Raw genomic sequence first — 57,401 nt, 5'->3', positions numbered from 1 at the left:
GGCGTCCAGCCGAGAAGTTTCCGGGCCTTGACAATGCTTGGCTTACGAGAATAAATGTCCTGATAACCCTTCCCGTAGTAAGTCTCCGAGGGAATTTGCACAATCTCCGAGTATTCAGGGTCATTGACATGATCGGGATGGGCCATGAATATATTTTTCAGAAGGGTGGCGAGCTCTTTCACGGAACATTCGTTATCGGGATGGCCGATATTGATGATCTCGTTTTTACAGAGGTTGTCCTTGTTCTCCAGTATTTTCAGCAAGGCGGCGATGCCATCGTCCACGTAGGTAAAGCAGCGTTTTTGCAGGCCTCCGTCCACCAACTTGAGCGGACGCTTCAGCAGCAACTCCGCAATAAACTGGGTGACCACCCGGGAGCTCCCCTCCTTTGCGGCGTAGAGGGAATCGAGGCGCGGCCCGACCCAGTTGAAGGGGCGGAAAAGGGTAAAATCAAAGTTGCCGCGTGTGCCATAGGCGTAGATAACCCGGTCCAGAAGCTGTTTGGAGGCGGAATAGATCCAGCGTTCCTTCCTGATCGGTCCGACCACGAGGAAACTTTCATCTTCCCTAAACTCGTCATCCGGGCAGGCGCCATAGACCTCCGATGTGGAGGGAAAGACCACCCTTTTATGATACTTTACACACTGTCTAATAATGTTCAGGTTCATCTCGAAATCAAGATGAAAAACGGCCAGCGGGTCTTCAACATAGAGCTTCGGCGTGGCAATGGCGACCAGAGGCAGGACCACGTGGCATTTTTTGATGTGATACTCGATCCATTCCCGGTTTATGGATATATCGCCTTCAATAAAATGGAAGCGGGAATTATCCAGGGCCTTCCCGAGCCGATCGTCGGAGAGGTCCATGCCATAGACGCTCCAATCCGTCTCGGCCAGGATGCACTTCGTCAAATGGTGACCGATAAACCCGTTTACCCCTAATATCAGGACATTCATAGTAATACTTCCCCTTCTCTTTCCGTAAAATAATTTTCTATCTCAGCGTTTTTCAAATGCTTACCGTTAATTTCCACATCAAGCAGTTTGAGACGTCCCTCGCCGGCACAGACCAGGACGGCGCCCTTTTCTAATTGCAATTGACCTGCCTGCCCGGCGATGCTCGCCCCGTCTTCCGGTTGCGCCCACCAGATGGTAATCATGTCACCACCGGCGGTAAAAGTAAAGGCTCCCGGATAAGGCGCCGTTACCGCCCGGACGAGATTGTAGATGGTGAGCGCCGGCCAGTGCCAGTCAATACGGCCATCCGCCGGGGTGCGGCGGCCGTAATAGCTTCCTTGCCGCCAATCCTGCGGGATACGCGGGGCCGTTCCCGTTTTTATCAGGGGCAGGACCTCGTCTAGCAACACTGCTGCCTGTCGGCAAAGCTTTCCATAGAGGCTTCGCGCCGTATCTGCAAAGGCGATGGGCACTGCCTGTTGGGCAACAATAGCGCCGGCATCCGCCTTATCCACCATGCGATGCAGAGTGACGCCCGTCTGCGTCTCACCGTTGACCAGCACCCAGTTGACGGGACAGCGGCCACGATAATAAGGCAAAAGGGAGCCGTGTAGATTGAATGCCCCTAAAGGAGGAATGGTCAGAATTTCTCCTGCCAGGAGGTGGCGGTAATAAAATGAGAATATTACCTCCGGGGCCAAGCAGGAAATCTTTGCGAACCACGCTTCCGTGTTCACGTTTTCCGGACAGAAAAGGGGAACGTTATTTTCTTGGGCCCAGTCGGGCACAGAACCAAACCAGCAATTCTCCTTGGGGTCGTCGGCATGAGAAAAAACGGCCGCGATCTCCAGACCGGCCCGCTGCAGGGCCGTAAGCCCCGTAAGACCCATGTCATGGTAGGCAAAAACGACAGTCTTCATAATTTATCAGAAGAATAAATTTGTTCAATAACATATTCGGGTCGCTTGCGCACTTCCCGGTAGATGCGGCCAATATACTCCCCGATCAGCCCGAGGGCAAAAAATTGCATGCCCACGAATAGAAAGAGGATAGCAAACAAGGTAAAAACGCCTTCCGCCGCCCAGGCCGCACCATAGGACAGGCGGGCCACGGCCAGAACCAGACCGAAAACAGTCCCCAGCAAGGCCATGCCGACGCCGCCATACAGGAGCAATTTCAAGGGGAAATCGGAAAAAGAGGCTACCAGATCGAACTGCAGGTTGATCAATTTTCGCAAGGGATAGTTTGATTTTCCACCGTATCTTTCCTCGTGGGCTACTTCTATCTCTGTGACCCGCTTCCCGAAATAGGTGGCCAGAGCGGGGATAAAAGTCGCGTGCTCGTGACAGGAAATCATACGTTCGACTACAGGACGGCGGTAGGCCCGCAACATACAGCCCCAGTCCCTCAGTTTCACGCCCGTAATCCTGCGGGTAATCATATTGACGACCTTGGACGGGAGTATCCGGAAAAGAGAATCCTTGCGCCCCCTCCTGATGGTGCCTACTACATCAAAGTTCCCCTCCGTCATTTTGGCGACCAGCCGGGGTATCTCTTCGGGCGGATTCTGCAGGTCTGCATCGAGGGTGATAACAATTTCTCCCTTGACGAGAGAAAAACCGGCCATGATGGCCGCGTGCTGCCCATAGTTTCTGGTCAGCTCCACCACCCTGACCTCCGGGCGGTCGGCAAACTTCCGCAAAAGGGCAAGCGAACCATCGGAGCTGCCGTCATCAACCAGGATAATCTCATAGGGAGAGCCTATTCCCTGCATAATGGGTGTGAGCCGCTTCATGAGCGTCTTGATGTTCTTTTCTTCATTATAAACAGGAATAACCAAAGAAATCATTTCATTATCTCCCTTATGGCCTCGCCCACATAATGGACGTCGGCATCCGCCATGTCCGGAAAGAGCGGCAGGGAAATGATGCCCGCCGCCGCCCGCTCCGTCTCGGGTAGAGATCCGGCAGGGATCGTGAAGCGCTCCTGCACGTAGGCAAGCAGGTGATTGGCCGGGAAATGGAGACCATACCCTACATTATATTCCGACAGTTTTTCCATGAAAATCCTCCTGTCCATATCGAGCAACTTGATGATAAAAAGGTGCCAGGAATGGATATGACGATAACCGGGTACACCCGGAAGGTCGATTCGCTTCAGACCCTTGAGACTCTCCATATAGAGTTTGGCAAGATGAGCCCGGCGCTTGTTCAATTCCTCGAGTCGCGACAACTGGGCCAGCCCAAGGGCCGCTTGCATGTCCGTGAGGTTATATTTGAAGCCGGGGGTCTGAATATCGTATTCCGGGTTGCCGCCTTTGCCGTAGCGTTTCCAGGCATCCCGTTCCAAACCGTGAAATCTGAGCTGCCGAAGCTGCTGCTCCATTTTGCCGTCGTTATGGACAATCATCCCGCCTTCACCCGTCGTAATATTCTTGATCGGATGAAAGGAAAAAATCGCGATCTGCCCGAACCCGCCCGCATGAATGCCCTTATACCAGGTTCCCACGGCGTGGGCGGCGTCTTCAATGACCGTAAGTCCGTGCCTGCCGGCTATATCCAGAATCTTGTCCATATCGGCCGGCGCACCGGCGAAATGAACCGGGATAATGGCCTTTGTATTGCCGGTAATCTTTGCTTCGATGAGGTCCGCATTAATGTTGAGAGTTTCGTAATCAATGTCAACGAAAACCGGTTTCGCGCCCAGCATAACAATCATATTGATGGTGGAGGCAAAGGTCATCGAAGGAGTGATTATTTCGTCCCCCGGCCCGATACCGAGCGCCAGCAGCACTAAATGCATGCCGGCGGTCCCGGAAGTGACGGAAACCGCCTGACCGGCGCCCGTAAGTTCGCAAAACTGCGCCTCAAATTTCTGACAGAGAGGGCCGGTGGTGATCCAGCCGGACTTCAGACAGGCGACCACCTGTCTGATTTCTTCCTCCCCGATCGCCGGCCTGCTCAATGGTAAAAAATCTTCACGGATATTCATTTGTTGCCTCTTACTTCAAGCCATTTTTTATATGATGCTTAGCTTTCCCCAGATTGTTTTCCTGCTAATAGCCCTTCTATGCTGATGTCCTCGTCTATATCATCCCAATGAATCCCTTGCCCCCTGCCAATCAGCCCACCGAATACGCCACGCTCGGTGTTATGTCTCTGTGCAATATCCCCATTAGTCAGATTTTGCCACCTTCATGCAAATACGTCCTGATGGCGGTAATAAATTCTTCTGCCACATCAAGAAGCGGTTCCACCTGGTCTTTAGTCAGTTCAAAATATTCCCGGTAATCACCGCGCTGCCTCAAATCGAATGCCTTGTTTAGGCAACGTCCCAATGCTTCCGGGATGATACCTTGTTTTACGAAATTCTTATTGAAATAGGCAATAACACCGGTATGTTTTGAGGACGAAAAAGGCTCATAAATGAGGAGGGCTAAGACCGCGTAGAACATGCCATAGTAAATCCGGTTCGCAACGGAACGAAGGCTCTTGCCACCTTCAATAAGATAGCGGGCTTCTTCCAGACTTTCCGCGGCTTGAATCAACCTGTGCTCGGCGAGGGACTTCTTCTTCTCGTCTATACTCATAGCGGAACCCCTTCGCGCTGAATCGCTTTATAGATCGGCGCTTCGGACAACGGGCCTTCTTCCAGTTCATTCTTGCCGAAAAAAAGCGCTGAAATAAAAACATCGTATTCCAGGTTGAACCGGTAGATGAGATCGTCTATCTCGGCAACCATGACCGGATCATATTCAGGAATTTCAATCATGACGTCCATATCGGAATCATCTACGCCTTCACCCCTTGCCTTTGAGCCGAAAAGACGGAAGTCAACGACCGGATATCTCTCAAATAAAACCTTGTGCAGCGCATCTAAGGACTTTTTTTCATTATCTGTCAGTTTCATGGTGCCCATGTTAAACTCCTCGTTCAGTTCCTGTTGGTTCGATATATAAGACTGCACCTCACTATTACTGTAATAATTCAATCTAGCGGATTGAACCGGGAAAAATTTTCTTGTGATAAAGCCGTATTATGGCACCGGAATACCCCCACTGTTAATCCTCGCTGCCAGCGCCCGCAGGTCACGCCGGCATTTTCGAATCAGCCTGACCCGTTCCATCCACCAATATCTGAACCCGTCACCGATTGACTTTAATGGGTGCCTTTCTTATTTTACAGAAAAACTAGTAAGGTGTCCCCCTGATTTACTCTTGGTTTTTCTCGTTTCGTCACTTTTTTATAACTTACTTATTCGGACAAACTTTATTGAGTAATATATCATTCATTGACCCAGGTATTATTTGATCTGTCGTGGGGTCTGAATAGTCGTGATTGAGCAATGTTTTTCCCTTAATATCATAATATACCAACTTTAGAGTTTTTCCCGTTTTATTGACACAATCCAATTCATATAACATTATCTGGTTATCTAATTTTTCCCAATAATCCATTGATTGTCCAAATTTTCTGAATTGTTGAAGAGTGTTATCTTTTTCTAACTTTGAAAGTTTTATCTTGAACCATACCTTGGAAATCTGGGGACTTACATTTACAATAGAACTATTGTTATAATAAAAATCACCTGACATTGTTTTTCCATAGTAAATCCATCTGTCATTTTTTTCTTTAGTTGTGATAGGCAGAACATCATCTACAGGTGAAAATTGGATATGAGGTAATTCAATATAAGGTATTATCATTGAAATTCCTCCGCGAAAATTTATTTCGTTAGGAACCCCTTGATATATTATACGGTATTCCTTTTCATCTTCAAAGGAGTTATCTTTTATGTATGAAGAAATTTCTACTAATTCTTTATAAAAGTCGGCTTCTGTTATTTTACGTATCAACGATTCCACTGATTCTATTGGTTCATCTTTATGATGATATATACATTCACTTATTTCATACTTCCCTTTACTCATTTTATTCATTTTCTCTATTATGGAGAACAATCTCCCAGAATCAAATTCAATACAGAACCCACCTTCTCTTGGACAATACCCTCTCCATTGATTTAGGTCGTCATCCTTTTTTTTTGAATTTGAAAGTGAAAATACATAACTTTCAGTCCTTTTATCATTGAAAAATCCATCCAATACCCTCTCAACCTGTTCATATTTTACATCATTCGGTGTAAGTATCCCTATGTTTTGTTTTTGTTCTTTCAGTTTCTTCAATTTTGATCTTACCAATTCTAAGGTATATGTAAATTCACTTGAATCATTCAGATAAAGGATGTTGGTCATCCACAATTTATTACTTTCCAGAATACCGAGAATACCTTTCTGGGATGTATAATGGTAAAGATGCTTTGGAAGGGTCATAAAATCCTTATTCTTTTGACTCTATCGGGGACGGGTTTACATTATGATTGATGGCACCTATTCATTCCAGCCCCGGGATATCGCCTGGGAAATCCCGGGACACCATACCAAAAAAACCAGGGACACTTCCCAGATTAATCACGCGGCTTTCTTGACTATTCTGCTTCTTGTCTGAGCCGGTAGCCTGATAGCTGCAAAAAACTCGTTGGGATAAAAAGGTAATTACCTTTGCTCTTGACCGGATTCTGTTCATGACCTTGCCTGCCATGATTTGGGGTTGCGTTTGGCATGGAATACAGCCAGAACAACAATCCGTTTATCTTCAACCATATAGAAAATGCCATAAGGAAAACGACGGACCAGGCAACGCCTAACTTCTCGGTGAACGATCGGATATTGTGACGGGTTCCTCTGGAGCGATCTCAACTGAGCGTCAACATGCAGGAGAAAATTAGCTCCTAGGCCCGGCATTTGTGTTTCATACCAGCCATAGGCATCACGCATGTCTTGTTCCGCTTCGGGGCGGATGAATATCATGCGTTTCATGAGCGACGGATGGCCTCTCGCACGTATTCCCACGGAGATCCTTCTTCGGGATTTAAACGATAGGCGTTAAGACGCCGATCCAATTCTGCCTGCTGCGCCTCCGTGAGCGGCATCTCTTCCGGTATCGCGGCGATGCTGTCCCAAATATCTTCAACAAGTTGAATCCGTTCAGGAACGCTCAATTTTACATATTCGGCAATACTTGAATTACTCATGGCTCTTGCACCTCTTTATCTACAAAATGCACTAATCTTGGGACCTTACTAATTCCATTACGTTTTCAAGATGGCACTAATCCAAGGCCAGTTGGTCAGTTTCCGGGTTGCTAATTTATTGGCCGCCATCTCTGCCAAGCCGAATTCAGCTTGCGTCGTTGCAGCATCCAGAGAACAATCGGGGACGGGTTCACATTTTATTCAAGCAATAATTTGTGTTTCATGGTTCTTTACTCCACCATCCCAAATCTCTGCCGGAGCTCCGGCAGAGGTTAACTATCTGATGCAAATCATTAACTGACGACATTGCTCCCCGTTTTCATCCTCACAGCATCTTTCACCAAACCCGTTCGACGCCATAACGATCAAATATGATGTCACTGCTTACGAGCGGCATCCCTTCAACGAGCGACTGGGCAATGATCAAACGGTCGAATGGATCGCGATGATGGAAGGGTAAATTGACAACCTGTGCGGCATGTGACACTGACACGGGCAAAAGCGCAAAGTCGTTGGTAATAAATTGTTCATCCCAGAATGCCTCGAAAGGCGCAGGGAGCTCATACTTACCAAGGCTGATCTTGATGGCGATCTCCCAAAGGCTGGCGGGACTGACAAAAATCAAGGCATCGGGACCCGAAATATTCTCCCTCGCTCTGCCGCTCAAACGATGATCGTCGAGAAGAAACCAGAGAATGGCCTGCGTGTCCAGTAAGAGTTTCATGGCATGTATTCCTTGAAATCATTCAGGTGTTCGTCATCTTCGGAAAGTACCTTGAGTATTCCTCTGGCGCTTCCGGGTTGCCGTCCTTTTTTCCGTGTTAACTCAAGTGCCGGCAACGACAAAACCAGCCGGGCATGCTTACCGTAGGCATGGCGAAACTCCTCCGGAAGATGAATGCCTCCTTGAGAGTCAATATCCGTTTCAAATTTTATGGTTTCCATCCTGTCACCCCTTAATTCCTATCTGTCCAATAATTCCCACGCCTTGAACCGGGGACGGATTCAAATTATGATTGATGGCAACTATATTTCCCGCCCCGGAATATCGCGTGCATGGTCAAACCGCCAACTCTTTCAAGCGCCGGAGGGTATCGGGAAACTTGCGGACGAGCATGATCAGCGTGGCGGCTTGATCGTTGGGTTTGGTTCGTCCCTGTTCCCACTTCTCCAATGTCCGGGGTGAAACATGCAGTTCATGGGCGAATACCGGCCTGGATAAATGCAGATTTTCCCGTGTCTCGCGGATGATCTCGGGTGTTACCTCGATCTTAGGTTGCGGATCAACAGTGTATGTTTTCAGTGTGATCTTGTCTTCACGCCATTGGTTGATGTCTTCGGCAGCCTCCATCAGTTCGTTAGACAGTCTGGGTTTTTGCTCTGTCTTTGCCATTGCTACCACCTTTCGACTACTTTCATACCATACCCTTCTGGCGTATGTTATGCAAATATTTTTATCCCGATTAACGCTTCATCAGTGAGTCGGGTGGGGCAGGGTTCAATCGGGGCGATCAGGATTGCAGTTTTACCAGATAATACTCCTTATTGTCCCATATAACCGTAAGATTGGGAACCACTTTTCTGAGCCTTTCCACCCGTTCCTGACCCTTGGTGGCGCAGTACGTTATCGGGCGCTGTCCGACAAGCTTGAAAAACTCGTCAGAATTCATGAAGTAATGCTTTTTTTCGGCGGCCGGCAAAAATTCGCTGCCATATCGCACCTCGCCGATATCATCTACAATTGGCGTCCTGATTTTACCATAAAAATCTACGCCGTAAAGACACATATCATATTGATAGAGTTCCTGACCGGCGGGCAGGTTGTCCTTGATGGCCTGAACCAGAACATAGGCAGACTTATAGGGGGTCAAAAACTGGGAAAGGGGAAAAACCAATGCCCCCAGGAATAGCGCCGCCAAGAAATAAATCGTCAGAAACCAGTGGGCGCCTGTTCTGCGCCGCACGAAACCGGGCATAAAAACCAGCAAAATCTGCATGATGACGGGTACAACAATCAAGGGCACCCAAAGATTCAGCGGGCGCTTTTCAATAAACGGGGCAACTGCCAATACCGCGATGAAGAGCAAAGACTGAAATATGATCGGCAAGTCATACCGGCTGAGGGGGGCGGGAAGGTTGGAGTCTTTTTTCTGCTCATCGTAAAGGCGGAAGATGCTCCCCAGAAACAACGACAGGGGCAGAAAGACGGCGGCAATATAAGGTATCAGTTTGGACGAGGAAAGGGAAAAGAAAAGGAACATGAAACCCGCCCAGACCAGGAGATACCGGGCGTCTTCCCGGCGGAACCAGGGGAACTTATGCCAGACGCTCATCTGCCCGCCGCCGTCGCAGACAGGGGAGGTCTCTTTCTTACGCAAAGCTTTATATAGGAAGGCGCACCAAGGCAACGTTCCGGCAACGATGATCGGCAGAAAAAAATAGACCGGTTGGTTGCGGTGATGAATCGTCGTGGTATAACGCTGAAAATGCTCCTGCACGAAAAAAAATCTGAAGAAATCGCTGTGGGCCTGTTGGATCAAAATAAGCCAGGGCAGAGTAACGGTAAAAAAGATGAGAATCCCCAGGGATGAAATCAGTTTGATAATATCGCGCCATCTGCCCACGGAAACGAGCCAGATGACGATAATCGCCGCAGGGAAAACAATGCCGATCAATCCCTTGGTGAGAAAGGCCAGGGCGCTTGCCAGATAGCACAGATAGAGCCACTCCTTCCTTCCGGCCGCCGCGCAAAAGCGGTAACCTGACCAGATGGCCAGGCTCAGAAAAAAGGCCACGGGCATATCCAGGATATTGATCCGTCCGATGGCAAAGTGAAATAGCGAGGTCGTTAATACCGCCGCACCATAGAGGCCGGTCTTTTCATCGTGCAGGAAACGCCCCATGCTATAGACGATGAGAATGCAGCCCCAAGCGCACAGACCCGCAAAGAGCCGGGAAGAAAATTCATTTTCGCCAAAGATTTTAAACGACAGGGCGGTTGCCCAGTAAGCGAGGGGCGGCTTCTCTATATAGACGGCTTCTTTCAGGCGGGGCGTGATGTAGTCGCCGGATTTATTCATGGAGCTGGGGATCGCGCTGTAGCGTCCTTCGTCCGGCTCCATGAGCGGCATGACGGGCAGGAGGCCTACGTAGAGGAAAAGCGGCATAATGAACAGAATCAGAAGCTTACCCGTTATTCCCGTCACTATCTTTTTCCTCTCTTCTATCGTGGTAATTGCAAAAGTCGTCACGCCGGTGCTCTGTTTAGTCCTCGCTTGACGGGGAAAAACCGGTGTCCAGTATTTTTGTAACGCATTGAAATTCTGGATTCCGGCTTTCGCTGGAATGACATAGTTTGCATTTATACGACTTTTGCAATTACCACTTCTTTTTAAAATTTCACCTGCGGGACAGCTTTTGCCGCAGCCGGAGCCGCAAAGAAAGCCGCTTGCTCAAACCCGAAGATGCCGGCCACAATGCTCGCGGGGAAAGAGCGAACGGCAACGTTGTAGAACTGCACAGCTTCGTTGTAACGTCGTCTTTCTACGGCAATCCTGTTTTCAGTCCCTGCCAGCTCATCCTGCAGGCGCAGGAAATTCTGATTCGATTTCAGATCAGGATATTTTTCCACCACCACCAGCAGGCGACTCAAGGCGCTCGACAGTTCATTATTGGCCGCGATCTTATCGGGTATCTTCCCCGCCCCGCCGACCCTGGCCCGGGCATTCGTCACCTCAATCAGGACATCCTTCTCCTGCTTGGCATAACCTTTTACCGTCTCCACGAGATTGGGAATCAGGTCATAGCGTCGCTGCAACTGGTTTTCCACCTGCGCCCAGGAGCTCTTGACCGTTTCATCAAGGGTCACGAATTTATTGTAATTCCCCTGAAACAATGAATAGAGAATGAAAACGACAACAAGTACAACAACACCGGCAATAATCAGATTTCTTTTGAATGTAGTCATGTGCTACCTCCTTTTTCAGACTTTCATCCTGTCGATCAGGGCCGAGATTTCAGCCATCTCCCCCTGATAGGATTTAAATAGTTGCTTGACTTCCCCGGCTGAAAACCGGCCCTTTCCTTCCCGAAGATCAATGCACCGAAGAAGTACATTGGAATTAATCGAATAGGCTTTCGAGAGAGCCGTGATCACCTCCCGCCGGCCGGACGGAATTTCAGCACCCTTGAGAAACAGTAAGGCCTTGAATAAGTGCATAAAGGCACCGAGGGAAAGGCCGATTAGCTGCTTGAGTCCCCTTTCCCCGCCCTCGCACTCCAGAAAACCCTGCCTTAGATGGAACATCTTTCCCTGCAGCTCCCTTTCCAACTGCAAACGCAAATCACAGGGAAGAAGCGTCAGCCCGGCCAACACATCAACGCCGAAAAGCAGACGATAATTAAGCTTCATCGTTAACAATTCCACGGGATAGGCGTCAACGGAGGAGGCAATAGAAGCCTGGGACATGAAAATCGTGGCCACCTTCTTTTTCCGCCATTTCCCGACCACGTAAATGACCCGTTCCAGATCGTTGAGTCCGGCCTCGGTAAGGGTAATCAGAACATTAACGTCCGATTTCCCGGGCACATAATGGCCCGTAGCAGCGCTTCCGTATAGGATAAGCGAAACCAGATCCTTTCCCAGAGCATTCTGAAAATCTGCCGTTATTTCAGCAAATATATCCTCCGGCTTATTGATCTTCCCTAACATGAGCAGCCTCCTTCCCTATTAAAAATCCCTGCTTGAGCCACCACCACCGCTAAAGCCACCGCCAAACCCCCCGAATCCCCCCCCGCCAAAACCGCCGGAGCCCCCACCTCTGCCACCGCCGCTCATCAACATTATGATCAGGTAGGGCAATAATTCCCGGCCAGGTCTCGTACCGATCAGCAGAGCCAAAACGATGATTATCAGGATCACCGTGAAAAGATTTATGCCCCGCCGGGGTGCGGTTTCCCGAGGCGCCGATAAGGACGGAACTCCCGTAAGGGTGACCCGGGCGTCTCTCGCTATCACCGACGCCACTGCGGCAACGCCCTTAGTCAGCCCTTGACCGTAACGCCCGGCCTTGAGGTCGGGAAGCACATATTTATCGAGAATCTCTCCCGTCAGGCCGTCGGGAAGAATACCCTCTACTCCATAGCCGGTTTCAATGCGGACCTTGCGTTCCTTCTGGGCCAGAAAAACAAGCACTCCCCGGTCCTTCCCCTTTGCTCCTATTCCCCAGGCCTGGTAGAGGCGATTTGCGTAATCATCGGGGGAATTGTCGCCGATGCTGGCCAGCACGGCCACGACAATGGAAGTGCCCGTTTTTTCCAGCACCTCGCGGGACACATTTTCCATCGTCTGCACCGAAGCTGCATCAATGATCCCGGCAAAATCATTGACCGCGCCCCGAGGCTTCGGGAAACCGGCTTCGGCGCCGAGAGCAGGGCTGCAAAACAGCAGGCCCAGCAACACTATGGAAAGAGTAATTTGCCTGTTAAGGTTTGTCATAGCTCTCTTGTCTTCCGCTCAGTCAAATTTTTATCTGTCCGGGAGCCGACATTTAGTAAGTTAGAGAAAGCGGGGATTAATTTTCCAGATCCGTTTCCCGTCTGATAATAATCCTGGTCACCCGGAGTACTTCCTCCAGGGTCGTCACCCCCTGCAAAACCTTCTCGGCACCGTTTTGCAGCAAGGTAGTCATCCCTCTCCTGATGGCCAGATCGCTGATCTGATTGGAGTCGGAAGTCTTCAGAACCAGCCGCTTGATGTCTTCATCCATAATCATGATCTCAAAGATGGCCGACCGTCCCCGGTAGCCCGTGTTCATGCAGGCCGGACAGCCCTTCCGGATGTAAAGGACATGGTTGCGAAGCATCTCCTTACTGATACCGACATTGGTCAGGGATTCGTCATCGGGGGTATAGGCCTGTTTGCACTTCGGACACAGGAGCCGTACTAACCGCTGGGCTACCACGGCGATGACGGCAGAGGTGACCAGAAAGGGCTCAATGCCCATATCTATCAAACGCGTTACGGCGCTCGCCGCATCATTGGTGTGCAGTGTGGAAAAGACCAGATGGCCCGTCAAGGATGATTGAATGGCGATCTCCGCCGTCTCGCGGTCGCGGACTTCCCCGACGAGAATGACGTCCGGATCCTGGCGGACGATGGATCGCAGACCCGCGGCAAAGGTCAGATCAATCTTGGGATTAACCTGGATCTGCCCGATGCCCTCGATCTGATACTCGATCGGGTCCTCGATCGTGATGATGTTTATCTCCGGTTGATTGATCGTGGTAAGGGCGGCGTAAAGGGTGGTGGACTTGCCGCTCCCCGTCGGACCGGTAACGAGAACGATGCCGTAGGGCGACTTGATCAGGCGATTAAAAAGCCGGATGGACTTGGCATCCATGCCCAGATCAGCGAGTTGCATGATGGACGATGTTTTATCGAGCAGACGGAGAACTACCCGCTCCCCAAAGGCGGTGGGAATGACGGAAACGCGGATATCCACGTTGCGATCGGCAATCTTTATTTCAATCCGGCCGTCCTGCGGCATCCTCTTCTCGGCAATATTGAGCTTGGCCATGATCTTGACCCGGGAAACCAAGGGGGATTGAATCCTACGGGGCAGGCTCAAAATATCGTACAAAATACCGTCAATACGATAGCGTATCTTAAGGGCATTCTGGTAAGGTTCGATGTGAATGTCGCTGGACCGGTCTCTGATGGCCCCGGAAACGAGCAGGTTGACTAACTTGATTATCGGCGCCTCGCTCGTCTCATCGAGCAGGTCCGCCGTCTCCTCAATCTCGGAGATAAGACGCTCCGGGGTCTCGTCCGTCATTTCCTGGAAAAATTCTTTCGCCGAACTGCGACTCAGATCGTAGGCCAGATTAATGGCGGCGATAATCGCCTCCTGGCTGGAGAGTACCCAAAGGGCATTGTCTTTGCCGAGTACCCGGCAAAGGTCATCAACAAACTGAAAACGAAAGGGATCGTTGACGGCGACGACGAACCGGTTGTCATCGGGGGCCGCCAGGGGCACCATCTTGTACTTTTTGAGATACTGAATAGGAAAGAAATTAGTAAACTCCGGGTTGATGTTTTCCACGGGCAGATCGGACCAGAGGGGGAGATGGAAATGAGCGCTGAAGATATCCAGTACCTGCGCCTCCGTGAGTAATTTTTTCTGCAGGAGCAGTTCCAACAATCCGGAACCATTAGCGCGGCAGGCGGTCTTGATTTCCGCCAGGGCTTCCTCCGTCAGGCCGGCCTGGATGAGACGGGCATCGAGAGACAGTGATGCGGCACCACTTCTTATTGCCAGCGGTTTCTGATCCACCGTTTCGTTTATTATTTCTGAGTGTGCCATTCACTTTTCACTATTTACTTTTTACTCTCAGCATCAGGGGCTTTCGGCGTCGCCTTTTCATTCATTTTGATAACCCCGTCTTTAACCTCCCCCATCTGATCTTTCTTCACCTTGTAGAACTCGGCGGCGTCTTTTTGCGTCCTGATGATGTGGGGGGTGATAAACACGTAGAGATTGGTTTTGGCCCGATTCTGGGAAGCGGACTTGAAAAGCCAACCCAGGATCGGGATGCTGCCCAGACAGGGAAGCTGGTAGGTGGTATCAGTGGTTTCGTCTCCCACCAGGCCTCCGATGACGATGGTTTCCTTATCTTTCACGACCACGGTCGTCTTCGCCTGTCTCTTCAGGGTTGTAGGACGCGCTTCAGCCGCTCCGGAGCTAACCTTATCAACCTTCTGGTCGAGCTTCAGGCGCACGAAGTCCTCGGCGTTGATATGGGGCGTAATTTTGAGCGTCACACCCACATCCTTGTATTCATAACTGCTGTAGTTGATGCCTCCCGCCACTGTCGAAATGCCCGAAGTAGTGTCCTGCCGGGAAAGATAGGGAACGTTTTCTCCCACGTTTATCTCCGCCTCTTCATTGTCCAAGGTCATGATCTGGGGCGTGGAAAGAATAGAGATATCGGTATCATTCTGGTAGGCCTGGAGCACCGCCCCGATGCTGGGGAACATAACGCCGCCGATGGTGATGCCTGCTCCAAGCATACCCAGGGAGAAACCTGGCGGAAAAGACACGGAGCTGCCGGTAGTACCGATGTTCACGTTGGGAATCGCGTTGTAAGCGCCGGACGTCCCCATGCCGCCGGAACCGATAAAGGCCGCACTGCCGAGTCCTCCCAGGGCGGTGGTGCTGGTAGTGTCCTTGATACCGCGCCATTCTACTCCCACCTGAAAGTTCTTGGAGACTTTTACTTCCATGATCAGGGCTTCGATATAGACCATGGGACGGGATACATCCAGGCTCTGGATGACGTCTTCCAAGACCTTATAATCATCACTGGTAGCCGTAATGATGAGCGTATTGGTGGCCTTATCGGCCACTATCTGCACATCTTTGGACAGCAGCGGCGATTTTCCCGCCGCCGCCTGGCCCGGTATGCCCGGTGCGCCGGTTGTACCCTTGGGTATATTCATTAACACCTTGGCCAAATCTTCGGCCACAGCATTCTGGAGCCGGTAAACCTTCAGTGTAGCCGCTCCCTTGGGAATCTCTTTATCCATAAACTCAATTAGTTTTTTAATCCGATCCGAATCCATCGCGCTGGCCGCCAGGATAACGGCATTCGCCCGTTCATCGGCCACCAGCCTTATCGGGGATAGAGAAGTCCTTCCGGGCTGTGGTTGGAAGAGCAACGTCAGCGATTTGACAACATCCGCAGCTAAGGCCTTATTGAGGGGCACATAGGAAATCTGGCCCGCCATTCCTTCCACATCCAGGGCGGCAATAATCTCCATTATTTTTTGAATGTTGGAAAGATAATCGGTTATTACGAGCATCCCTGTGGGAGGATAGGACATGATAATGCTGGTTCGCGAGATGAGCGGGTCGAGCACCTTTTTGACCTCATCGGGGTTGGCATTCTCCAGGGAGATTATCTGCGTCACGATCTTGTCTCCCTGGTTGCCGTCCTGCTTGCCTACCAGGGTTTCCAACTGTTTTTCTCTCGCCTGCAGGGCCGGCACGATCTTGATCACGTCGGCGGCGGTCACCGTGGCAAACCCGTATACTTCGAGCACCGACTCAAATACTTTGTAAACCTCATCTAGGGAAATTTTTCGCGGCGAGATGATGGTAACCTTACCCTTGACCTTTTCGTCAATGACAAAATTCTTGCCAGTGAGTTCGCTGACAAACTTGACGAAAACCTGGATATCTACATTGTCAAAATCTATGGTCACATACGGTGTGGATTTGGCTGCCGGTTTCTTGGTCTCGGTTGCAGCAACAGCCGCAGGAGGCAGAGCCGCATTGCCGGAAGCCTTGACGGCAGGCGTCTGCCCAAGTCTGGCGGGGAAGGTTCCCGGAGGCGGCACCGCGGGGGCATCCTTTTTTTCCTGACGTTTGACAACCGGAGGGCTCTGGTCAGGACGGGGCGCTGCGGCGGCCGGCGCAGTCATGGTCGGAACCGGCACATCCTCGCCGGCCACACGGGCCGCCGGTAAAAGAGAGGGGCCGATAAAGTGCGCCGCCCAAAAGAAAGCTGCCAGCATCATTGTTTTTTTCAGTTTGTATGCCATCACTTTACCAATTCTTCCGTTATTTTAATAAATTCCGGTAATGACTGCATCTTCTTGAAATCATTATCCTGTTTAGCCCATTTCTTGACCTGAACGTCAATTTTAACCGCCCTTTCTAAATAACTCAGGCTGGCCCGGACGTTGCCTGACTGGGAGTAAAGGCAGGCTAAATTGTAGTAAGGATCAACATAGCCAGCCTGGATCGCCAGCGCTTTGACAAAAAGTTCCATGGCTTCTTCCGGGCGCTTTTGCGTCATATAAAGCACTCCCAGATTATTCAGGGCCTGTACATGCCGCGGATCGTAGGAGATGGCCTGTTGATACAGACTCTCCGCTTCCTTCCATCGCTTGCCGCGCTGAGCGGCCAGTGCTAACTCGTAAACCTTCGCCGACCGGTCTCTGCGGGCCGAATCCTCCCCAGCGGCTGCTGCCGGCCATGTTAACTGCTCTGCAACAGTTGCTGCCTGCGGAGGAGACACAGCCACAGAGCTTTTAACCGTCGGGGTTGTTGCCGGGTAAAAAAACCAGCCCGCAACCGCCAGTATTCCCAGGATAAGTACGACCGTCGCCGGGAAAGCGAATACCCGCCAACTCCTGGCCACAGAGATCCCATCCCGGCGCAAAGAAATAAAGTCGCCGTATACGGCGTAGCGGCTGTCCCTCTCTTTCTGAACCTTTCTTAAGGCGTTGTTGATATAACTCATTTTCCTCTGTGTCAAGTCATTTAAGGAAGTTAAGAATAAGCAACCCCGTCAGTAGCAGCGCCAGCGACAAGATGATCCAAAGGGATGTCGGTGCAAAGCGATTTAACGCAGCTCGCCTCCCTTTTCTGAAAAAAAAAGTTTCTCCTACATCTTTGACGGCCTTTTTTACGATCTTCCGGTCAATGGCGCTGACATCTTCCGTGTAAGCAATCAAAAGCGCCCGGTCGCAAAGGGCGTTAATGCGCCGCGGATTGCCCTCTGAACAACGATAGATCAAATTATATGCCCCTTGAGAAAATTTGACCTTATCCATGCCGCCCGCCATAGTCAGGCGGTATTCAATGTAAATCTGCACGTTGGCCCGATTCAGCGGCTTCAGATCGTAGCGGACAGTAATACGTTCGTTCAACTGCCGCAGCGATGGCAGGGCAAGGAGTTCACCCAGTTCCGGCTGCCCCGTGAGAACGATCGAAAGCAGCTTTTCCCGGTCCGTTTCCAGGTTGGAAAGCATGCGGATCTGCTCCAGGACACTCAGAGAGAGATTTTGCGCCTCGTCAATCATGAGCAGGGCCTGCTTGCCGGCCGCATAGTTTTTCAAAAGAAATTCGTTCAAGGCATCAAGACAGCGTTTTTTCGTCTGTCGCCCCCTCTTCATGACAATGCCGAATTCCTGATTAATGGTTTGCAGAAGCTCCAGGTCGGAAAGGGCCGAATTGAAGATCAGCGCGCTCTCTACGGACCCGTCGAGCTTAGTCAGCAGCGTGCGGCAGAGAGTAGTTTTGCCGTTGCCGATGCCGCCCGTAATGAGCATGAACCCTTTTTTTTCATTGATGCCGTAGATGAGACAATTCAGCGCCTCCTGATGTTGGGGACTCAGGTAGAAATAGTGCGGGTCCGGATTTAAATTGAACGGGTTTTCCTGCATGCCGTAATATGACGCGTACATACCCACACCGCTATTGGAAAACGTATTGAATGTTTTGCTGCTGGCCGCCCCTCTTGATCTTGAGTGTCAGGGAAGACCCCGCCTTCATGGAATTGTAAAGCGCCGTCATATCATCGGCGGTCACCAACCGGCGATCGTTGGTTCCCTGGACAATGTCGCCTTCGGTCAATCCTATTCTTTCGTAAATGCTGCCGGGTTTGATATTGGTAACCATGAAGCCGTCCGGTACGCCATCGGCATAGTAGGGTCTGATCTGGGCCTGGCTGAGCATGGTGCCCATATCTTTAAGCGAAGCGTCAACTTCACTGCGGGTGACGACCATGGGCGCGGCGCTCAGGGAGCCCGCCGCCGGCGGCCCACTGGGGCGCGGCGGCAGCAGGGGGGCTTGATTGGTATCGGCCATCTTCAATACTCTCTCTTTATCGCCGACCAGAAAAGTAACGGCATTACGGGTGATCTTGACAACTTTGGCGCCGGCTACAACGTTGCCCACCTTGTAGAGCAGTTGTTTGTTTTTCCCTTTCTCTTCAATGATGGCAAAACCGTCCTTCCCCGTGCCCGCCACGGTGCCTTTTACCTCCAGAACGGTAGCTAAATAAAGCCCTTCCGCGGGCGCCGCCGCACCATAATTTTTATTGGCGGCTGCTTTTTCAGTCGAACCAAAAAGATTGCGCTGGGGAATAACCGTATAAGCATCAGCCGGCTCTTTCTTGGAGGTGTTTAAGGACGCGGCTTCCTCCACCGCCGGCCGGGGGGTTATTCCGCTCTTCAGCAATTTGAAGCTCAATAAGTCGTAGCCCACCCCCACCAGGGCATAGGTGATCGCGGTAATCGCGAGCAGGACGAGCAGGTAATGGTATTTTTCAACTATTCTCATAGATACCTGGTTTTCGCATTACCGATGGTACCGGTAATCGTCAGGGTCATCTTCTTGTTATTCATGGCCGCAAGTTCCATCGTGCCGGTCAGGCTAATTTCGCTGTTTTTAAAATCGGGGTTCAAGACTATATCGCCCTTCAGGGAAAGATTTATCTTGTCACCCGTCAATTTAAGTTTGTTGATCTTCAGCAGTCCGCCTTTGAGCGTTATCTGACCCTCGGCCCGGCTGAAATCAATCCTGTCGAAACCAGAGATTTTCTCCACCAGTTGATAAGTTCCGTTTTGGACATTAAAATCGAACTGGCTGTCAGATCCGCGGTATGTATAGACGCCGCTCAACTTCCCGCTGATCTGGCGGCCTAATCTTTCCTTCAGATAGGCGATTTTTTCCAGATTCAAGTTTTCCAGCTTTATCTCGGCGCTGGTCGGAATCTTATCCGGCAGTAAATTGGGGAAATTTACCCGCCCCTGCATAACGCCACCGTAAGCCACGGCATTCATTGCGAAAGATGAACGTCCGACTAGATAGCCTGTCAGGCGCGGCCTCACTCTCAAGCTTTCCAGGCGGACGTCCGACGCCTGGTTGTCCTTGAAACTCAGGAGGACGTTTGCCATTTTCAGACCGGGCGGGAAACTCGGTGATACTGATGTGAGGGACAGAGACGCCGCGGGATAGCGCTCCGTCATGGTGTCCAGCAGGTAACTCCGCACCGCCTGGTCGGGGAAACGGACGTAGAGGAAGAAACCCAGGACAACAAAGGTAAACAATATATATAATACAATGCTCTTGCTTTTTTCCATCATTCTACTGGCCGGCAACTTTCGTTAACTGAAACGTCACCGCCTGAACCTGGGCGGACAGGTACTCGGGGCTTTCCGGCATTTTTGCCAGCGCGATCTTCTTTACCCGGATTAGTTCCTGTGGTGCTTCCAGCAGATAAAGAAAATCCGTGATTTGTTTCAAGGTGATTTTCTCCAGCCTTATATCTGCAGGCAATTCTTCGTAGGGCCCGGAGATGGCTCCCTTGGCGGCATTGATGCTTTTTATGTTGGCTTTCACGCCGGCGTCTCCAGCGATCTTCTCCAGATGCGAATAAAGAGAAAAATTCTGAGGCCGCCGCGCCAGCGCCTGTGGAATCCTTCCCGCCTGTCGTTTGAGGACTTGATAATCCCTGGCCAACAGCATCATTTCCCTGAGCATCTTTTCGTTGTTGCGAATTGCCTGATTAAGCGTTTTTTGGGCATCCACAAATGGCAGAATAAGTAACTGAATAAGAAGCATAACCAAAACCAGCCCGGCACCGCCCGCAACAGTCAACTGCTGCCGCTTCGATAATCTATCCCAGAAAACCTTCATCTTTGCGCCTTCATTCTCAGATCGAATTCCACCTTATCGCCCTGTTTTACTAAGTTGGTAGCGCCGATCTGCAGGTCAGTGAAATACTTTGATTTGGCCAGCTCTCTTTTCAGTGCATCTACAGCGTCAAAATTTTTTACCGTCCCTTTGATGGTCAGCCGGTCATCGTCAAGATTGAAGCCCGTAATCAGCAACTCTGTCGGCGGCGGCGCCAGCGCGGAAATATCTTTTAAAAGGTCCAAAACGGTTGCACTGCCTTCCATCCCCCCCAGGCCGGCGGATATTTTCCTGGCCTCCGCAATCTTCACCTTAAGCTGCTGCACGGGATCAACAATGCGGGTAATCTCTGGCGACGCACCCTTGAATACCGCACTTATCTCCTTTTTCAAGTTATCAAGACGCAGTCGGGCATAACGATAATCCAGATAAGAGTCCATGGCCAGAAGGAATACGGCGCAGGCCAGGACGGCAGCCCCCCTCTTCAGGGCCAGGCTGAATTCGGTCCGGTTGGCCATGCCGGCCGACTTTTGCAGCGGAAAGTTGAACCCCCGTCCGGTTGCAGGTCGGTGGATTGCCAGGGCCAGGGCCTGATTCATTATGACCGGCTGCCAAGCCTCCCTGATTCCTTCCGGCAGCGTTACCCCTTCGCTTTCCGCCACATCCATTGTTTCCACGGGCAGGGAAAATGAACGCGCCATTTCCTCCTTGAGGCCGCGCTGGAGCGAACCGCCGCCGGTCAGTATGATCCGCTCCAGACCATCCTCCATACTCCCGCCCCATTGCATGAATTCCATAGTATTGGCGAGCTCCTGACATAGTTTTCGGCAAGCGCCACCGGCCGCTTTGTCATCAGGGCCTTGTTCGCTGTGCCGGCCTGCCGCCGAGACCTCTCCCTCCGGTCGAGATGACAGTAGGGAGTCATTCTTACGTGCCAATAAGGCTTCGCCAAAATTATAGCGCCGCACCTGCAATATTTTATCCCGTTTTAGAAAGACGGCCACTGTTTGTCCGGCTCCTACATCCAGCAGCAGGCCGGAACCGGTCAGTGCCTTGCGGGTCGCCAGCAGGGAGGCCACCGCCAGGGTAGCGATACCGATCACATTGATTTCGGGGGGATTTTCTCCAAAAAGGGCGAGTCGTCCCTGCACAACGGCGCGCGGAACCACCGCGGCCAGTATTTCCGAATGATGGTCCGAATGTTGGAACTGCCTGATAATATTGTAGTCCAGGAGGGAATCATCCATGCCCTGGGGGAGCATGGTTTCCAGTTCAAAAGCAATTGTCTGGCGGATCTTCTTTTCCTCCCGGAACGGGAGTTTAACGTTGTGAAAGGAAACCGCATTTGCCGGCAGTGAAAGGTTGATCCGTACCTGGCGATAGTCAATCTTTTCTCCCAGAGATGCCAGCGCCTGCGCTACGCTCCCGGCAATAGCCCCGCTATCGTCAAAAGCCATGTTCTCAGCCATTTCGACCCTGAATCCGGCGCGCAGGCTGTTAGATACAAGAACTGCCTTCAGGGCGCTGTTACCAATATCAATGCCTAATATTTTCTCCGTCATTACTCGACATTCCAGGATATCAGTTCTGCCGCGCCGCGCTCCTGAGCCCTCTTTATCGTCCCGGTGACCGTCTGCTTCATCTTGCCTAACATCCCCGTAGAAATAACCGTGAAATAACTGCTTTTTACGGTCAATAAATTGTAACTCATGTTGATCCCTTGCAGACCCGGTATCCTCCGGTACCAGTTGACGTCGGCCAGATCATTGCCCTCCGTCCTCCGGTAGATATCCATTTTTGCGATATTCTCCACCGATAAATCAGGAGAAAGAGCTCGCAACACTAATTTAGGCGCCGTATTGATATTTATTGCTCCCTCGCCATACACCGTCAAGCAATCCTTCAGGGCGGGGATTTCTTTCGTACCGTAGTACAACTCTTTGGTGACCCCCCTTACCATCAATAGTTCGTCAATGCAATCCAGAAATCCGTTCTTCGCAGTATATGGGTTGGCGAGGTTATGGTAATAGGAGCCTTCCGCGCCCAGCCCCGTTACCTCGTCATCCTTGTCTAACCAATCCTTGATCGCATCCACGATTTCACTTACCCGGCCCGCTTCCAGCTTGAACTCGGGCAGGCTCAGGAGACGGACCAGCAAATCCTTGACCGGTGCGTTATAAGCATTGCCGGCAATCAATTTATTGATGGGAATCTTGCCCGCTTCATCTTCAATCAGGACCTGAAAAGAACCTTGCCGAAAAAACCCCTCCGACTGTGCGGAGAGAAGTTCCAGCCTCGCCCAAGTCTCGGTCAGGGCATCGAAGTTGTTCTGATCTTCCGTAAGCAGGGCTTGCCCCCCGTTGAATCCTGATTTGGCAACATAATAAAGCCGGATGCCGTCGCTTAAATTGGCTGTGCCATAAAGCCCATCACGGGTCGAGCGGTTAAATTCCACCGTCAGGGCGATAATGACGCTGACCATGAGGATCACTACAATCAGGGCCACACCGCGGTTATTGAGAATATTTCTCATCGTTGTGATAATTTCATTTCCCCTTTTATGGTTGTACCGCAGCGGCAGCGCCAGCCGGCAGAAAAACACTGGTAGCAAATCTGTAAGGCCGCTCCTTGTCCTGCGGATTTACAAGTTTCAATTCGATGGAGGCCATGGCCGGGATTTTGTTTTTCTCGCCCGTCGCACCGGCGATGGAATCCCAGGAATCATGACCCTGCCCTGAACTGTCGGTAAATTTATAGGTCAGGGAATACAGCCCTTCACAAATGACAAAACCCGGTCTCTCCGGTACTTCGCTACCCGCCTCGACACTGGGCACATCCCTCCGCAACAGCCTGACACTGCCTTCCGGCCCGTCCTCATCCACATAATAGCTGATTGCGGCCAGTGTGCCCGAGCTCTCATTTTCCACCCAGCTCAGGTGCGCCCGGGAGGTAAAGGCAATATCCATGAAATTGGCGCCGGCGGTCTCCGACGCCCGGGAAACAAACCTAAACGTGCCGCCGGACATCGTCACGGCGCTCAGATCTTTGATAATTCTGAGCATCGTGTTCCTCGCCACCCCGTAAATTTCACCATCTCTTTCGGAATCATGAATAATCTGGAAGGTGCCCCGATAGGCGGCATATACGGTGGACAATACCGTAGTCAGGATAAAAACGGCAATCAGGATCTCCAGCAGGGTAAAGCCCCTTTTATTTCCGGACAAACCTGTAGAGTTCGAGGTGATAGGCATTATTGGTTACCATTATGCTGTTGGTGACGATGACATCAATCTTCTTTAGATATTGAAAAGCCGTGTCCTTAACCTCAACCCGCCATAGATAATCGGGGAAATCCTCCCCAAAGCCGCCGCTCCCATCGCTGAGCTCCTGCGGCTTCAGGCTTTCCATCTCCGCCATTTTACCCTGGGCCAGCAGGGATGCCGTAGTAAGAAAACGTGCCTCACTGGCCATGGAGACGCTCTGCGACTGGGAGCGAAAGACCGCCACCAGAGAGATCGCCAGGATCGCCATGGCAATCATCACTTCCAGCAGGGTAAAACCTTGCCGGCACTGCAAATTTCGTTCGAGCATATTTTTACCCCGACATATCCCTTGACAAGCAAAAACAGCCCCCTATACTCCCCCCACGAAAAATGAATTTCTTATCAATTATAGGGACTTAATGGCGATCATGGCCATTTTTGCCTTCGCCGTCATAGTGCCTTCGAAACTCAGCGTGGCCATCCGGCGGTAGTCTGCGGCCGGCATGACGGGAGCCGCGATGGCATCGGTTGTTTCCGGGGAGATGCTACCCCGGACCAGTTCTTTGCCTGCGGCGCGGATCAGGTCGTACTTCCTGTCGAATAGTTTGGGCGCTCTGGCGATCCCCGAAGCCGGGATGAGGATCTCGCCGGCCCAGGTCAGGCCCATGTGCTCACAGATGAGCCGGAAATGCCGCCTCAAGATATCAAAGTTATCAAGCTCGGGAAAGCCGCAAGATGATATCAGCGCCGTTTGGGGATGGCGCCCGAAACGCGTGGGGTGTGTGGTATGGCCGCTGGCCGATTCAATCTGCGCCGGTTCCACGATGACAAAGAATCTGTCCAGCATATTCTTGACCGTGGCCGGAAAACCAAAGACATAAAGCGGCGCTGCGAGCAGAAAGTAGTCGGCGCGTTTATAGACTTCAATAATTTCCTGAAAATCATCCTTCTGAACGCACTCGCCCGGGGTCTTCCTGCCCCAGCAAGACCAGCAACTGTCGCACGGTCCGATGTTCATCCGGTGCGGGTAGAACTTGTGCACCTCGATCCCGTCGCCCATCCCCTCAATACACAGGACAAGCATCTTCTCCGTGAAGGAGCGCTTCCGGAGCGATCCGGAAATTGCCAGCACCACTGCCCCCATTGTTTCGCCTCCTTGCGTAATTCGCTGTCACTGACGCGTCGCAGGAAGCATACCGGCTTCCTCCCGTTCTGTCAAGTCACAGCCGTTTGGGCGAAACTGACCATGAGATAACTTAACAAAATATCTTCCTGCTGACCAATGCTTGGCCGGCCGCTTTTATTTGCTATTGAAGTCAGGGTGACGCGGGGGTTGCAGGGGGCTGTGCCGTAGCGGATTCGCGAATGCAGCGGACGAGTACGGTGACCGCGGCGCCACGTTTGGCAATTTCAGTATTCTCCAGCTTGGAGGAAACGGACGAAGCCGTGAAAGCGACATGTTGAGCTTCGAGGAACGATCGCACGACGTCGCCGCGGATCGCAAAATTGATGTTCTGCGGCAAATCACCGGTGTTTTTGGCTAGTTTGAGGGCATCGAGCTTGGAGACCACGATGCCGATGACATTGCCAGCCGCGTCGAGCACCGGCCCGCCGCTGCTGCCGCGCTGGATCGGGACATCAATCTGCATCTGCGCGGGATTGCCCTTTACCCCGACCGTCGAGTTCACGTGACCGAAACTGACATTGGGTTGCGCGCTGAGTACATTGACCAGCGGGTACCCGATTACCGCCACCGGTTCGCCCAATCTGGGGGCCGCATCCTGCCGGACCGGCGCCGCCAGCGGAAATGATTCTTCAGTCGCGAGCAGCGCGAGATCTCCCGCCGTGTCCGCAGTCCGCAGGGTGGCCTTCACGGTGCGGGTGGAATCGAGAACGACCTGAAGGGAGTCGAATTGCCGGACTACATGTTCATTGGTCAAGATGAGACCGTTCGGTGTGATCACGATGCCCGACCCGGTCGAAACGGTCGGTCTCGCCGGCACGGCTTTCTTCACTACCAGTGCCGCTCCGCTGTCGGTGTTCCCCGCGAGCCGGTCGCAAACCTGCGACATGGCCCCAGCGATATCGGAACTATTATCCGGCGCGGCAAATTTAGACTTCCAGTCTCTCCGAAAATCTATGTGCGTCAGTTTCCCGCCTTCGCCAAAGTATAAAGCCGTCTCCAACGAGACCTTCCCCTCATTGCAAAGTACGTAATACTGGGAGCGCATGGTGGAATAGATTTTGCCCCCTGCCAGCGCCTGAGGGCGCACATACGCCCGGTTCAGGAGGAAAACGCCGTACATCCCGACGGAGTCGAGATCAACCTGTGATTGGTAGGCTGCCGTTGATGGCAGAGGTTTCCAATCAGCGCCCCAGGCAGCAGGCGCCAAGGCCATCAAGACCAAGAACCACAAATGGCGCATATTCCGTCCCGATCTTTGCATGATGGCGGTCTCCGTACCGTGATTTCCATTAAGGCTTTCTTTGGGGCTGCTTATCAATCTTGTTTTTTGATTTTTGTTTCTGTTTTTCTGTGTTCTGTTTCTGCCCCTTTTCCTTATCTTTCTTACCGCCCTTGTCTCCCATTTGTCTCTCCTTTCCATGTTGTCAAAAACATCTTCTCGCAGCGTGGTTTCACATTAGGCTCATCCTTGATAAATTGCAGTCTTGCATAGTTTTCGATATCCGTCAATTACGCTTTCAGGAAATTCTCATGAATCTGAGGCGACCAGCGCCCGTTGTTGATTGTGGCTATTTTTGCTTGGCAGCCCGCATCCATTTATCCTTAGACTCTTAAGGGATGATGACCGGGTAACCGTGACCGTCCGCTGGAGCAACTGATTACGGATCTGGCGGCAAGACTGATTGCCCGATCATGACAGATTTGTTTTGATATAGTAAAAAGAATGTGAGATAAGGAGACCAATGAACCACCTCACTCTGTATGATTTTTCTACACCTGCATTTGTTGATCCGACCGTAAAAAGGAGCGGGGCTCCATGGGCGCACCTGATGCGTATCTTTTACCGGCTGCAAACAAAACCGACGCGAGCATTCCTCCCTGGTGCTTCCTGGTTGTATTTTTAGCGGTTTTTCTGGCCTTCACGCCGGTAGCCTGTGCAAGTTGGCGACCCCTTACAGAACGTCTTCTTGCGGACGGCTTTGATGAGCAGCGCCTTTCGATACTTTTTTCCCGCCCGGAGGTTAAATTTGAACCGACGGTAATGGCGGGTAAAATAGCGGTTCTCGTCAGAAATCATCAGGAAAGGCCCTCTGTCTCGGGTCCACTTGATCACAACGATGTCCATAAGGGTTTTCTAAAATTCAGGACCATTACCAAAGCGCGTTCCTACATGCTGGAGAACAGAAAGATCCTGAAGGAAGTCAGCGCCGGCTATTGTGTCCCGGCAGAAGTCATCGTATCTATTTTGCTCGTAGAGACGCGGCTGGGCAACAATACAGGCCGGTCCATCGTCTTCAACAGACTGGCCAGTATGGCCTCCTGCGCGGACCTGGAAACCATCAAACCTTATCTCAATCGCACCCTGAGCCCCGTTGATGAGGATTATGCCCGGACTATGTGCCGTCAGAAAGCCGATTGGGCCTATAATGAACTAAAAGCCCTGCTTAACTACGCCGGTGACAGAGGCGTTGATCCCCTCGGTATCCGCGGCTCAATTTATGGGGCCATCGGTCTGTGCCAGTTCATGCCCTCAAATCTGTCTTCCTATGGTGTGGATGCCGATAAGGACGGACGGGTTGATCCTTTTGTCACCAAGGACGCCATTTACAGCATAGCCAATTACCTTAACAAGCATGGCTGGAAATGCAACATAGATAGAGAGGGTAAGCGGCAGGCCGTCTTTGCATACAACAACAGCACCGTTTATGTTAACACAGTTCTGGCTGTAGCCGGCAAGATCCGGGGCGGGAAGAGTTCCAGAAAATAAGATTCATCGGATCAACGTATTATCACTTCCGTAACCAACTCCAGTATCCCCCCGGAGGTATAAAACAAGAGTTGATGAGCGGCAACTTGCTGGCGTTCGCCGGCTGCTTCTTTGAGCAAGGGAACAATTTCGATGCTGGTCACATCCAGCCACTGGTTGTCTTTATGGATACGCACGACGGCGCCCTCAACATTACGTTCATGGGGGATCTTGTAAGATGTCAGCACGTTAGAAACAAAATCATTCTTTTGTTTGATTACAGCAACTGCTCTCTGTTGCAGAGCGCGGATCCGACCATATTCCTGGGCATTGACGGCGGGTAAACAAACAAAAAACATAATCAGTGCAAGGATATAAATACGTATTTTCATAACATCTCCTTTATTTGATGTTGCGAGCATACCATAAAACAGGTTGAATGTAAAAACAGTTTACTTGATATTCTCTGAAGATGCATAACATCCAATGGACAAAATTTCAGTTGCCAAGGTTGGAAATAGGATTGGGATTTGATTTTCAGCCAATAAAAAAGGGACCGAGATTTCTATCTATGTCCCTGTTTTTATTATTGGTAGTCCCAAGGGGATTTGAACCCCTGCTACCGGCGTGAGAGGCGAATTTAAAAGATATCTAAGTCGCCTGTTTTATTACAACTATTCGCTTTCATTAAAGTTTGTGTGTCCCCGAGTGTAACCGTGTACAACCGTTTTACACCCATTTCAGAGGTAAAGGACACACCGGGACACACCTACCATTCGTAAGTTGTATAAATTGCTATGCGATATGGACCTCTAATCGTCTCCCCAGTGCTTTCGCAACCCGATCTAAAGTTGACAGCTTAATATCCTCCGCGTGGTTTTCAATTCTTGAAATAGCCGTTTTTTTCGTCTTGAGACGAAGTGCGAGCTCCTCCTGGGTCAACCCTGCAGTTTCTCTCGCCTGACGGAGAACTATCCCAATTTTGAACTGTTCGTATCCTTCATCAAACCCATTGGAGAATTCCTTATCTGTCTTATTTCTGTCAGCAATATATTTTTTCAGGTCACTCATGACTTTTTCCTCCTGGTCAAATAATCCCTTCTATAGGATTCTGCTCTTTCGATCTCCTGTGGTGGTGTTTTTTGCGTTTTCTTTACCAATCCGTGAGTCAAAACAACGACGGAATGACTGTCAAAAAAACAGAATATCCGGTAAATATTTGAACCATATTGAATCCGGCACTCCCATATTTCTTCAGTCCCAGTCAGTTTCTTGAAGAATACAGAGGGTACTCTTTCCAAATCCTCCAGGAGTTGGGGCACCCACGCTATTTTCTGCGCTACCTTCCCGGATAGGGAATCGAGAAAGTCCTGAACCGGACATTCTCCACTCACAGTCTTATAGAAAACAACCGTCCCAATCATAGGTATATGTTAACCTGCGTGTTAACAATTGTCAAAGGGTTTAATACTTTCCACTTTCATTGGTTCTCGTTTTAACCTTTTGCTAACCGGGCACCCAATTCAAAAGCTTTTCTGCAATCCTCTGGGGAAACAGTTCTGCGCCTTTCCTTCCGTTCCTCTGGATCAAAATAACTGAAGACCATTGCATGCCCGTATCAAAGGAACCGCCTCTCATCGCCTGTGCCATTGGAAGAAGCGCATATTCCTGTAAGCTGATCGAAAGCGAAAAAGAATTTGTCATTAATGTTCCCACAAAGGACATGGAAGCAAAGGTTTATTATGGTGGCTTTCATTCCGGGTATCAAGTGGACAAATTCAAAGAACCCGGATTAACTGCGAAGCCTGCACGTATGGCATGTTGGAATGTTATTGATTGTAGATGAGAATTGGATCATAATACCCCCATGGATAACTTTCAAATTATAAGGTTATAAGATGACCGATACATCACTAAAACGACTTTATTACATCGCCAACTTACTGGCCATCATCACTATTGGTTACAATATCATCGAAGGGATTATTTCTGTATGGCTTGGCGCTGCTGATGAAACCTTGTCACTATTCGGTTTCGGAGTGGATTCTTTCGTCGAAGTAATATCCGGAATCGGGATCTGGCACATGGTCAGAAGGATACAAGCAAACGGAATGGAAACCAAGGATAATTTTGAGCAGCAAGCACTAAAAATAACCGGTTGGGCTTTTTATGTGCTGACACTTGGTCTTGTTCTTTCAGCGGGATTATCATTGTATGAGCAGCACAAACCAAATTCAACGTTTTGGGGAATCATTGTTTCACTGATTTCCATGTCCTTTATGTGGCTTCTGATTCACTACAAGACCAAGGTTGGTAAAGCACTCAATTCATCGGCAATTCTTGCAGATGCGGCTTGTTCAAAAGCTTGCCTCTATTTGTCCATAGTACTTCTGATCGCCAGTCTCGGTTATGAAATCACCGGATTAAACATATTCGATTCAGCGGGCGCTCTTCTCATAGCATATTTTTCGTACCGAGAAGGGAAAGAGGCATTTGAAAAGTCGCAAGGTTTATCCTGTGGCTGCGAGGGTAGCTGTAAAATACAATCAATTAGTGCTCTTCCAAAAATATCTGGCAAAAAGTGACATTAAAAAAATAACTTCATATTTGTTTGTTTTCCGATCCCTTCCCCTTATAAATAGATGTTCAGAGTGATGACTCTTTCGTTTTTTCAATCAGTTCGAGGAGAGTCGTGATCTTTGCTTTCGGTTGGAATGTTAGCAATTGACGGAAATCGTCTTCCGACAAGTTCTTCTGCATGAATTCCACGATGTCGAATGTTTCCCACCAACAATCAAATACTTTCCAGCAGGGTTGTTGATTGTTTCCACATTTCCTGCAATATAGGAAGGGAACCTGACCACCCAACATGGGACAATATCCTTTAAGTTTGGTATCATGGCTGGTATCCATTAGCGTTCCCCACTGATATTTTGCGTCTTCTATATATCTACATGAACGACAAATGTCAATAAACATACCTCGGTGCGTTTTAGGATCTTCAGTTCCAGCTGCTATAAACCGATAATGTAAGTACTTCTCAAGCGATAAGCTTTAATCCACCCAAGGAAGGTAAGTATCTCAGAAAAATGATGAAAAGGATAAATTATGTTTCCACTCTACTCGGATAATGGTCCCATAGGATTTGACAACAGGACTCCTACAAAGGGATTAGAGGCAAATTTCAGTATTCTGTTTGGTATGAATGTCTTGGGATGTGCTGCTTGCAATATTGGATTGGAGGCATCAGCAAAGGAAGTCGATCTCTTGTCATCCGCTGTATTTCTGCGAACCTGTTTTAAACCTTCTGAAAATTAGTTCTGCCCTGCGATATTTCAAAACCTGGATTTCAGCATTCCTCCTGCGGAAATAATCGCCTTTCCGGCAGTTTTAACCATGGTAGGGATTTTTAAGGCTGACGGTTCAAGGATTTAAGATATCTGAAGCCAGATAGGGTATCAAAAATGAAATAATAGGTGGTTACAGCGGTAGAGTATGTGTGGACATTCTTTTTGTTTTCCATCACCAATTCGCCCATTCTCATGAAATATTTGCTATCCCCTCCACAGCTCAACTGCAGCCACTCACCTCTCTTCTTGGGCACATCTTTCATCATCGTGCTAACGGCTGAATTTGAAATTTCCATATCCGTTGCTTGCCAGCTGTCTATATCTCCATGTCCAACCAGCACAATACTCTGACAATTTTTGTCTTTAATAACTTCCTCAAAGTCATTGCTCTTGGCACTAAGAAACCATTTTACCTTCATGTTTCTGTTGTTAAAGTAGTGCGACCAAGAGATATAGGACCCGAGAAAGGCGCAGGGAGATACCCAATAATCATATTGCCAGAATGCATAGTCGGAAAGAAGAACCGCGGCATATTCATTATTTTTTACGGTCATATTGCGTATTGTTGCGGCAATCCCGAGGACAGCATAGATCAAAAGCAATGGGAGGATAATCTTCCGAAAAAGAAATCTTATCCGTTCTTTTGTGAAAAATGGTTTCCCCGATAACATAATCACCAGCTAATAACTTGATTTACCTATCTTATTGGCCACCTGATCGTTTTTTTCTTGCTATAGATATCTTCTTCGTATATATACCATTCCGCTAAGCAGTTTCACATCATTAAATCTCAGCCTTTATGGGGTTGAGTCCGTCTGAAATCCCCTTCATTAAACTCTATCAATCAGACTTTGTTCAGACGGCTATAGGATTATGAACACTATATGTATCATGAATGAGTATTCATAATCCTAAGAGAAAGGAGGATTTAAATCTATGAAACGCTTCCGGGTTTCTACCAGATTTTTTTTCATTATTCTGGTTTTAATTTTTCCGCTGTTTACTGTTTTTTCTTTGTCTGACACGCTCTGTTGGGGCGCTGATGATACGAATTCGGTAACAGTTCAGCACATTGCTCAAAACATAAAGGCAGAAGATGCAAAAATGAGCAATGGGAATATTATTCTTGCTGTGCAGACGGTGATAAAGGAATCTCTGCATTATGGCGTAGATTACCGTCTCATCTTGGCTATTATGAAGACAGAAAGTAACTATCGCCAGAATGTGATATCACCAGATGGCGCCAGAGGATTTATGCAGATACAACCCTCTACGGCCAGTGAAATTGCCAAGGAAATAGGAATTCCCTATCGCGGTTTAAAGGATCTTTGTGACCCCCAAATGAATATCCGTATGGGCATTTACTACATTTCCAAAATGATAGATCTATTTAATGATCTTCCAACAGCGCTCTTTGCTTACAATGTTGGCCATAATAAGGCAAAGAGGCTAATGGCTGAAGATAAAGATCCCAACACAACCTATACAAAGCGCGTGATCGCAGAATACACGAAGAACAAGAAGAATATGGTCAGGTTGTAGGTATTATAGAATGTCTTATGATTGAAGCTTTTAACCGTTTGTTATCTCTACCTTACCCTTTTATATTTGCAACAGAAGATCTCCTACCCACTCACCGCTGAGAAGGTCTGAACCGGTATTTCTCCCAGCAGAGCATCCCTCAATATCTTGAGGTTCCACCAAATATTGAGGTCTAACGAACCATTTCATACTTTTCTGCTGTCCCTATTATTAATCTAAATATCTGTTACCAAAAGATAAATAATAAATATGATTATCTTTCAGGTATTGGTCAACCCTTTGCTATTACTAATCGTGATATTGGTCATCTAACCAAAAGGGATGGGTCAGAAGGAGCGATGCTGTATTACGGAATATTTAGTTACGATAGGTGAGGATTATGAAGACATACACGGTGATAGGTTTTATATTTATATCCATGATAATGTGGATGTTCACGATGACTTTAACTAAAATGATAGAAAACTCCTTCAAACCAGCTTCTTATAGTTTTGTTGATGTTAAACCGATTGGAACGGCATATCTCTCAGTTAAAGCAAAACGATAACAAAAAAGATCATGATCACAGAAGATAACCGAAAATAAATTAGAAAAGGAATCTACTTCGTTAAACAGTTGATGAGTAACCCGAATAATCGGAAACGAGAAAGAAAGGAGTGTGTCAAGATGCAGGTAGAACGAATGAAGGTTGCTCCCGTAATCGATCCCTTTTACCCGACAAACGATACGGGTGTCAATCTTTCCAAAACCCGATTTTAGCATTTCTCCTGTGAAAATAACCGCCGTTTCCGGCGATTCTCTCCGTTTTGGGGTTAAGCAAATTTCCGACCCAAAAAGGAAAATGTATGAATGGTAATGGAGCCACCGATATCGACAATACCGTGCTGATACAAGAGATGGATCTCAATTTAGGTTATCTGAGGACCACGGCTCAATTCACGCGAGTCCAAGTGACTTGACTGGTTGCTTTATCTGGCGTATAGCTATTCCAAGTTCCGGCAGCCGTCTTACCATCAGGTGCAAAATTCATCTCGGTATACCCCGTGTAGACACCATCCCTTGACCTATAGTCGATACGGAAGCTGCCAGAAGGCGTAAAGTAAGCCATTCCGTTGACCTGAGCAAACCCGTTCTCTTGGGCGAAGTAGCGTCCATCAGCACCCGCTGTGAACGTCCAGGTGGTACCTTCTTGACCTCTGCGCCAGGTTCCCGCTGGATTAATGCGGCTGGTCGCCTCCATTCCCAAAACTTCTATGCGCGACACATTCGAGAGGGGAAAGGTCTGACGTGTACCGTTCTTAAGTACGACAATCAATTCTGGGGTTTGGGCATAGAGAGGTATGGCCGCGATAATGGCAGTAATAGATATAATTAGCACCGTCATTAGTAACAGAGATATACGTCTAAAACTTTTCATTATTCTAGTCTCCTTTTATTAGAAATCATAAAAATCAATCTTAATAAACTACAACTCTTAGCTGATTATCATTGAATATTCAGGAAAAGTCCATTGATTTTTATCAGCTGATTTTTATCAAACCGCTTCTGAGTCGGTTGTTTTCTGATCCCTTCCCGCGCGTTGTATAGGGCTCAGGAGATCTCCTATTCCAGAAGGTATAGGAAGGTCTGGGATGGTATTCTTCTGATATAACCAGAAGCTGCGCAACCGACTCTCTCTGCTTCTTACCGTATGTTTTGTTTTTTGTTTACATCTTATACAAGTAGAATTTGTTGTCATTGATTATCCAACGAGAAGATTATAGTTGACCAGTCGGTAATTATTCCCGTCAATCGGAAACTGAGGATTGCATGTTGATATTTACAAACTTTTTCTTTTATGAACTTTACCACCTCGGTTGACGTACTGATGAACTGCACCTCCCAGCGCTTCTATTCTGCCATCCGGGAATACTCTCAGTGCGGTCCCGCTAGTAATTCCATACCCAGTAGCACCCTCTTTTTCTAGCATTAAAAGCAATTTAAGCTCCCCCCATCCGCTATCCTCATCGTGGGTGTCGCAAAGCACAGGGGCGAACCCCAGACATGGAAATTTCTCAGCCGTTGTGTCATCGGCGGGGTTGCGCCAGCGCACCCATTCCTTCGCCAGCATGATACTCCCGGCAGAGAGTCCGAAAAAGGGTTTGCCCTCTTGATAAAGCTCAGCAAGGAAATTTACCATATGCCGCTCTTTAAGTTTTTCTATCCCCTTGTCTACATCTCCTCCGCTGATATAAATAATATCCGAATGTTTTAAAATGTATTTGGCTTTTGAAATGTCAGCGTTGTTAAGAGCGAGCAAGGCGTGGTTTACCTCAACAGCCCCGTTTTCCCTTAGCATAGCTGCCATAAGGTTAAAAAACTCCTTGTTATCATCGCTGGCCGTTCCCACGTAGCCAACTGACGGTGAACTTTTATCACTCTCGCGAAAAGCCTCGCGAATCAGCAAATTGTTCTCCCCACGATTTGCTGGTCTGCCCCCAGCAAGGAGATATACCGGTTTTCTGTCACTCATTATTCATCCACCTTGTGCCTATATCCCTTCGCAGATGTAGCTTTTATCAAGGTAATCTTCTACCTCTATTGGGAAATCAGTCCTTGCTAGCCTGTATTTACCTGTGCTTTCCGGGGAAATAGCATTTTCATAACTTACCGATATGTTTGCCCCGTCACCATAGAGCTTTTTAAGCTTGTTTGATGCTTCCCAGGCAAGCTCATCCTTGTTATTCACCTGGCTTGCTATAAATAAATGGTACGATTCCTTATCTGCCTGTACGAGTCGATACTCATCTATTCCGGATAGTCCGCCAATGATATTGTCAAGCTCGTGGAGTGTTACCAATCTGCCCGTCAATGTCAGGGTTGTCGTGGCCATACGTCCCATAATTGCTGAAAGGATGATACCAGAGTTTCGTCCGCAAGAACAATCACCGCTATCGTCAAGCGCTACCAAGTCTCCCACGTCAAAATGTATGATGTGGTACCAGGGATTGTTAAGCGGACTTACAAGGATTCTGCCTACCCCGTGTCCACCGTGTTCTGGCTTGAGTGGTTGGAAATCAACACGACAGGACTTGCTGTTCTGATGAAATTTCCCCGCTTCACATTGCATAAAGACGTAGCCAGTCTCTGTTGAGCCGTAAGAACTGGCGATTGGTGAACCAAAAACGCGCCGGATTTGCCGGTAATGCAAAACCGAAGGATACTCGTATGTGAGAACTATCAGCCCTGGCTGGAAAACCTCCTTACGGCACTCAGCAATGTGACGGCACAGCTTGGCCAGAAGTGACGGATTTGCCTCAAAGACCACAGGCTTGAATTCATCAAGTTCATCTCTCATCCTGTCCATTAATGATTGTGTCCAAGACGCCGGATCACTCTTTTCATTAAGGTAAAGGAAGCGGCCTAGTCGTCGTTTTTCCAACACCAGATCGGTGTCATTCGAGATAAAACCCACGTTAAGCGGATTAGCAAGGATTGCCTCTTTGTGGCTTCCCGTTGCCAACTTTTTGGCATGGGAATTTAACTCCCAGGAAAGCCTTTCCGATTCATCCCACCATCGCTGGTTCCATATATTGGTCACACTGACATCACTTGTTCCGCTCGTCTTGACAAACTCAACCTCACGGTTCTCAAGGCCCTGTTTTAAGTCCTTATCCGGCGGGACGAATCCATCCGGGAAATGCTCGCGGATCTCATGCTTGGTAAGCACCGGCATCGCAGCATAGCGTGCGTCGATATGATACAGAGTACCTGGATCAAATGTTTGCCATGATTTATAAGCTGAAAGCTCTTTTAGCGCTTTCTCGAGAGTTTCCTGGGAACGCCTGTAGTATTTAGGGGAGAAGCAACATATCTTTCGCAATGGGTAACACCTCACTTAGTACGAAATCAACTTTAACGTGCTTTGTATTATACAGAAAAAAGAGACTAAGGATAATACCTCATGAGGTAAAAGATAAAAAAAGGGTACACACTGGCAATAATCCAGGCAATTATGCGGCATGCAAATCCGAATACGACCGCACGGTATATCCGTAGTCTTGGGTTGGAAGAAACAAGGGGAGCACTTGAGGAAGGTCTCAAAGGGCCGGCTCAGGTGATCGAATTCAATAAGGCAAATGTTGGATGAAAAAACCCTCAGAGGTGATGTCTCTGAGGGCATTTTGTGTCCGGACTTGTGTCCGGGTGACTCTGGTACTGCTAAGTATTGGTAGTCCCAAGGGGATTTGAACCCCTGCTACCGGCGTGAGAGGCCAGCGTCCTAACCACTAGACGATGGGACCATGGACTTATTTGGTTACAACCTGTCAGAAATTAAGGTGCCGCCGTAAGACGATCCCCACGCAGGTTTATTCACGGTGGTTGGTTATTATTTAATATCAGAATGAAAGTCAAGATTAAAAATTAGAGAAGCGCAAGGAGCATTTCCAAATCCTCGGCACGATCAATATCCAGAAAAAGGGACGGACTGTCAATCTCGACTAAAAGCACATCCCCGGGATGTCTGACGATGATTTCCCGGGCGCCCGTGTCGCCCTGGATACCGAGGATCTGCTCGTAGAAACGGCGGCTGAAACAGACGGGATTGCCACGCCTTTCACCCTGCACCGGCACGCAGATATCTTTGTCCGCTGACCAGAAACGGTGGAGCAGAAGATTTATGACGTCGGCGTCAATCAGCGGTTGATCACCCAGCAGAAACATTACCGCAGGATATTGCTCTTTTACCGTCAGCAACCCGGCCTGCAGCGAACCGGCCATACCATCTTCATATCTCTCGTTGACAACGGTTCGTAATCGCTCCTCACACCCCAGGGAACCGAGGGCAGCCAGCACTCTTCCCGCCTCGTGGCCGAGGACAAGGATTACCTCGGCAAGTTCCGATTCCAGAGCGGCAGCGACTACCCGGGCCAGGAGGGTTTTTCCGTCCAGGGTGATGAGATGCTTGGGCTGGCCCAACCGGGTGGACATTCCCGCCGCCAGGACTATGCCGGCGGTGGGGTGCTTTCCCATCCCAGCCGCATCATTCCCTTCACAGAGGAGCACAGGGTCAAATGGATTATGCTGTTTATTACAGGACATAACATTCCAGCGGCTCTGTTTCCCGCTCCAGGGCGCCGATAATCACCCGCTCCGGTCGCATCAACCCTTTTTCCTGCAAGATATGGGCGATCAGACGTCCCCTCATTCTACGGTCCTCCGTTTCGGCCTTGTTGAGGAAAACGTATTTTAGGGCATCAGCGGGACAATCTTTAAGGATGCCCTTTTCATGTATTAGGGCGGTCGCGACCGACTCTTCCGTAATGGCCGCTCCCGGCGTCAGGCCGGTTATTTCCGCAAAGAGGCGGCTGCGAAAAACCCATTCATCCGTTAGTGGTCTGCCAATCGCATCCAAACCGACCACGGCGACGACCCAGCGCGAAGAGGGAGGGACGACCGGTTCATGCGGAGCCGGCGCCTTGAGCGACAGGTGTCGCGCTCCGTCGGCTTCCACCAGTATCCAGTCAAACAGGTTTCCCTTCTCCAGCTCCCCTATCTGCGTAGCCCTAAAGCCGATCAGTTTATCCTCGGCAGGAAGGCAGGCGCTGGCCGCCGTCAAACGCCCGGACACGGAGAGCAAGGCTTCCGCCAGTCTCAGAACTTCGCGGGTCTGGCCGGAGATGAGAACCCGTTCCGGACTTTCACCCTTAGGCATCATAATCCTGGTAGTCGTGGTCACTAATACGGTTTCGCCACGAACCAGAATTTCGCGCGCCAGACGCTCCATAAGGGTAGTCTTACCGCCGCCGCCGACAATGCTGATCACACCACCGCCACGGAGGGCCATTATATCCGCCAGAGGTGTCATACATTATCCATTGTAGACCCGGAGAATTGCTTCCAAAGCTGCCCCGCCAATGGCCAGCGCCTTGTCGGAGACGGTAGCGCAGTAGCCGGTCTCACCGCGTGGGTCTATGTCACCGAGCTTGGCGCCTTGCTCTACCTCCGTCCCGTCGCGGAGCAGGCCCCTGATGATCCCCGCGATCCCTGCCGCCACTGGCTTCCCCGCGACCGCACCAATCTGCTCTCCCTGCCGCACCAGAGCGCCGATTTGTGCCCCCGTGGTAAAAATGCCGCCGCAGGTCGCCCTCAGCACACGTTCTTGCGCATACCCTCCGATATCTCCCGGGATGCCGGTATTGGCCTCGGCGGCGCCGGCCAGGAGAACCCGTCCCAAATTATGCCCCCGGTTGGTCTCGATGACCATGTGCACATCTACACCGGCCCGGAAACCGGGGCCCATTCCGATGACGAGAGGCGCTTCGTTGATACTCGTGCCCAGATTAATCTTGGCCAAAATGGCATCAATCACAATCTGTGGCTGCATCCGGGCAATCAGCGTCCAGCGTGGGTCAACAGCTACGGCAAGCCGCTCCTGCTCCCAGGCCTGATAAATACCGGCTGCATTCTCGACCCGAACCGCGGGCACGCCATCAACACTAAAATCTTTCTCGTAGATGGCTTCACAGAATGATACCTGGCGTCTGACCGCCATGGGACGGGGTATCTCCAGCATGAATATCCGGCGTATGTTTGCCTGCCAGAGACGCCAGGCTACGCCGCTGGCCATTTCTCCCGCCCCCTTGATGCCCACCACAACATTCCTCAAAAGATGTTCTTCCATAGATTATGTCCTATTTTCGCCCAATTCATTTTTTATCAATATACCATCATGGGTTTTGATTAGTAGCATACTTCGTCAACATCGGCAATTGTTCCCTCGCCCATTCTTTACTGTGCCCTTGTGTAAATCAGTATCTGGCGCCGATCTCCGGTGACGGGCAGAGTCAAGGCGTGGGAGGCGGTTAACAATAATTCTGCGGCAGCGGCGGCCGGCCGGGCCTCCGCCAGTTCGTCGCTGATATCGGCGCCCTTCATGGCCATCAGGATTCCCCCCGGGCGGAGGAAAGCAGCGCCTAAGGTAAGCAACTGCGGGAGCTTGAAGGCGGCCTTGGATATGACCGTATCAAAGCTGTTCCGGCAGGACTCCTGGCCCCGGAGATTTTCCGCCCGTTCATGAATGACCGTTATTTTTGCAAGTTGCAGCGTGCGGAGGATGTGTTTCAGGAAAGACGCTTTTTTCCGGGAAGCCTCCAGGAGAGATACTTGCAGGGCAGGGCAGGCGATCTTCAAGGGGATGCCGGGAAACCCGCCGCCGCTTCCCATATCCAGAACGCGACTTTCCCGCGCCGTTAAAAACTGGACCGCCGTCAGGGAATCAATGAAATTCTTCAGTAACGTATCCTCAGCAGAACTGCGCGACAGTAGGTTGATTTTTTCATTCCACCTCATGATCTCCTGATAATAACGGTTAAAAAGTTCGAGCTGTTTTTCTCCGAGAAGCACTCCCATTAATGACGCGGCCTGGAGAAGCTGCTGTGGCCAATTCCCGTGCATTGTAATCTACTTCCCCAGCCGTTGTTTGACCAGCGCGACAATCTGCGTTAGCGTTTCCCCGGTCCGGGCCTGGATGGCCACCGCCGCCAGGTGATCGCAGGGGGTGGGGTCGAGATTGATGATAATAAGCTTGGCGCCCGATTGATGGGCCTGCTGGGGCAGATAGGCGGCCGGGTAAACCACGAGCGATGAGCCCAAGACGATCATCAGGTCACAGGTCTGCGCATGTTGACCCGCCGCTGCCATTTCCTTCTCCGGCATAGATTGGCCGAAAGAGATCGTGGCGTCCTTCAAGGGACCATGACATTCCGCACAGGCAGGAGGCCGGATGTCTTCCTGAGCTTCCAGTTGCTCTTGCAGCTCATCGCGGTCATAGGTTTTATGGCAATCCTGACAGACGGCATAGGCCACGGTGCCATGGATTTCAATAACTCTCTCCGGCGAGCTGCCTGCCTTGTGGTGGAGGCGGTCTATGTTTTGGGTAATGATCGCCTCCAGTTTGCCCATCCGCTCCAGTTCGCAGAGAGCCAAGTGCGTGGGATTGGGTCTGGCATCCCGCAGGAGCGGGTAGGTAACCCTGCTTCTCTGCCAGTATTCGCGGCGCGCCGCGGCGCTGGATAAAAAATCATCATAATAGACGGGTTGATACTTTTCCCAGATGCCGCCGGGGCTCCGAAAATCCGGGATGCCCGATTCGGTGCTCACGCCGGCGCCCGTAAAAGCGACTATCGTACTGGCATCACAGATCAAATCCGCTGCTTTCTTGTAGAGGTTTTCCATGGCCTTGCCTTCCTTTTGTTCCTGCCGATGATGTCAATAATCTTTATTTGCGCACAGTATTCTTATATGATAGTTGAAAAACTATAAAGCAATTTCTAACTGATCTCGATAAAATTACCAACCCCGACGAGCGGGATAAGTAAGTTTACGAATTTGCTTTCTACCAGAAAGCAAATTCTAACTTACTAGGGAGCATTCATGTTCATAGTGGGAAACTTCATTGCGGCACTGGCCAAGATCATTGATATGGGTCTGACGCTCTATATGTGGATTATCATTGGCAGATCGCTAATTTCCTGGGTAAACCCGGACCCTTACAATCCGATTGTGCAGTTTCTTTACCGGGTGACAGAACCCGTGATGGCGCCGATACGGCGGTGGCTGCCCTTAAGGAACATGGGCATTGACATCTCACCAATTATAGTGATTGCGGCCATCATCTTTCTGCAGAGTTTTCTGCTGAAGAGCATGATGGAAATGGCTTTTTACCTGAAATAAGCACAGTGACGACGGGAGAGACAAGCAATGATCCCGATCAAAGAGAAAGCGGGGAGAGTTGTTTTTCTCGTCCAGGTACTTCCCCGGTCGTCGCAATGCAAGTTGGTTGGCTGCCAGGGTGACTTTTTAAAAATTAAAATCACCGCCCCTCCCGTGGACGGTCGTGCCAATGAGGAATGCATCCGTTTTCTGGCCGACGTTTTAGGAGTTAAAAAGGATCAAGTGCAGATCGTAAGCGGTCTCAAAGCCAAAAAAAAGATCATCGCGATCCAGGGGCTGACAATAAAAGCTGTGGAAGAGGTACTTGCCGCCTGTCTTCCTGCCGTCTAACACCCATGCCTGGCGCGGGCACAACGAAACATGAAAATCCCCCCTTAACCCCCCTTTGGTAAAGGGGGGATGGGGGGGGATTTTCATATAAACGCATTCTCTTCATAGAAAAAACAGACATGGACAAAGAGAACTTAACGAACAGAGAAAATTCGCGGGTTGCCAAGGCAGCCGGGGTCGTGGGCGCCGCAACCATGCTTTCCCGGGTCTTCGGTTTCATCAGGGATATGGTCGTCGCCGGATGTTTCGGCGCCGGTCTGACCACGGATGCCTTTTTTGTCGCCTTCCGTATTCCGAACCTGCTGCGGCGTCTGCTCGGGGAGGGGTCGCTCACGGTCTCCTTCGTTCCTGTCTTCACGGAATACTTGAAAAAAAAATCATTTCGCGAGGCCGGCGAGTTGGCCAATGTCGCCTTCACCGCTCTTTCCGCCCTGCTCGTAATAGTTGCCCTGGCGGGGATGCTGTTTTCGCCGCTGATCGTGACGTTCATGGCGCCGGGCTTCGTAAAATTTCCGCAGCAGTATGAACTGACGGTATTTCTCAACCGGCTGATGTTTCCTTATGTTTTCTTCATTTGTCTGGTGGCCCTTTGCATGGGTATTCTGAATTCGCTGCGGCATTTTGCCGTCCCGGCCCTGTCGCCCGTGGTCTTAAATATTGCCATGATCACGACCACGCTTACCCTGCGCGGCTTTTTCCAGGAACCCATCACCGCTCTGGCCGTAGGGGTGCTCATCGGAGGGGTGCTCCAGCTAGCCATGCAGTGGCCAATTCTGGTCCGGATGGGTATGCGGCTGAGACCGGATTTCCGGTTTTCCCATCCCGGCCTGAAACAGATCGGGCGCCTCATGATCCCCTCCATACTGGGATCGGCAGTCTATCAGATCAACATCTTTATCGGCACCATTCTGGCTTCCTTCCTGCCCCGCGGCAGTGTCTCCTTCCTGTATTATGCCGACCGGGTCGTCGAATTGCCGCTGGGAGTCTTTGCCATCGCCGTAGGCACGGCGGCGCTGCCCAGCTTTTCAGAACATGTCGCCACAGGAGATTTTACCAGGCTGAAAAAAACCATTTCTTTCTCCTTAAGGCTGATCCTCTTTATCGCCATTCCAGCCACGGTGGCCCTGATCATCCTGCGCGTACCCATTATTTCCGTACTTTTTCAGCGCGGGGCGTTCAACGCCAGTTCAACCCTTCTCACCGCCGAGGCGCTCTTGTGCTATGCTCTTGGACTTTGGGCCTTTTCCGCCATCCGGATCATTGACTCCGCCTTCTTTTCTATCCAGGACCGTAAATCGCCTCTGAAGGTCGCCTTTTTGTCTCTCTTCGTAAACCTGGTGGGCAGCATCATCCTGATGTATCCCTTAAAACACGGCGGCCTCGCGCTGGCTACCTCCCTGGCCTCGGCGGTGAATGTCATCACCCTAGCGGTTATCCTGCGGAATAAGATCGGTGCCTTCCTGGATGGAGAATTTTACCACTCCCTTTGGAGGACAATCATCGCCTCCCTGCTTATGGGCGGAGCGCTGCTCCTGGTTCCCTTCCTCACGAAGTGGGATAATACGGGCTCGCTGCATTCCCGCCTCTATTTTCTGATTATCGGCGTCACTGTGGGACTGGCCATTTTTCTGCTATCTTCCCGCTTGCTGAAGAACCAGGAACTGATGATGCTGATCGGCGCCGTAAAAAGAAGATTGCCCCATAAGGTACCGTGATAATGCAGGATAAAGATATTGACTTCAAAGGGTCTAAATGGTAGGGGAATCTGCCCTTTACCAGGGACCGAAGGAAGTGCCGGATCATGCTCGACATAAAATTTATCAGAAATAACATGGACTTTGTGCGCGGGAAGATGACCGAACGACAGGCGGTAGTCGCTCTCGATCGTTTCAGCGAACTGGATGCCGGCCGCAGGGACCTCTTGCTGGCAGTGGAGAATCTGCGCAGTGAGCGCAATACCGTCTCCAAGGAAATAGGCGCGCGGAAAAAAAATAATGAGGACAGCGCCTCTCTTTTATCAGCCATGGCGGAGGTTTCCGCCCGCATCAAAGAGCTTGACGATTCCTTGAAGAATATCGAGGCCGAGCTGGGCGACTTTGCGCTCACGATACCCAATATTCCCGATGCCTCGGTTGTCTGTGGCGCCGGTGCGGAAGACAATCCCGTAGTCCGGACCTGGGGTGAAAAGCCGGCTTTTGACTTTCTTCCCCGCCCCCACTGGGAAATCGGCGAAAGCTTAGGCATCCTGGATTTTGCCCGGGGCGCCAAGATCACCGGGGCGCGCTTCACCCTGTATCGCGGCTGGGGTGCAACGCTGGAAAGGGCGCTGATCAATTTCATGCTGGATCTGCACACCACGGAACATGGTTATACGGAGATCCTGCCCCCTTTTCTGGTCAACCGGGAAAGCATGACGGCGACTGGACAGTTGCCGAAGTTTGCTGAAGACCTGTTTAAGATAGAGGGGATGGATTATTTTCTCATTCCCACGGCAGAGGTGCCCGTGACCAATATCCACCGGGACGAAATATTGGAGGAACAGGATCTCCCACTCTATTACGCGGCCTGGTCGGCCTGCTTCCGCGCCGAGGCCGGATCCTATGGTAAGGATACGCGAGGACTGATCCGGCAGCATCAGTTTAACAAGGTAGAGCTCGTTAAGTTTACGACCCCGGAGACCTCCTATCAGGAGCTTGAGAAATTGACCGCCAATGCCGAAGATATTCTGAAAAGGCTCGCGATCCCTTTCCGCACGGTCAGCTTATGCACCGGCGACCTGGGATTTTCGGCTGCCAAAACTTTTGACATAGAGGCCTGGCTGCCGGGACAGGACACCTATCGGGAGATATCCTCGTGCAGCAATTTCGAGGCCTTTCAGGCCCGCCGCGCTGCCATCCGTTTCCGCCGCAGGGAAAGCGGCAAGGTGGAATTCGTACACACCCTGAATGGTTCAGGTCTGGCGATCGGCAGGACATTGGTGGCTATCCTGGAAAACTACCAGCAGGCGGATGGCAGCGTCATCATACCGGAGGCGCTGCGACCCTACACGAAAGGGATTGACAGGATCACGCGCACAAGGTAAGGGGGTCTGCGGCATCTGGAAAGGTAATTCGGAGGGATGGCCGAGTGGTCTATGGCGGCGGTCTTGAAAACCGTTGACCGAAAGGTTCGCGGGTTCGAATCCTGCTCCCTCCGCCAATTTATATGTACGGAGAGATGGCTGAGTGGCCGAAAGCGATCGCCTGCTAAGCGATTGTACGCCCTTAAAGGTGTACCGCGGGTTCAAATCCCGCTCTCTCCGCCAATTTAATAAATATTGCGCCCATGGCTCAGCTGGATAGAGCGCCAGACTACGAATCTGGATGTCGGAGGTTCGAATCCTCCTGGGCGTACCATAAAATCAAGGGGTTAGCCAATTACGGTGAGCCCCTTTTTCTTTACTGCTATACTTTTTACCGCTCCTTTACCGCTTCGGGATTATTTACCGTTATTTTTTATTCTGATCTCATGCCGGAGATCCGGCAGCGTGATATGGTCGGCAAGGTATTGAAGGTCAACAGGGGCAACTACATAAACAGAGCGCCGGGTGCAAAGGCATAACGCCCGCGCCCTACCGAGACCTTGATCGCCTGTCATGGTGGCTCTGGTGCGGTCTGTGTGTAGCCTGTGACCATGCCCCCCGCCTACCGAGTGCCGAGGGAGACTAAATACCGAGTATGGCATTATATCCCACCTTTTTGGCAAGAACGAAATATAACGGTTAAGAAGCAGGTAGCTTTTATTCCAGGACAATCTTGGCAATCTCGGTTAGCTTTTTTACCTGACTTGGTCGTTTGCCTTTTAGAAGTTTCCATAATTGCAGAGATTCAGGAGGGCATTCCGATAAAGCCGCTATTTCTTCACCCCCAAAATTGAACAATTCTGGCATTCTTATTTTCAGGGCATTCGATAATTTTTCTATGGATTCCAAAGATGGCGCTCGGTCGCCTCTTTCTATTCGGCTTATCGAATCAACACTGAGATCCGTTTTTTCAGCCAGCCTTGCTTGGGTAAGCCCAGCTTTATTGCGTAGTTGAAAAAGATGAGCCCCGAAAATTTTCTTGATGGTTGTCATATCCACGCCCTTTTACCAACAGGATATATGATAAAAAACCATCAGGGAAGTGACTGTGAGCCAATGATTATTAATGATTGACTATTCGTCGTAGTGATGCGATATTCGTCAAAACTGGGGGTAAATTTCAGATTGCTATGGGCTGGACTACGACTTGACGAAAGGAGCGCAGATGATGAGGAAAAGCGGTTTGTTTTGCATGTTTGTTTCAGCGTTGGTAATTAGTTTATGTCTCTCAGCCTGTGGTGGCGGAGGTGGAGGGGGCGATGCGTCTGCACCTGCATCTTCATGGACTGGGCCTGTCAATGCTTCTGGATTTCCTGATGTTGCTGGCAAATACGCCCTAAACACAAGCACTGTTTCGTACACGTGCACCAATGGTAGCAGTGGAACTATTGCACCTTTGGCATTGAACCTTGATGTAACGCAAAACGTGAATCAATTGAGTATAAGTAATCCAGCGGCAACAGCTTCTATGTTGGGTTCTGGATTTACATTAACGTCAACCACTGGAACTACTGGGAACGTGGAAAGAAATGGGCACTATATATTAAATCAAACCCTTATCGGGACACTTTCTTCCTTTTCGGGTACGTTCACGATAAACTATAACTTAACCGGCTACTTCAGTATGACAGGATGGAGTGGTAACTACCAGTATATAATATATAACGATTATGATAGGATTACTTGTACTTATACCACTCCCTTCACTGGAGATTACGTGAGCCCCTTGGCGGCTGTAGCCTTAAAAGCTAATTCTTACGAACAGCCCGAACAAGCTGTTGAAACAATTCCTTTAGACGGAAGCTGGAATGATATGGGACTTCTTCTTGGATTTCAATGATGTGATGGGCGTAGTGAAACTTATAAGGCTAACTGTGGGCGTGATGCCCATTTAACGGAATTAATTCATCTTTCGTGCACTTGGGAATGGGCTTCGGAAACGCGCGGTCCCGGGGCTGCTTACTTCCTTTTCATCCATGGCGGCAGGTACTGGAATAACCAGCCCCTTATCGACGGATGCCGGGTCATTCCCGTACGCTCACCGCGCCTCACTCGCTGAGATGGATTCCCTCTTTGCCTCCCTCCAGCACCGCGCTTTCGGGGGAGTGTTATGAGAAACGAGGTGGAAATGAAACGGGAAATTAGGTCTCCTGGGATTTCAGGGATTACATTACAATGTAATGAATTTACTACCATTTATCTAATAATGGCATGAATTTGATTTGGAAATAAAACCATCTTTATGCCCCACAGAATCGTGCCATGTTCCGCCAAAAAAGCTTGCAGTATAAAGGGGGGAAAAAGGCAAAACGACAGGAAAATGATTTGTCTTTTAGCAGAAAAACTGCACTAAATTTCTAATAATAATGAATGGTCATGCAAAATGCAAGGCATTGATTTAAATATCTAACAGGATTTATAGGGCCGGCAGCCCTTTGTCTTTGCCGATCTGCCGGAGTTTACCTTCAAACGGCTGCCTGCCTTGCATCGCCGATGTCTGCCTCATATTGCCCTATTTAAACAAGTCGGCATGTGTTCCCGTCCGTTCAAAGATGATCATGTCCCCGTCAAGCCGGTAAATCAAAAGCCAGTCTGGTTCAATATGGCATTCCCGCCGATCCTTGAAATTACCGATTAAAAAATGATCTCGGTATTTTAAGGCAAGCAGCTTTTTTTCCATCAGGTCTTGCATGACGGCCTTGATATTCAAAACATCGCCGCCACGTGCCTGCATACGTTTCAGGTCTTTTTTGAACCGTGTTGTATAGACGGGTATTCTCATCAGATACCAAGCTTCTTAAACACATCATCGGCGTTCTTGCATAATATGAGGCCCTGCCCGGCTTCGCTGTCCTTGAATGTTTGCAGGGTTTCTGCATTCGGAATTTCTACGGCGAAGGGCAGGCCCTTTCTCATCTTCACTTGCTTGAAAAAGATGTTTATCGCCTCGGTAGTGGACATTCCCAAAGTCTTAAAGATTCCCTCTACTTCGGCTTTTAATGCCATTTCTGTCCGTGCGTTGATCATTGCCGTTCTTGCCATGTTTTCACCTCACTGCTTTTTTCCTATTGTATGACAATCGAAATACAAAAACAAGGTGTTTTCTATTTCGTTAAGTTTACAACCTGCTCGGCCTTCTTTCCATGCTTACGAGTGGGGTGCTGCCGGTACCTGATACCTGTAAAATATACCTTGAAATCATTAGTATTTTTTGCTATGTAAAAACCAATTGAAAATCAATATGTTTCATTATTCCTTCAAAGAGGGTTCAAGATGAACGGATTTCAGATGACATAGACCCACTTTCCCAAAACGAGGGATGGTGGGTTTTCTTTTACTCCAATCGTTAAAGAAGGATGGTGATTATATGTTTTTCACGATTGTAATTCTTATATTGGTGTTAATCGTCGTATATCTTAGATATGTTCAAAATGACATTCTCAGGGTTGAGAATAAACTTAATAAAATTGAAGACATCCTGATCAGTTCGGATGATGGTAATGAAAAATCTATCCGTTCAATGGTCAATAATATTAAAACCAAAGTATGTCCGGATGAGATTAGTATTAGTTGGTCTCATATCCCAAAAGAAAAAAATATTTCATCTGAAGATTTTCAAAAATTGAAAGAAAAAATATTATCTTTCTTATCTCTTCAAGACAATTGGGATGGTAGGGGGTCATTACCAATTGACAAATTATCGGTGATGACGTCAATACGATTTTTACAACTTATGGACAGAAATAATTATCTCAGTCAAAATAACTGTCCAGAGGTTCAAGAAACAAGGGAAGGGGGAGTGAAGTTTGTATTTAAAAGATTTGAATTTCCAGAATATTTTCAAATCTGGTTTCTACCTGAAGGGAGTGAATATAACTATAGGTATGAATGTACAGGCCACTTTACAAACGACGGGGGAGAACCTAATACATACGAAAGGTATTATGGGATTACGAATAATCCCAATGAAGTATTAAAAAAACTCATAGAAAGTACCATACTTGAGGATAACTAACTGTAATATCCCAATTATTTATGATGATACCAATATGACAATGTCAAAAATCAAAATCAATCCTTCCTTATAGTCCTTGCCCGTCATAAATCAGGTAAAATTGATGATTTAAGATTGCAAACAGCATCGTCTTGCCCAGATAATGTTGACTTTATGATACTTTGGGGTAGAATGCCGGTGAGTGGATAAGCGAACCGATGCAGATCTAATCCCGATAAACAGGGTTAGCAGGTTTACGAAATCCCTGCACCGGCTCGATGCAAATGGAACAAGCGCCATGAATCTCAGGGACTCCAAATAGAGCTTTCCGGCCCCTGGCCGCCCTACCATTTTGCCCCTGTTCTTTAAAGATAAAATCTTGAATTCATAAATTAGGCGGAGTATAATGCTACTAATTTACTGAATAGTCGGAGTGTGAATCATGTTTGAATCCGTTCTTGTCGATCAGAACCCCCATTGGGATGGCGCCGTTTATCCGGAAGGCGTCCCCCGGCTGGTCCTGGACGACGTCAAGAAACATTTGGATCTTCCTCACATCCTTTCTTTCGTCGGCGTCCGCCGCGCCGGAAAGAGCACCCTCATGCGGCAGATGATAAACCACCTGATCCGCGAACGGAGTGTGCCGCCCCGAAACATTCTCTTCTGCAACCTGGAAATGCCGGTTCTGAACCGTTACCGCAACGATGTGGCCAACCTGGACCGGATCTACGAGGATTACCTGAAGCTCGCCGCCCCGCAGGGAAGGGTCTTCGTCTTTCTCGACGAGGTGCAGTTCTTCCCGGACTGGCAGGTCTTTGTCAAGTCCCGCTACGAACAGGGAGACCTCAAATTCATGGTGACGGGCTCCAATTCCCGGCTGATCTCCTCGGAATTCATGACCCTCCTGTCCGGCCGAACCCTCCCCGTCGAAGTGCTGCCCTTTTCTTTCGGCGAATTTCTCCGCGCCCGCGACGTATCCGTTGCAGACGAGGTTTCAGCCCTCCGGCAGCGCCCCCGTCTCCGGGTTTTATGCGACGAGTACCTCCGGACGGGCGGTTTCCCCGAAGCTGTCTTTCTCGACGTGCAGACCCTCCGGAACGAGATCCTTGGCATGTACGCCCGAACGATCCTCCAGCAGGACATCGTCCCGCGCTTCGGCGTTAAGAAACCGGCCGATCTGGAAACCCTCTTTCTTTATCTGATGACCAACGTCGCCGCCCTCTACACCCCCAAACGGCTCTCTGCGTTTGTCGGTCTCAGTGACAAGACGATCAAGGATTATCTGACCTATTACGGTGATGTGCGGCTCCTGTTTGCCGTCGAACTCTTTCATTTTTCGCTGAAACAGCAGATCCGGAGCCCCAAGAAAATCTACGCCGTTGATACGGGACTCGCCGCCGCCGTTTCCTTCCGTTTTTCGGAAAACGTCGGCCGCTATCTGGAAAATCTCGTCTTTCTGGAACTGCGCCGCCGGGGGTGGGAGGTGTTCTACTACCGGACCGCCAACGGCCTGGAGGTGGATTTCCTCTGCCGGAAGGGCGGCGAACCGATGCGGCTGATCCAGGTGGCCTGGGAGATGGAAACCGCCGACACCCGAAAGAGCGAGCTCCGCAGCCTCGCGAAGGCAATGACGGAACTGGACATGAAGGACGCGATCATCGTCACGCATGAAGAAGAGGGAGAGACCCCGGTGAACGGCGGGACCGTTCGCATCCTACCAGCCTGGCGGTTCCTCCTCGGAATGACGTGAAAAAAGGGTTTTGCTTTCTCATAATCCCGGGGGATATAAATCATAGTCATCAGACATGGACCTCACGGACCAACTAACCACAGGGGGCAATCCGATGAAAGACCAATCCAAGACAAAACAGGCACTGATTCAGGAGCTGTCCCTGTTGAGACAGAAAATTGCGGAACTGGAACAATCGAAATCAGCGCAACAATGTGGGGAGGCGCTGCGGGATAGCGAAGAGAAATATCGCACAGTGGCTGACTTTACCTATGACTGGGAATACTGGCTCGCTACCGATGGAAAATATGTCTATATCTCCCCTGCCTGTGAGCGCATATCCGGTTATCGGGCTGAGGAATTTTATCAAGACCCAAACCTGCTGGAGAAGATCACCCATCCAGACGACAAGCACCGGGTAGCCGTCCACATTCACGACATGTTGCAGGGCAAATCTGATGCTTGCGAACTGGATTTTCGTATCATCACCCGTGACGGTCAAGAGTGCTGGATCGGTCACGTATGCCAGGATGTATACAGTCACACCGGCGAATATCTGGGCCGACGAGGCAGTAATCGAGACAACACCGCTCGTAAGCAGGCGGAGGAAGAGTTGCGGCTGAGCGAAGAGCGGTTCAGGCGCATCTTTGATGAAGGACATTTCGGGATGATGTTGGCAAATCCGGACTATACAATTGTCATGGCGAATAAAGCGTTCTGCGGGTTGCTGGGGTATAGCGAACAGGAACTTGCCGGTCAAAGCATTGCAGATATCACCTGCGAAGAAGACAGAGAGAAGAACAGAGAATTTTCAGGGAAATTATTCGCAGGCAGCATCCCCGTGCTTCACTTGGAAAAGCGGTATATCAAAAAGGATGGCGGAATCGTGTGGGCTAATATTACCACCTCTGCCATCCATGGGAAAGAAGGTAACGTGCTCTACAGTCTGGTTATCATTGAGGACCTCACGGACAGCAAGAAGGCGGCAGAAAAGATTCACCTGCTGCATTATTATGACAGTCTGACCGGGTTGCCAAACCGCACATTTCATAAAGAGCTCATGAAAAGAGCAATTGAACATGCCCAGCGCCATAAAGAGATATTTGCCCTGATTTACATCGGATTGGATAATTTTCAGCGGATTAACGATACGCTCGGATATAGCATTGGAGATCTCCTGCTGAAGGCCGTTGCTGATAGACTTGCCAAATCTTTGCGAAAAAGCGACTACGTTGCCAGATCAAATGAAGGTGGAACTGTGAATGTTGTATCTCGGGTGGGTGGAGACGAGTTTATCGTATTGGCGCATGATCTCACGCAGCCGCAGGATGCCGCAATAACGTCCCGTCGCTTACTCGAGGAAATATCCGCACCCTATGATCTGAACGGTTACGAGGTATTTATGACCGCCAGTATCGGCATTGCCTTGTATCCCGATGACGGAACGGATGTTGACGACCTCCTGGAAAACGCCGAAGAGGCCATGAGACACACAAAAAACGAAGGGAAAAACAACTATCACTTTTACTCAAGCTCGATGCATTCCTCTGTTCTGGAACTCCTGACGCTGGAAAGCGACCTGCATAAGGCCCTGGAGCGGGACGAACTGGTGCTCTACTACCAGCCGAAGGTGGATGCGGTAACGAGAATGGTCAAGGGGATGGAAGCGCTGATCCGCTGGCAACATCCCGATAGGGGCTTGATTCCGCCCCTGCAGTTTATTCCCCTGGCCGAAACAAGCGGCCTCATCATACCCATCGGAGAGTTTGTAATACGCACCGTCTGCCGGCAAATCAAAACATGGCAGGAAGCCGGTTACAAACAGATGAGCATTGCCTTTAACGTGTCAGGCCGCCAGTTTGATCAACAGAACCTGATCGAAATAGTTAAGGAGGCCTTACAGGATACCATGATTCCTCCCCAATGCCTGGAGTTGGAAATAACGGAAAGCACCATTATGCGGAACCCGGAAAAGGCTATTCAAATCTTGATGGAAATAAAAGCGATGGGGATAGGGATTACGATTGATGATTTCGGCACGGGCTATTCTTCGCTGAGCTATTTGAAACGGTTGCCGCTGGATTTTTTGAAGATAGATCAGTCCTTTGTCAAGGGCTTGGCGTCCGACCCCAGAGATCAGGCAATCATCAGGGCGATTATCGCTATGGCGCACAGCCTGAATTTGAAGACCATTGCCGAAGGTGTGGAGACGGAGGAGCAATTGTCCTTCCTGCAGGAACATGGATGCGACGAAATCCAGGGCTACTTGTTCAGCCGGCCATTGCCGGCTGAGGAGATCCCGGGGATATTGGCAAAAGGATATCTATAGACCAGGAAGGCGAGTATTTTTCCTTGATACCTCCCCAATTTTTCTGTATCGTCTAATGAGGTAAAGTTCCGGCATGAAAATGATCGGCACCGTCGGAGTATCGTTAATGATATCATGTTGATTAGTCACTTCGGTGCACCGAAGTGACTTCAAAATTGGCGTAGAGCGCCTCGAAGGTTAACGCAAATGACGGTTGGTTTTAAAGACTACCTCCAGGCGGTCGAAAATGCCCTCCAGGCCGGCAACGCCACGGAACATACCCATCGACCCGCCCTGAAGGCCCTGCTCGAATCCCTTGATCCGCAGGTGACCGCCACCAATGAACCGCAACGCATCGCTTGCGGCGCACCGGACTACATTATCACCCGCAATGGCCTGACCGTCGGCTACATCGAAGCCAAAGACGTGGGCAAATCCCTCGCTGAAACCGAACGCACCGACCAGCTTAAACGCTACCGCAGCGCCCTGGATAATCTGATCCTGACCGACTATCTGGAGTTTCGCTGGTACGTGGGCGGCGAGTTGCGGCAGGAGGCCCGATTGGCCCGGCCCCAAGCCGACGGCAAACTAAAAATCGAAAAAGACAGCCTGAAAGACGTTGCAGAAATGCTGCAAAACTTTTTGGTTCATGAGCCCCAGGCCGTCAGCACGCCCAAAGACCTGGCCTGCCGCCTGGCTCGCCTCACCCACATTGTCCGCGACATCATCATAACCGCCTTTGCCACGGGCCAGGCGTCCCTGCTGCTGCAAGGTTGGCGCGAGGCCTTTGCCCGGGTCCTGCTGGCCGACCTGAACCTGCCCGAAAAAACGTCTGAATTTGCCGATATGTTTGCGCAAACCCTGGCTTACGGCCTATTCACGGCCCGCATGATGGACGATACCGCCGCCGTCTTCACCCGGCAGCGAGCGCAATACCTCATTCCCAAATCAAACCCCTTTTTACGGGATTTTTTCATTCAAATTACGGGCCCCCAGCTTGACGATGAACCGTTTGCCAGTTTTGTGAACGATCTGGTTGATCTGCTGAACCACACGGATATGGAAGCGGTGCTCACCGATTTTGGCCGCCGCACCCGGCGGGAAGACCCGATTGTCCACTTTTATGAAACCTTTCTGGCCGCCTACGATCCCAAACTGCGGGAAGCGCGGGGCGTTTACTACACCCCGGAGCCCGTGGTCAGCTACATTGTGCGCTCCGTGGACGCCCTGCTCAAGGCCCGCTTCAACTGCCCCCAAGGCTTGGCCGACAGCAGCACGATTACCATCCCCAACGCCGACCCCGCCCTGACGGTGAAAGGCAAGAAGCAACCCCGCAAAACCACTGAGAGCCACAAAGTGCTGATTCTGGACCCCGCCACGGGCACGGGGACATTTCTTTACGCCGTGATTGACCAGATTCGCGGGCAGTTCATGCAGCAGGGGAACGCCGGTATGTGGCCCGGCTATGTCAAAAATCACCTGCTGCCCCGGCTGTTTGGTTTTGAACTTCTTATGGCGCCCTACGCCGTGGCCCACTTCAAACTGAGTTTACAGCTTGCCGGACGCGACCTGCCCGAGGCCCTGCGCGACCGGTGGGCCTATCATGCCTCCGACGGCGAACGGCTTGGCGTTTTCCTGACCAATTCCCTGGAAGAAGCCCATGAAATGACGGGCCTGCCCCTCTTTACCCAGTGGGTGGCCGATGAGAGCAACGCCGCGAACGAGGTGAAAACCCGGCTGCCGGTCCTCGTGGTCATGGGCAACCCGCCTTATTCCGGCCACAGCGCCAACAAAAGTGCCTGGATCAGCGGCCTGCTCAGGGGCAGACTGCCCGACGGCGGCAAAACGGGCAACTATTACGAGGTGGACGGTCAGCCTTTGGGAGAGCGCAACCCCAAATGGCTGCAAGACGATTACGTAAAATTCATCCGCTTCGGCCAGTGGCGCATCGAACAAAGCGGTCAGGGCATTCTGGCCTTTATCACGAACCACGGTTATCTGGACAATCCCACCTTTCGCGGGATGCGCCAATCATTAATGCAGACGTTTACGGATATTTATATCCTCAACTTGCACGGCAACGCCAAAAAACGCGAAACCGCTCCCGACGGCGGCAAGGATGAAAACGTCTTTGACATTCAACAGGGCGTGGCGATCGGCATTTTTGTCAAACAGCCCGGCAAAAATGGCCCCGCTAATGTGTACCACGCCGATTTGACGGGAACGCGGGCCAAAAAGTATGAACAGCTTTTTGCGCAGGATGTGGAGAAAACCGATTGGCAGCTGCTAAAGCCGCAGTCGCCTTTTTATCTGTTTTCACCGCAGAATGTGGATTTGCTTGGGGAGTATAACCAAGGCTGGAAAATCACGGATGTTATTCCCGTGAATGTATTAGGTTTTCAAACCCATCGGGATGATTTTGCTGTGGATTTTGACTATGATGTTTTGCGTCGGCGTATAGAGGAAATGCGGGATACAAGCCTGACTGATGAAGAATTCCGCCAAAAATATAACTTGAGAGATAACACAGGTTGGCAACTCGCAAAAGCCCGTATCGAATTGCGCAATAATGCCAATTGGGCAAGTTATTTAATAAAATGCAGCTATCGCCCTTGTGATCAGCGATACGCTTATTTTACTGAAATAGTTATCGATCGCCCCCGGCGTGAGTTGAAAGAGCACGTTGCTGGGAAAGAAAATCTTTGTATCTTATCCTCAAGGCAGCAAGGAACCGTTGGTTACAGGCACGCCTGGGTTGCCAAAACACCCGCTAATGATTGTGTTATTTCCACCAAGAGCCGTGAAGCAAACCAAGTTTTCCCTCTCTACCTCTACCCCACCGCAGCCGCCGCCAAACAAAGCAGTCTGCTCGACGTCGCCCCCTGGCCCGCCGATGACGCCCACGGTGGGCGCACACCCAATCTCGACCCAAAGTTTGTGGCGGAAATGGCGCAAAAGCTGGGTCTTACCTTCATCCCGAACGCCGCCGGAGATTTGCAGACGACGTTTGGCCCGGAAGACATCTTCTATTATATTTACGCCCTTTTCCACAGCCCCACCTACCGCAACCGCTACGCGGAATTTCTCAAGATCGATTTCCCCCGCGTGCCGCTCACGGCGGATGCGACGTTGTTCCAGACGCTCTGCGGGTTGGGGAAAGAGCTGGTCGGTCTGCACCTGCTCGAATCGCCGCAGGTGGCTGAATTCAGCACCCGTTATCCCGTCGCCGGAGATAACCGGGTAGAAAAAGGCTATCCCCATTACGCGCCGCCCCAAGCCGACCGACCGGGGCGGGTCAACATCAACAAAAGCCAATATTTCGAAGATGTAGCGCCGGAAGTGTGGGAGTTTCACATCGGCGGCTACCAGGTGCTCGACAAATGGCTCAAGGACCGGCAAGGGCGGCAGCTCTCCTATGACGACCTCACCCATTATCAGCACGTCGTGGCGGCCTTGCAAAAAACCATCGAATTGATGGAGAAAATCGACAATGCCGTTCCCCAGTGGCCTGTTGAGTAACAAGTAGGGCGACGATCGCTATGGCGCACAGCCTGAATTTGAAGACCATTGCCGGAAGTAAACTAACTATAGGATTATGATCATGAAAATGCGCAACCGATCTTCTTATCCTGATTCTCCTCATCCCGGCAACGGGCATCCAGGCGACTGGCTATCCAAGCCTTATTCAATATGGTTCACCGCCGGCGTCTTATTCGTTTTAATCTTTGGGATTGCCATTTTTCTGGGCTGGCGGCAATTTGAAACCGCAAGGCACAATGCCCTGACTGCTGATAAAACAACTGCAAATCTACTCGCAGACCTCATCCTGGAGCACAACAAAGCAACCATCGGAATCATCCAGTCCTATGCTCACCGGCCCCTGTTCATCGCTGCCGTGAAGAATAAGGACGTTGCTGGCGTTCACAGGCACCTGTCCGACCTCAAAAAGAATGCCGAAATCGATCTGACCTTCGTCACGGATAAACGGGGAATCCTCTGGGTGAATTTACCTTCGTTTCCGGAATCTATCGGGAAGGACCTGTCGTACCGTGACTGGTATAAAGGAATAAGTACCCATTGGAAGCCTTACATTTCCACCGTCTTTAAACTGATCGTCGGGGACAAGCCGCTGGCGGTAGCCGTATGCGTCCCTATAGTCGATGAAAAAGAAAGGCCTATCGGGATACTCGCAAGCTCCCAACGACTTGGTTTTCTTGTGGACGCCATCCAGAAGGTGACTTTTAGCCCCTATACGACCGTGAACGTGATCGACCGGACGGGGAAGATCCTTTACAGCAACAAATTTCCTTATCGTGAAAACATTACGGATTATCGCTTTTTCCCGATCCTTGAAACGGTGGTAAAGGAAAAAAAACAGCAGATCGAAATGAACGATCAGCAGAAAGATCATGAGAAAAGTTATCTCACCGTTGTTCCCGGGGGGGACATCGGGTGGACGGTCATCATTGAGAGATCCCTAAAAGACATTTATAGATCGGAATTCGGACGTTTTATCGAGATAGGGGCTATTTCCTTCCTGTTGTTTCTCCTGATCACTTTCTTTCTAATTTACCTGAGAAA

Annotated in this window: 56 protein-coding genes, 4 tRNA genes and 3 pseudogenes (1 of these 63 running past the window's edge); 16 read left to right on the top strand and 47 right to left on the bottom strand. The window is 50.1% G+C overall.

Annotated features, from left to right (window positions below; translation table 11 throughout):
• From arnA to NT140_09330, 29 genes and pseudogenes are all read right to left on the bottom strand, one after another.
• A pseudogene (gene arnA, locus NT140_09470) lies at positions 1-1,876 on the bottom strand (bifunctional UDP-4-amino-4-deoxy-L-arabinose formyltransferase/UDP-glucuronic acid oxidase ArnA) (it extends 82 nt beyond the left edge of the window).
• A complete protein-coding gene (locus tag NT140_09465) occupies positions 1,873-2,805 on the bottom strand; it encodes a glycosyltransferase (protein MCX5832096.1) in 933 nt (310 codons plus the stop codon). The pseudogene arnA and the gene NT140_09465 overlap by 4 nt, the downstream one beginning before the upstream one ends.
• Positions 2,802-3,947, bottom strand: a complete 1,146-nt coding sequence (locus NT140_09460) for an aminotransferase class I/II-fold pyridoxal phosphate-dependent enzyme (GenBank protein MCX5832095.1) — start codon at positions 3,945-3,947, stop codon at positions 2,802-2,804. Before NT140_09460 ends, NT140_09465 begins: the two co-directional genes overlap by 4 nt.
• Positions 3,948-3,985: 38 nt before the next feature.
• Positions 3,986-4,081, bottom strand: a pseudogene (locus NT140_09455) (DUF2442 domain-containing protein).
• Positions 4,082-4,134: 53 nt separating this feature from the next.
• The gene (locus tag NT140_09450; GenBank protein ID MCX5832094.1) at positions 4,135-4,545 is read right to left on the bottom strand and encodes a HEPN domain-containing protein; all 411 of its coding nucleotides are present in this window, start codon (positions 4,543-4,545) and stop codon (positions 4,135-4,137) included.
• Entirely contained in the window at positions 4,542-4,874 is a 333-nt protein-coding gene (locus NT140_09445; protein ID MCX5832093.1) for a nucleotidyltransferase domain-containing protein, read from the bottom strand. Before NT140_09445 ends, NT140_09450 begins: the two co-directional genes overlap by 4 nt.
• Before the next feature lie 331 nt (positions 4,875-5,205).
• Positions 5,206-6,288, bottom strand: coding sequence for a DUF2971 domain-containing protein (locus NT140_09440; GenBank protein ID MCX5832092.1), 1,083 nt, complete (start codon positions 6,286-6,288; stop codon positions 5,206-5,208).
• A gap of 249 nt (positions 6,289-6,537) precedes the next feature.
• Positions 6,538-6,834 (bottom strand): type II toxin-antitoxin system RelE/ParE family toxin, encoded by a 297-nt coding sequence (locus tag NT140_09435; protein ID MCX5832091.1) that lies wholly within the window; start codon positions 6,832-6,834, stop codon positions 6,538-6,540.
• Positions 6,831-7,049: an addiction module protein gene (locus NT140_09430; protein ID MCX5832090.1), complete on the bottom strand. Its 219-nt coding sequence runs from the start codon at positions 7,047-7,049 to the stop codon at positions 6,831-6,833. Before NT140_09430 ends, NT140_09435 begins: the two co-directional genes overlap by 4 nt.
• Positions 7,050-7,386: 337 nt before the next feature.
• Entirely contained in the window at positions 7,387-7,773 is a 387-nt protein-coding gene (locus NT140_09425) for a type II toxin-antitoxin system VapC family toxin (protein MCX5832089.1), read from the bottom strand.
• Positions 7,770-7,994: a hypothetical protein gene (locus NT140_09420; GenBank protein MCX5832088.1), complete on the bottom strand. Its 225-nt coding sequence runs from the start codon at positions 7,992-7,994 to the stop codon at positions 7,770-7,772. Before NT140_09420 ends, NT140_09425 begins: the two co-directional genes overlap by 4 nt.
• Before the next feature lie 115 nt (positions 7,995-8,109).
• A complete protein-coding gene (locus NT140_09415) occupies positions 8,110-8,442 on the bottom strand; it encodes a helix-turn-helix domain-containing protein (GenBank protein MCX5832087.1) in 333 nt (110 codons plus the stop codon).
• A gap of 118 nt (positions 8,443-8,560) precedes the next feature.
• Entirely contained in the window at positions 8,561-10,300 is a 1,740-nt protein-coding gene (locus NT140_09410) for a glycosyltransferase family 39 protein (protein ID MCX5832086.1), read from the bottom strand.
• Between the two features lie 140 nt (positions 10,301-10,440).
• Complete coding sequence (locus tag NT140_09405; GenBank protein MCX5832085.1) at positions 10,441-11,016, bottom strand: LemA family protein; 576 nt, start codon at positions 11,014-11,016, stop codon at positions 10,441-10,443.
• Between the two features lie 15 nt (positions 11,017-11,031).
• On the bottom strand, positions 11,032-11,760 hold the full coding sequence (locus tag NT140_09400) for a hypothetical protein (protein MCX5832084.1): 729 nt from the start codon (positions 11,758-11,760) through the stop codon (positions 11,032-11,034).
• An 18-nt stretch (positions 11,761-11,778) separates the two neighbouring features.
• Positions 11,779-12,546, bottom strand: coding sequence for a TPM domain-containing protein (locus NT140_09395; protein ID MCX5832083.1), 768 nt, complete (start codon positions 12,544-12,546; stop codon positions 11,779-11,781).
• 76 nt (positions 12,547-12,622) lie between these two features.
• Positions 12,623-14,413, bottom strand: coding sequence for a type II secretion system ATPase GspE (gene gspE, locus NT140_09390; protein MCX5832082.1), 1,791 nt, complete (start codon positions 14,411-14,413; stop codon positions 12,623-12,625).
• Positions 14,414-14,427: 14 nt separating this feature from the next.
• Positions 14,428-16,653: a type II secretion system secretin GspD gene (gene gspD / locus NT140_09385; protein MCX5832081.1), complete on the bottom strand. Its 2,226-nt coding sequence runs from the start codon at positions 16,651-16,653 to the stop codon at positions 14,428-14,430.
• Positions 16,653-17,357: a tetratricopeptide repeat protein gene (locus NT140_09380; GenBank protein ID MCX5832080.1), complete on the bottom strand. Its 705-nt coding sequence runs from the start codon at positions 17,355-17,357 to the stop codon at positions 16,653-16,655. Before NT140_09380 ends, gspD begins: the two co-directional genes overlap by 1 nt.
• Positions 17,358-17,373: 16 nt before the next feature.
• A complete protein-coding gene (locus NT140_09375) occupies positions 17,374-18,303 on the bottom strand; it encodes an AAA family ATPase (protein MCX5832079.1) in 930 nt (309 codons plus the stop codon).
• 10 nt (positions 18,304-18,313) lie between these two features.
• Positions 18,314-19,180 (bottom strand): PDZ domain-containing protein, encoded by an 867-nt coding sequence (locus tag NT140_09370; GenBank protein MCX5832078.1) that lies wholly within the window; start codon positions 19,178-19,180, stop codon positions 18,314-18,316.
• Positions 19,177-19,986, bottom strand: a complete 810-nt coding sequence (gene gspN / locus NT140_09365; GenBank protein MCX5832077.1) for a type II secretion system protein GspN — start codon at positions 19,984-19,986, stop codon at positions 19,177-19,179. Before gspN ends, NT140_09370 begins: the two co-directional genes overlap by 4 nt.
• Before the next feature lies 1 nt (position 19,987).
• Positions 19,988-20,539 carry a type II secretion system protein GspM gene (gene gspM / locus NT140_09360; protein MCX5832076.1) on the bottom strand — a complete coding sequence of 184 codons (552 nt, stop codon included), beginning with the start codon at positions 20,537-20,539 and terminating at the stop codon, positions 19,988-19,990.
• Positions 20,536-22,098 carry a type II secretion system protein GspL gene (gene gspL / locus NT140_09355; protein ID MCX5832075.1) on the bottom strand — a complete coding sequence of 521 codons (1,563 nt, stop codon included), beginning with the start codon at positions 22,096-22,098 and terminating at the stop codon, positions 20,536-20,538. The genes gspM and gspL overlap by 4 nt, the downstream gene beginning before the upstream one ends.
• Entirely contained in the window at positions 22,098-23,138 is a 1,041-nt protein-coding gene (gspK, locus tag NT140_09350) for a type II secretion system minor pseudopilin GspK (protein MCX5832074.1), read from the bottom strand. Before gspK ends, gspL begins: the two co-directional genes overlap by 1 nt.
• Positions 23,095-23,787 carry a prepilin-type N-terminal cleavage/methylation domain-containing protein gene (locus tag NT140_09345; GenBank protein ID MCX5832073.1) on the bottom strand — a complete coding sequence of 231 codons (693 nt, stop codon included), beginning with the start codon at positions 23,785-23,787 and terminating at the stop codon, positions 23,095-23,097. Before NT140_09345 ends, gspK begins: the two co-directional genes overlap by 44 nt.
• Positions 23,747-24,127, bottom strand: coding sequence for a type II secretion system minor pseudopilin GspI (gene gspI, locus NT140_09340; protein ID MCX5832072.1), 381 nt, complete (start codon positions 24,125-24,127; stop codon positions 23,747-23,749). The genes NT140_09345 and gspI overlap by 41 nt, the downstream gene beginning before the upstream one ends.
• Before the next feature lie 78 nt (positions 24,128-24,205).
• On the bottom strand, positions 24,206-24,943 hold the full coding sequence (locus tag NT140_09335) for an NAD(P)H-dependent oxidoreductase (GenBank protein MCX5832071.1): 738 nt from the start codon (positions 24,941-24,943) through the stop codon (positions 24,206-24,208).
• A gap of 172 nt (positions 24,944-25,115) precedes the next feature.
• Positions 25,116-26,246, bottom strand: a complete 1,131-nt coding sequence (locus tag NT140_09330; protein MCX5832070.1) for a serine protease — start codon at positions 26,244-26,246, stop codon at positions 25,116-25,118.
• A 555-nt stretch (positions 26,247-26,801) separates the two neighbouring features.
• Between NT140_09330 and NT140_09325 the strand changes: the two genes are divergently transcribed.
• On the top strand, positions 26,802-27,752 hold the full coding sequence (locus NT140_09325; GenBank protein ID MCX5832069.1) for a lytic murein transglycosylase: 951 nt from the start codon (positions 26,802-26,804) through the stop codon (positions 27,750-27,752).
• A gap of 11 nt (positions 27,753-27,763) precedes the next feature.
• Here NT140_09325 and NT140_09320 read toward each other — a convergent pair whose 3' ends face one another.
• From NT140_09320 to NT140_09305, 4 genes and pseudogenes are all read right to left on the bottom strand, one after another.
• Positions 27,764-28,123, bottom strand: coding sequence for a hypothetical protein (locus tag NT140_09320; GenBank protein ID MCX5832068.1), 360 nt, complete (start codon positions 28,121-28,123; stop codon positions 27,764-27,766).
• 403 nt (positions 28,124-28,526) lie between these two features.
• Positions 28,527-28,802, bottom strand: coding sequence for a helix-turn-helix transcriptional regulator (locus NT140_09315; GenBank protein MCX5832067.1), 276 nt, complete (start codon positions 28,800-28,802; stop codon positions 28,527-28,529).
• The gene (locus NT140_09310) at positions 28,799-29,152 is read right to left on the bottom strand and encodes a type II toxin-antitoxin system RelE/ParE family toxin (protein ID MCX5832066.1); all 354 of its coding nucleotides are present in this window, start codon (positions 29,150-29,152) and stop codon (positions 28,799-28,801) included. The genes NT140_09315 and NT140_09310 overlap by 4 nt, the downstream gene beginning before the upstream one ends.
• A 74-nt stretch (positions 29,153-29,226) precedes the next feature.
• Positions 29,227-29,337: pseudogene (locus NT140_09305) on the bottom strand (flavodoxin family protein).
• Between the two features lie 292 nt (positions 29,338-29,629).
• Here NT140_09305 and NT140_09300 point away from each other — a divergent pair.
• Entirely contained in the window at positions 29,630-30,316 is a 687-nt protein-coding gene (locus NT140_09300) for a cation transporter (GenBank protein ID MCX5832065.1), read from the top strand.
• Positions 30,317-31,140: 824 nt separating this feature from the next.
• Here the strand turns inward: NT140_09300 and NT140_09295 are convergent.
• Positions 31,141-31,683, bottom strand: coding sequence for a hypothetical protein (locus NT140_09295; protein MCX5832064.1), 543 nt, complete (start codon positions 31,681-31,683; stop codon positions 31,141-31,143).
• Positions 31,684-32,017: 334 nt separating this feature from the next.
• Between NT140_09295 and NT140_09290 the strand changes: the two genes are divergently transcribed.
• A complete protein-coding gene (locus NT140_09290; protein ID MCX5832063.1) occupies positions 32,018-32,623 on the top strand; it encodes a lytic transglycosylase domain-containing protein in 606 nt (201 codons plus the stop codon).
• A gap of 931 nt (positions 32,624-33,554) precedes the next feature.
• Here the strand turns inward: NT140_09290 and NT140_09285 are convergent.
• The 9 genes from NT140_09285 to NT140_09245 form a co-directional block, all read right to left on the bottom strand.
• Positions 33,555-34,040, bottom strand: coding sequence for a hypothetical protein (locus tag NT140_09285; GenBank protein ID MCX5832062.1), 486 nt, complete (start codon positions 34,038-34,040; stop codon positions 33,555-33,557).
• A 402-nt stretch (positions 34,041-34,442) separates the two neighbouring features.
• Positions 34,443-35,135: a Type 1 glutamine amidotransferase-like domain-containing protein gene (locus tag NT140_09280; GenBank protein MCX5832061.1), complete on the bottom strand. Its 693-nt coding sequence runs from the start codon at positions 35,133-35,135 to the stop codon at positions 34,443-34,445.
• Positions 35,136-35,153: 18 nt separating this feature from the next.
• The gene (locus NT140_09275) at positions 35,154-36,485 is read right to left on the bottom strand and encodes a hypothetical protein (protein ID MCX5832060.1); all 1,332 of its coding nucleotides are present in this window, start codon (positions 36,483-36,485) and stop codon (positions 35,154-35,156) included.
• 346 nt (positions 36,486-36,831) lie between these two features.
• A tRNA-Glu gene (locus NT140_09270) sits at positions 36,832-36,906 on the bottom strand.
• 121 nt (positions 36,907-37,027) lie between these two features.
• A complete protein-coding gene (locus NT140_09265; GenBank protein MCX5832059.1) occupies positions 37,028-37,636 on the bottom strand; it encodes a nucleotidyltransferase family protein in 609 nt (202 codons plus the stop codon).
• Positions 37,637-37,694: 58 nt separating this feature from the next.
• Complete coding sequence (gene yqeC / locus NT140_09260; GenBank protein MCX5832058.1) at positions 37,695-38,471, bottom strand: selenium cofactor biosynthesis protein YqeC; 777 nt, start codon at positions 38,469-38,471, stop codon at positions 37,695-37,697.
• A gap of 3 nt (positions 38,472-38,474) precedes the next feature.
• The gene (gene yqeB, locus NT140_09255; GenBank protein MCX5832057.1) at positions 38,475-39,287 is read right to left on the bottom strand and encodes a selenium-dependent molybdenum cofactor biosynthesis protein YqeB; all 813 of its coding nucleotides are present in this window, start codon (positions 39,285-39,287) and stop codon (positions 38,475-38,477) included.
• A gap of 107 nt (positions 39,288-39,394) precedes the next feature.
• The gene (gene rsmG, locus NT140_09250) at positions 39,395-40,060 is read right to left on the bottom strand and encodes a 16S rRNA (guanine(527)-N(7))-methyltransferase RsmG (GenBank protein MCX5832056.1); all 666 of its coding nucleotides are present in this window, start codon (positions 40,058-40,060) and stop codon (positions 39,395-39,397) included.
• A 6-nt stretch (positions 40,061-40,066) separates the two neighbouring features.
• Complete coding sequence (locus NT140_09245; protein MCX5832055.1) at positions 40,067-40,840, bottom strand: Sir2 family NAD-dependent protein deacetylase; 774 nt, start codon at positions 40,838-40,840, stop codon at positions 40,067-40,069.
• A gap of 198 nt (positions 40,841-41,038) precedes the next feature.
• On the opposite strand from NT140_09245, the gene NT140_09240 reads away from it, so the two are divergent.
• From NT140_09240 to NT140_09210, 7 genes are all read left to right on the top strand, one after another.
• Complete coding sequence (locus NT140_09240) at positions 41,039-41,338, top strand: YggT family protein (protein ID MCX5832054.1); 300 nt, start codon at positions 41,039-41,041, stop codon at positions 41,336-41,338.
• A 27-nt stretch (positions 41,339-41,365) separates the two neighbouring features.
• Positions 41,366-41,668, top strand: a complete 303-nt coding sequence (locus tag NT140_09235) for a DUF167 domain-containing protein (GenBank protein ID MCX5832053.1) — start codon at positions 41,366-41,368, stop codon at positions 41,666-41,668.
• A 119-nt stretch (positions 41,669-41,787) separates the two neighbouring features.
• Positions 41,788-43,383 carry a murein biosynthesis integral membrane protein MurJ gene (gene murJ / locus NT140_09230; GenBank protein MCX5832052.1) on the top strand — a complete coding sequence of 532 codons (1,596 nt, stop codon included), beginning with the start codon at positions 41,788-41,790 and terminating at the stop codon, positions 43,381-43,383.
• Between the two features lie 86 nt (positions 43,384-43,469).
• The gene (gene serS / locus NT140_09225) at positions 43,470-44,750 is read left to right on the top strand and encodes a serine--tRNA ligase (protein ID MCX5832051.1); all 1,281 of its coding nucleotides are present in this window, start codon (positions 43,470-43,472) and stop codon (positions 44,748-44,750) included.
• A gap of 30 nt (positions 44,751-44,780) precedes the next feature.
• Positions 44,781-44,866, top strand: a tRNA-Ser gene (locus NT140_09220).
• Between the two features lie 12 nt (positions 44,867-44,878).
• Positions 44,879-44,972: transfer RNA gene (locus tag NT140_09215), tRNA-Ser, on the top strand.
• A 14-nt stretch (positions 44,973-44,986) separates the two neighbouring features.
• Positions 44,987-45,063, top strand: a tRNA-Arg gene (locus tag NT140_09210).
• Between the two features lie 82 nt (positions 45,064-45,145).
• Here NT140_09210 and NT140_09205 read toward each other — a convergent pair.
• Positions 45,146-45,391: a hypothetical protein gene (locus NT140_09205; protein MCX5832050.1), complete on the bottom strand. Its 246-nt coding sequence runs from the start codon at positions 45,389-45,391 to the stop codon at positions 45,146-45,148.
• Positions 45,392-45,446: 55 nt separating this feature from the next.
• Complete coding sequence (locus tag NT140_09200) at positions 45,447-45,782, bottom strand: helix-turn-helix transcriptional regulator (GenBank protein ID MCX5832049.1); 336 nt, start codon at positions 45,780-45,782, stop codon at positions 45,447-45,449.
• A gap of 172 nt (positions 45,783-45,954) precedes the next feature.
• Between NT140_09200 and NT140_09195 the strand changes: the two genes are divergently transcribed.
• Positions 45,955-46,629 (top strand): hypothetical protein, encoded by a 675-nt coding sequence (locus tag NT140_09195; protein MCX5832048.1) that lies wholly within the window; start codon positions 45,955-45,957, stop codon positions 46,627-46,629.
• Between the two features lie 672 nt (positions 46,630-47,301).
• Here NT140_09195 and NT140_09190 read toward each other — a convergent pair.
• Together NT140_09190 and NT140_09185 are read right to left on the bottom strand one after the other, a co-directional pair.
• Positions 47,302-47,571: a type II toxin-antitoxin system YafQ family toxin gene (locus NT140_09190; protein ID MCX5832047.1), complete on the bottom strand. Its 270-nt coding sequence runs from the start codon at positions 47,569-47,571 to the stop codon at positions 47,302-47,304.
• On the bottom strand, positions 47,571-47,831 hold the full coding sequence (locus NT140_09185) for a type II toxin-antitoxin system RelB/DinJ family antitoxin (protein ID MCX5832046.1): 261 nt from the start codon (positions 47,829-47,831) through the stop codon (positions 47,571-47,573). Before NT140_09185 ends, NT140_09190 begins: the two co-directional genes overlap by 1 nt.
• Before the next feature lie 325 nt (positions 47,832-48,156).
• Between NT140_09185 and NT140_09180 the strand changes: the two genes are divergently transcribed.
• From NT140_09180 to NT140_09160, 5 genes are all read left to right on the top strand, one after another.
• Positions 48,157-48,804: a hypothetical protein gene (locus NT140_09180; protein MCX5832045.1), complete on the top strand. Its 648-nt coding sequence runs from the start codon at positions 48,157-48,159 to the stop codon at positions 48,802-48,804.
• A gap of 421 nt (positions 48,805-49,225) precedes the next feature.
• On the top strand, positions 49,226-50,533 hold the full coding sequence (locus NT140_09175) for an ATP-binding protein (protein ID MCX5832044.1): 1,308 nt from the start codon (positions 49,226-49,228) through the stop codon (positions 50,531-50,533).
• A 94-nt stretch (positions 50,534-50,627) separates the two neighbouring features.
• Positions 50,628-52,841: an EAL domain-containing protein gene (locus tag NT140_09170; protein MCX5832043.1), complete on the top strand. Its 2,214-nt coding sequence runs from the start codon at positions 50,628-50,630 to the stop codon at positions 52,839-52,841.
• 186 nt (positions 52,842-53,027) lie between these two features.
• Positions 53,028-56,339 (top strand): DNA methyltransferase, encoded by a 3,312-nt coding sequence (locus tag NT140_09165; GenBank protein ID MCX5832042.1) that lies wholly within the window; start codon positions 53,028-53,030, stop codon positions 56,337-56,339.
• 82 nt (positions 56,340-56,421) lie between these two features.
• The coding region (locus NT140_09160) for a cache domain-containing protein (protein MCX5832041.1) at positions 56,422-57,401 on the top strand (980 nt) is incomplete at its 3' end.

This window comes from Deltaproteobacteria bacterium, from assembly GCA_026388415.1.
Taxonomy (GTDB): Bacteria; Desulfobacterota; Syntrophia; order Syntrophales; family JACQWR01; genus JAPLJV01.
This window is presented reverse-complemented; position numbering and strand designations above follow the sequence as displayed.

Coding starts and splice junctions, on each gene's coding strand:
- NT140_09400 (MCX5832084.1), bottom strand. CDS start 11,760: ATGTTAGGGAAGATCAATAAGCCGGAGGATATATTTGCTGAAATAACG.
- NT140_09195 (MCX5832048.1), top strand. CDS start 45,955: ATGATGAGGAAAAGCGGTTTGTTTTGCATGTTTGTTTCAGCGTTGGTA.
- gspI (MCX5832072.1), bottom strand. CDS start 24,127: ATGCTCGAACGAAATTTGCAGTGCCGGCAAGGTTTTACCCTGCTGGAA.
- NT140_09425 (MCX5832089.1), bottom strand. CDS start 7,773: ATGAAACTCTTACTGGACACGCAGGCCATTCTCTGGTTTCTTCTCGAC.
- NT140_09170 (MCX5832043.1), top strand. CDS start 50,628: ATGAAAGACCAATCCAAGACAAAACAGGCACTGATTCAGGAGCTGTCC.
- NT140_09325 (MCX5832069.1), top strand. CDS start 26,802: ATGGGCGCACCTGATGCGTATCTTTTACCGGCTGCAAACAAAACCGAC.
- NT140_09280 (MCX5832061.1), bottom strand. CDS start 35,135: ATGAGTGACAGAAAACCGGTATATCTCCTTGCTGGGGGCAGACCAGCA.
- murJ (MCX5832052.1), top strand. CDS start 41,788: ATGGACAAAGAGAACTTAACGAACAGAGAAAATTCGCGGGTTGCCAAG.
- NT140_09185 (MCX5832046.1), bottom strand. CDS start 47,831: ATGGCAAGAACGGCAATGATCAACGCACGGACAGAAATGGCATTAAAA.
- gspE (MCX5832082.1), bottom strand. CDS start 14,413: ATGGCACACTCAGAAATAATAAACGAAACGGTGGATCAGAAACCGCTG.
- NT140_09290 (MCX5832063.1), top strand. CDS start 32,018: ATGAAACGCTTCCGGGTTTCTACCAGATTTTTTTTCATTATTCTGGTT.
- yqeC (MCX5832058.1), bottom strand. CDS start 38,471: ATGACACCTCTGGCGGATATAATGGCCCTCCGTGGCGGTGGTGTGATC.
- NT140_09175 (MCX5832044.1), top strand. CDS start 49,226: ATGTTTGAATCCGTTCTTGTCGATCAGAACCCCCATTGGGATGGCGCC.
- NT140_09180 (MCX5832045.1), top strand. CDS start 48,157: ATGTTTTTCACGATTGTAATTCTTATATTGGTGTTAATCGTCGTATAT.
- gspM (MCX5832076.1), bottom strand. CDS start 20,539: ATGAAGGTTTTCTGGGATAGATTATCGAAGCGGCAGCAGTTGACTGTT.
- NT140_09420 (MCX5832088.1), bottom strand. CDS start 7,994: ATGGAAACCATAAAATTTGAAACGGATATTGACTCTCAAGGAGGCATT.
- NT140_09465 (MCX5832096.1), bottom strand. CDS start 2,805: ATGATTTCTTTGGTTATTCCTGTTTATAATGAAGAAAAGAACATCAAG.
- NT140_09405 (MCX5832085.1), bottom strand. CDS start 11,016: ATGACTACATTCAAAAGAAATCTGATTATTGCCGGTGTTGTTGTACTT.
- NT140_09395 (MCX5832083.1), bottom strand. CDS start 12,546: ATGACAAACCTTAACAGGCAAATTACTCTTTCCATAGTGTTGCTGGGC.
- NT140_09285 (MCX5832062.1), bottom strand. CDS start 34,040: ATGAAAAGTTTTAGACGTATATCTCTGTTACTAATGACGGTGCTAATT.
- rsmG (MCX5832056.1), bottom strand. CDS start 40,060: ATGCACGGGAATTGGCCACAGCAGCTTCTCCAGGCCGCGTCATTAATG.
- NT140_09430 (MCX5832090.1), bottom strand. CDS start 7,049: ATGAGTAATTCAAGTATTGCCGAATATGTAAAATTGAGCGTTCCTGAA.
- NT140_09335 (MCX5832071.1), bottom strand. CDS start 24,943: ATGGGGGCAGTGGTGCTGGCAATTTCCGGATCGCTCCGGAAGCGCTCC.
- NT140_09445 (MCX5832093.1), bottom strand. CDS start 4,874: ATGGGCACCATGAAACTGACAGATAATGAAAAAAAGTCCTTAGATGCG.
- NT140_09315 (MCX5832067.1), bottom strand. CDS start 28,802: ATGAGTGACCTGAAAAAATATATTGCTGACAGAAATAAGACAGATAAG.
- NT140_09320 (MCX5832068.1), bottom strand. CDS start 28,123: ATGAAAATACGTATTTATATCCTTGCACTGATTATGTTTTTTGTTTGT.
- NT140_09330 (MCX5832070.1), bottom strand. CDS start 26,246: ATGCAAAGATCGGGACGGAATATGCGCCATTTGTGGTTCTTGGTCTTG.
- NT140_09245 (MCX5832055.1), bottom strand. CDS start 40,840: ATGGAAAACCTCTACAAGAAAGCAGCGGATTTGATCTGTGATGCCAGT.
- NT140_09240 (MCX5832054.1), top strand. CDS start 41,039: ATGTTCATAGTGGGAAACTTCATTGCGGCACTGGCCAAGATCATTGAT.
- NT140_09300 (MCX5832065.1), top strand. CDS start 29,630: ATGACCGATACATCACTAAAACGACTTTATTACATCGCCAACTTACTG.
- NT140_09345 (MCX5832073.1), bottom strand. CDS start 23,787: ATGCCTATCACCTCGAACTCTACAGGTTTGTCCGGAAATAAAAGGGGC.
- gspD (MCX5832081.1), bottom strand. CDS start 16,653: ATGGCATACAAACTGAAAAAAACAATGATGCTGGCAGCTTTCTTTTGG.
- NT140_09380 (MCX5832080.1), bottom strand. CDS start 17,357: ATGAGTTATATCAACAACGCCTTAAGAAAGGTTCAGAAAGAGAGGGAC.
- NT140_09190 (MCX5832047.1), bottom strand. CDS start 47,571: ATGAGAATACCCGTCTATACAACACGGTTCAAAAAAGACCTGAAACGT.
- NT140_09440 (MCX5832092.1), bottom strand. CDS start 6,288: ATGACCCTTCCAAAGCATCTTTACCATTATACATCCCAGAAAGGTATT.
- gspL (MCX5832075.1), bottom strand. CDS start 22,098: ATGACGGAGAAAATATTAGGCATTGATATTGGTAACAGCGCCCTGAAG.
- NT140_09165 (MCX5832042.1), top strand. CDS start 53,028: ATGACGGTTGGTTTTAAAGACTACCTCCAGGCGGTCGAAAATGCCCTC.
- NT140_09460 (MCX5832095.1), bottom strand. CDS start 3,947: ATGAATATCCGTGAAGATTTTTTACCATTGAGCAGGCCGGCGATCGGG.
- serS (MCX5832051.1), top strand. CDS start 43,470: ATGCTCGACATAAAATTTATCAGAAATAACATGGACTTTGTGCGCGGG.
- NT140_09435 (MCX5832091.1), bottom strand. CDS start 6,834: ATGAAACGCATGATATTCATCCGCCCCGAAGCGGAACAAGACATGCGT.
- NT140_09205 (MCX5832050.1), bottom strand. CDS start 45,391: ATGCCATACTCGGTATTTAGTCTCCCTCGGCACTCGGTAGGCGGGGGG.
- NT140_09265 (MCX5832059.1), bottom strand. CDS start 37,636: ATGGGAAAGCACCCCACCGCCGGCATAGTCCTGGCGGCGGGAATGTCC.
- NT140_09415 (MCX5832087.1), bottom strand. CDS start 8,442: ATGGCAAAGACAGAGCAAAAACCCAGACTGTCTAACGAACTGATGGAG.
- yqeB (MCX5832057.1), bottom strand. CDS start 39,287: ATGGAAGAACATCTTTTGAGGAATGTTGTGGTGGGCATCAAGGGGGCG.
- NT140_09200 (MCX5832049.1), bottom strand. CDS start 45,782: ATGACAACCATCAAGAAAATTTTCGGGGCTCATCTTTTTCAACTACGC.
- gspN (MCX5832077.1), bottom strand. CDS start 19,986: ATGATGGAAAAAAGCAAGAGCATTGTATTATATATATTGTTTACCTTT.
- NT140_09235 (MCX5832053.1), top strand. CDS start 41,366: ATGATCCCGATCAAAGAGAAAGCGGGGAGAGTTGTTTTTCTCGTCCAG.
- NT140_09450 (MCX5832094.1), bottom strand. CDS start 4,545: ATGAGTATAGACGAGAAGAAGAAGTCCCTCGCCGAGCACAGGTTGATT.
- NT140_09370 (MCX5832078.1), bottom strand. CDS start 19,180: ATGAGAATAGTTGAAAAATACCATTACCTGCTCGTCCTGCTCGCGATT.
- NT140_09375 (MCX5832079.1), bottom strand. CDS start 18,303: ATGTACGCGTCATATTACGGCATGCAGGAAAACCCGTTCAATTTAAAT.